Below are 56,552 nucleotides of genomic sequence, written 5' to 3'. Positions count from 1 at the left end.
ACCAAAGTTACCTGGCTAATTATAAATAAAAGACCAGAATCTGACTCTGGTCTCATACAATAGCAAACTGTAATTTTAGTAAGAATTAACCACCCGTTTCAACATCGGTTTGTGGTTCTTTTTGTTCTGCTTCAGATTCTTGTGCCGTCACAATTTCTTCATCAGCTGCGGCTTCTTGAGCTTCAATAATTTCCGGTGTAATTTGTGGTGCTAGCACAGAAACAACAGCATCATTTGTTTCACTTATCAAAGAAACGCCTTCGGGTAAAACTAACTCTTGAAGATATAATACATCTCCCATATTCATCTTGGAAACGTCAATTTCAATTGTTTCAGGAATGCGATCGGGAGCGCAACGTACTTGAATATGAGTCAAGACTGTATCTAACGCACCACCTTCCATCTTCACACCTGGGGCTTCACCTACAAAGTGTAGTGGAACTTCTACTTCTACAGTATCTTGAGCAGCAACTGAGAAGAAACTGAGGTGATATGGGAACCTTTTGGTAGGATGCAATTGAACTTCTCGCAGTAGCGCTTTTCCACGCCAGGGAAGATCGGTAATATTTAACTGAATCAATGTGTTATTGACTGAAGCTTTTTTTAACAGAGTTTCTACTGTTTTAGCTTCTAAAGTAAGATGAACTGACTCTGTACCATTGTGACCATATAAATTGGCAGGAATTAATCCTGAACGGCGTAGAGCGTTTGGCTTAGTACCTTCTGCTCTTTTTTTTCCTTCGACTGTGATTTCCATACTGTTAAAAGTGACAAGCGATAAACGGTAAATTTTGAATCTTAAAAGCTTTCTTCTATCTTTTCAGGCTTGAATCTCTTACACTTCAGTAACGACAGGAGTGCCATTAGCGTGAAGTAAAGCACGTTTAGGACCGTGAATTGGGTCTTCCACAATGATAGTTTGTTCGCGGCTAGCCCCTAGGGAAACGATCGCAATCGGAACTTCCATCAACTCGGCTAAGAATTTCAAGTAATCTAGTGCTTGTTGTGGTAAGTCTTCTAAAGAGCGACAATCTACGGTTGACTGTTTCCAGCCTGGCATTGTTTTGTAGATCGGACGACACCGCGCAAAACGACGGGCATTGTGAGGGAAATCATTACACTTTTCCCCATCAACTTCGTAGGCAACACAAACTTTGATTTCTTCTAACTCATCAAGCACATCTAACTTTGTAATTGCTAGGCAATCCATACCGTTGACGCGAACTGCATAGCGTCCGATAACAGCATCAAACCAACCACAACGACGACGCCGCCCTGTGGTAGTACCAAATTCTGCACCGCGATCGCACAACAACTCACCAATTTCCCCATCAAGTTCTGTGGGAAATGGTCCTTCACCAACGCGTGTTGTATAAGCTTTTGCTACCCCAATCACGCGATCTATCATTGTTGGTCCCACACCAGTTCCAACGCAAGCGCCCCCAGCTACAGGATTTGAGGAAGTGACGTAAGGATAAGTACCATGATCGAGATCCAGCAATGTACCTTGTGCGCCTTCAAATAAGATATTGCGACGTCGCTGAATCGCATCGTAGATTTTGAGCGATGTATCTACCACATGAGGACGTAAACGCTCTGCATATTCTAGATACTGAGCGATAACTTCCTCTGCATCTAAAGGCGGTAAGTTGTAAAGCTTTTCTAAAATTGCGTTTTTGTAGTTAATTGCCCAATGCAATTGTTTTCGCAAGCCTACAGGATTCATCAAATCAATAACGCGAATTCCTGTGCGCTCAGATTTATCTGCATACGTTGGACCAATTCCCCGCCCAGTTGTACCGATTCTGTGATCGCCTCTGCGTTCCTCTGATGCCTGATCGATTAACCGATGATACGGCATTGTCACATGGGCTGTTTCCGAAATTAGCAGATTTTGGGTGGAGATCTTGAGCTTTTCTAGCTGGTCGAGTTCTCTAATCAACACCTGTGGGTCAATAACAGTTCCACAGCCAATGATGCATTCAGTATCAGGATATAGAATTCCCGAAGGGATGAGATGCAACTTGAATGTTTGACCCTGAACTACAAGTGTGTGTCCAGCATTGACACCCCCTTGGTAGCGTACAACGACGTCAGCTGACTTGCTGAGCAGATCCGTGATTTTTCCTTTTCCTTCGTCGCCCCACTGAGCGCCGATTACTATGACGTTAGCCAAGAGTTTATTGAATCAGCTAAGGTTTTCACACAAACTTTAATTATTAGCATATTAATAGCGTTGTGTCAACTATGTATCGCTACAAAGTCACAATTATTTTAACGTTTCTGACGAGTTAGAAGATTTTTAGTGCTAGACCTATTGACACCTATTCTCTTTATACCTTAGTCTTCTAATTCTTAGAAGCTTTTGAGCCTAATTTGCAATTATGCCCAAAAGCGCTTTTTGTCACTTTAATTTTACTCAACCTCTTGCATAAATTAAATGCTGCCTACCTAACTCCTGTGAATAAACCTTTTTCCTAATATCCTCCCCAGAATAGGAGGATGAGAGGGGGCTTTTCGCTATTCGCGCAAGAGGTCTATAAAATCTCAAAGAGTCTTTGATACCAATTTTAAAAAGGTGTCTAGGATGACGTTTTAAACTGCAACAAGCTTCTTTATCTCCTGCAAGGCTTTTGCACTTAATAGCAAATATTTAGATCATTTCTTTAGAACCCAACAGCGTACGCATCAGTATTGTAGGAGAAACAGCACTTCCCACAGCACAAGTAGATGCAATTGAGCGAGGATTAGTTGTCAGCGTAACGCCTGATCCTACTGCGCAAGCAATAACACCAGAACTTCCCACAGAAGAACCAGCAATTGAGATTACAGTAACAGCAACGCGCACAGAAGAAAATGTCACAGACGTACCGCGATCGGTAACGGTAATTAACCGCGAACAACTTGAACAACAGCGTCGCGTTACACGCGATTTAGGAGAAATTTTAGGAAAGCTGGTTCCAGGGTTAGCGCCACCAACCCAAAGTGCAAGCAAGTTCGGACAATCCTTACGCGGACGTAATGTTTTAGTTTTAATTGATGGAATACCTCAATCGACAAGTCGCAACGTACAGCGTGACTTTAGAACTATTGATCCATCAGCAATTGAGCGCATTGAAGTTTTACGCGGACCTACAGCAATTTACGGTGATGGAGCTTCAGGTGGTGTTATTAATATTATTACCAGAACTGCTACAGAACAAAGACTCGTTTCCACTTCAGAATTGGGAATCAGTAACTCTTTAACTCGATTTGAAGACAGTGTGGGGTATAACATTCAACACTCGATTTCAGGAACCGAAGGTGATTTTGATTATCTCGTTTCTGCGGCTTTTGGGGGAAATGGCGGATTTTTTGATGCACAAGGCGATCGCATTCCACCAGATCCTAATGCACAGGGCGGAATCGCGGATACTGAAACAATTAATATTTTAGGTAAAGTTGGGACAAACTTTGGCGAATAACGCCTACAACTTTCATTCAATCATTTCAACGATAGACAAGATACCAATTTCACCAGCGATCCGACTGTTAATACACTTCCTGAAAGAGAAAAAGCCCGTGCTTTAGGCGGATTAGTCCTTGATGAAAACCAAGCTACAGAAAATACTTTAATCAACTTAGATTACCGCAACGATAACTTTCTTGGCACTCAACTACGCGGACAACTTTATTACCGCAACTACCTAACGCGGTTTTTCCCTTTTGATGCACGAGATTTTGCTAGCTTTGGCAACGAAATTATTCAATCGCGAGTAGAATCCGAAAAATTGGGCGGACGTTTACAAGTAGAAAGTCCTCTGTTTAATGAAGGTGCAGCCCGCTTATTGTGGGGATTAGACTACTTTCATGAAGACACTGCACAACCTGTTTCAATTTATGACGGGGCTACATTTGATACAAGTGGTGGGTTAGTCTTTGCTAAGGTTGGCGATCGCTTGTGGACTCCACCACTTCAACTCAGTAGTTTAGGTCTATTTGCACAGTTAAATTGGGATATCAGCGGTAAGCGAAGCTATGCCGAAGGCTCTCGGTTGTTAGTCAACGGTGGAATTCGTCATGAACGCGCCGGAGTCGATGTCGATGACTTTACAACTTTAGCCGGAAACAATATTGCTGGCGGGAACCTTGATTTTAATGCAACTCTATTTAACCTTGGAGTTGTCTTTTTTGCTACTCAAGAAATCAGTTTATTTACCAACTTCTCACAAGGTTTTTCGCTAGCGGATATTGGACGAGTACTACGCAATGCGCCAGTAGGGTTTAGTGTCGAACAACTCAGCCCAGAACCGCAAAGAGTCAACAACTACGAAATTGGAATTCGCGGTCAATGGGAAGATGTGCAAGCTTCACTTTCAGCATTCTACAATCAATCTGATCTTGGTACGACCTTTGATGGCGATTTAAATGTCATTCGCGCCCCCGAACAAGTATATGGCATTGAGGCAGCAGTAGATACTCAACTTAGCACTAACTGGCTTTTGGGCGGAACACTCAGTTGGGTAGAAGGTGAAATTGATTTAGCAGATAGCGGCGAATATACAGATCTTGATGGCTTTCGTATTCCACCACTGAAATTATCCGCCTACGTGCAAAACCAGACAACTCCGAGTTGGAGTAATCGACTGCAGTTGCTTTTTTCTGGAAGTCGCAATCCTGCTGGCGATGGCTTTGGTTTTAATGAAGTAGAAAATTACTTAACTGTAGACTACATCAGTAGCATTCAAATTGGCACAGGAACGCTTGATATTGGTGTAGAAAACTTATTTAATGCGCAGTATTTTCCAGTTGTGTCGCAAGTGCAAGGAATTAATTCGAGTTATGCAGCTGCTAGAGGAACTACTTTGAGTATTAAATATGCTGTTGATTGGTAATTAAATGTGCAAACTCAGCAAATCGTATTGAAACCAAAGTGCAAAATGGTGTTACTCAGCAATGCCAATTACAAGAAGAATTTTTTTGAATCTTTCAATTACATCAGCAGTTTCTGTTGCTTGTAGCCAACAAAAGCTATTAAGCACTTCTGTGATACCTCCCAATCCAAAAGTTGTTGCATTGGAATGGGTTTATGTCGAAAATTTGCTAGCTTTGGGAATTCAACCTATAGGAGTAGCTGATATTGCAGGCTACAACAAATATGTAAATATTGCACCAAAATTAGTAGATTCAGTTATTGAAGTAGGAACACGCCAAGAACCTAATCTAGAGGCGATCGCTAAAATTAAACCAGACTTAATTATAGGTGTGAAGCAGCGGCACGAAGCCATTGATCAAACTCTATCTGCTATCGCCAAAACACTTCTTTTTGATCCTTACCCAGAACTCAACGCAGGAAATCAACTTACACGGATGCAGCAAATTTTTTTAGAAATTGCCCGCGTGTGTCATAAAACCTCGGTAGGTGAATCAGTACTGCAAAGTATGCAAACTTCTTTTGCAACAAATGCAGAAAAACTCGATGCGATTAAACTAACAGATAGTCCTTTTGTCTTGTGTCAATTTGTGCCTGAGTTTCGTTTATTTAATAATAATTCTATGGCAGTACAAATCTTGACACAAATTGGATTGAGAAATATTTGGCAAGGTGAGTTAGAACGCTTTGGTTTTAATACTGTAGGATTAGAGGCTTTACTTACTATTGAACACGCTCACTTTTTCTATATTGCAGAAACACAAGCATCAGTACAAAGTTTACAACGTAACCCTGTTTGGCAGAGTTTAGAATTTGTGCGCGAACAGCGACTTCATGCGTTAGGGGAAGATACTTGGATTTTTGGTGGTCCTTTGTCTGCGCAGATATTAGCACAAAAAGCAGTCGCAGCTTTGCAACAATTCTTAAATGGATAAATAACGGTGTAGATAAGGATTGGCAAAGAAAATCTACTTCGTCAACTTCAAACCTCACCTCTAACCGTTCTTACAATTGCCGAGTAAAGGTTTATTGTTAAGATTAATTAATAACTTGTATTGTTAATCTTAATAAAAGGTGAGTTATGGCATTATATGCAGAATTGCATCGGCATTTGGGTGGTTCGGTAGTACCGCGCGTATTGTGGAGATACTTTCAACGCCATTCATCCAACTTGGGGCAAAAATTTCCTGAGTATAAAGAGTTTGAGGAGTTTTATACAAAACCACGGAACACGCTTGATGAGTACCTAGAACTCCACACGCTGGTAGAAAGCGTTCAAAGCGCAGATACTTTGCCATATTTTATTTATCGCTTGATGCGTGGCGCTTATATTTTTGAGAACCTTGCGTACCTAGAATTACGCTACACGCCTTATTTACGCACGCCCGACCATTTGAGCCAATCAGAACGTATTGACCAGATGACAGAGATTGTTGCAGTTGTTGGTAAAGCAAGTCGAGTGTCTGAGTATCCGATTGTTACAAGTCAAATTTTGTGTATGCACTCGCGACTTCCTTATGAGGTAAACAAGGCTATTGTTGATTTAGCGGCTCAAAGTAGAGATTATGTTTGTGCGATTGATGTCGCTGGTGGTGATGGTCACTACAAAGAACGGCTTGATGAGTTTATCGAATTGTACGACTATGCGCGATCGCTTAATCTAAACACAACTGGACATCTTTACGAAACGACTGATGGTTGTTACCCTGAGTTACTGCCATACTTAATGCGTATTGGACACGGCATCCAAATTCCCCTACGCCATCCCGAATTACTTCGTGAGTTAGCACAACGCAATCAGTGTTTGGAAGTCTGCCCAACAACTTATCTCAAAACTGGAACCTTAGAAGACCTGCGACAGCTTAAGATTGTGTTTGATAGATGTTTTGATGCGGGAGTAGATATCGCTATTTGTACTGATAATGCTGGGTTACATAATGTCCGCCTACCTTTTGAGTACGAAAATTTACTGACGCAAGACATTATTGATTTTCAGCAGCTGAAGGCTTGTCAAAATGCTGCTTTTCGTCACGCATTTGCTTGGCCTTATGGTCAACAACCTCCAACTTCATTGTTACATGGATTACTTCAACCTGAACCACCTGTGCTAGCAGAACCTGTAGTTAATTAGAAACTATAATGGCATACTGCTAGAAGCGATCGCATCCTCAATTACTTAGTAGGATGCGATATCTCAATGGAGCTTTGTCAAAGAGACAGTAATTAATTTATGATACTAAGTAGTCATCTAGGTGCTTTTGTATAAAACTCAATGTATTTTCTCAACTCATGTCATTAGTTAAAGCGATCGCTGAAAGTAGGCTCAACTAAAAAAAACTATCATACACATACAGATTAGTGACAAGTAATAACTTATTATTAACTGTGTCTTTATGTTTCATATAAAGTCCAGCTTGATTCTCTAATTGACTGTTAAAACCTGAGTTTCTCAAAGTGGTTTGATTTAATACTTCATATCTAATATGAAAAAATTGCAAAAATCAAGTTGGATTATATCCTTTTTGAGAAGAACAGGTTTTTAAAAATTATTTTATTGATTCTATATTGTTTTTCTCAGTAATTCAGCTCATTTATCTGAAAATTGCCCCTAATATGATTGAGTTAAATATGTTGCAATATTAATAACAAAACCTGCGGCTAGTTATAGCCTATACAAATTACAGCTCAAGCAAACGCGACTTGCAGCAAACTATTCGACAGTAGTAACTTAATAAATTAATTGCTTTTTAAGCTGGTTAACAATGGATAATAACAACGATCTTGCTCCATGAGGATTCTGATAGTCGAAGACGATATTAGCCTTGCCGAAATTTTAGCAACAGCACTGATTGAGCAGCGGTATGTAGTAGATACTGTAAGTGATGGGGAAGCCGCTTGGCAACAAGTCCAAACTGTTACATACGATCTTATTGTCATGGATATGATGCTTCCCAAACTTGATGGTATTAACCTATGTAAGCGGCTACGTTCTCAAAGCTATGGGATACCAGTCCTGATGTTAACTGCCTTAAATAATATTGCAGATAAAGTCACGGGGCTAGACGCGGGAGCTGATGATTATGTTATTAAACCAATAGACTTACAAGAACTATTTGCGCGGATTCGCGCCTTACTCCGACGAGGAAGTGCACAGACGTCGCCAATTTTGGAGTGGGATGGGTTGCAGCTAGATCCCAGTACGTATGAAGTAACTTACGAAGAAAAACCTTTGTACTTGACACCAAAAGAATATAGTCTTCTAGAAGTTCTATTACGCAACGGAAGACGAGTCATTAGTCGCAGTGCCATTATTGAACATGTTTGGTCTTTAGAAGATCCTCCAGAAGAAGATACTGTCAAAGCTCATATCAAGACTCTCCGCCAGAAACTCAAATCTATAGGCGCTGCGAGCGATTTTATTGAAACCGTTCATGGTGTAGGCTATCGTCTTAGACAACCTTCACTACATCAATAGCTGCTTGAGAGATGCCCTCCGACTCTCTTCAAGGCTACCCAAGCAAAGTTTTAAGTTTTGAATTGCAAAGAGTTTTTTAACTCAACACTCAACATTCATAATTCATAACTCTCTAAGCTCAACACTCAGAACTTTGAATTAGTGGATTTAGTTTATGCAGCAGCGAATTCATTCGCACTCACATTCATGCTCAACGAAACTCATAAGAGCATAAGACTACAAAGCTAACTTATAGAGTGTTAACTTTTTTTATACTAAATTGATTTTTTTTGAGATCAGGGAACTTTTTTTAAAATTACCCGATTTCTTCACGATTTCTTCTACCTTTTCTTCACGCACAGCCTGTAACTTGGACACTTAAGTCAGGTGATTGGCTGTTCATCAAAGCTAAAATCTCCTCATTGCCCTTCTTTATGATGCAACTGGGTTAACTACTATATGCCTCTAGAGGTTAACCCAGACTGCTTCTTTCAAGATTTTCACATTGACGAAAGATTAAACTCACATACCTAACTCCACGATCGCAAGCTACTCGCTCAGCATTGTCAAACTAAAACTTTAGAGCATGCTCGCCCGAACATTAGAGAGCGAATATATGAAATCAACAGATGACGCTCATAACAACCAGGTTGAACTAGATTGGTGGGCAGAGGTTACAACTACTCAACCCCATGTAATTTATTACTTCGGTCCTTTTATCAGTAAACAAGAAGCACAATGGTTTTTACCTGGCTATATTGAAGATATAGAACAAGAAGGCTGTCAAGAGATTCGCGTTCAAGTTAAGCGATGTCAACCAACAAATTTAACCATTTTTGAAGAACAGGTTTTAGCAACTAGTGGACGGTGTTAATTAAGAATCCAAGGTTAGGGATTGGGGGTTAGAGACTCTGAGACTTCCTAACGATATTCTTTTACGCACAAGTTCAACAGCGAGTTGTATTGCGGCTATCATGCTAGTAGCATCCGCAATGCCTTTGCCAGCAATGTCAAACGCTGTGCCATGATCTGGTGAAGTTCGCACAAAAGGAAGACCAATTGAGGTGTTTACCGCACGATCAAAGGCAAGTTGTTTGACAGGAATTAAACCTTGGTCGTGATATAGCGCTAAATAACCGTCTGCAGCTCTTTTCGAGTCAATTGTACCGTACCAAGCTTGACTTGGTTTCACCCACATTGTATCTGGTGGAATAGGACCATCTAACTGAACATGAGGACGATCGCATCTTTCCTTCTCCAACCAGGGAATCAGCCAGTCTTGTTCTTCGCGTCCGAGTTGTCCTGATTCTCCACTGTGCGGATTTAATCCTGCGATCGCAATTCTTGGTCTTTCTAACCCAAAATCTTGCTGTAAACATTCCACAAGTAAGTCTAATTTACTTGCAAGGAGTTCGGGTGTTAGTGCATATGCAACTTGACGTAAGGGAATGTGTGTGGTGGCTAGTAATGTTCGTAGTGTCCAATTTGTCTGAGGCGATCGCGCCACAAATAACATTCCATATCGAGTAACACCAGCAAGCTTGGCGAGTAACTCAGTTTGCCCAGGATAATTATAGCCTGCGGCTTTCCAGGCAGACTTAGCAATAGGACCTGTAACAATAGCATCAAATTCGCCCATTTTCGTGCGGGCGATCGCGGCTTGCATATACGCAAAACTCGCTGCACCGCTTGCTGCATCACCAATACCTGTAGTAATTGTGTCTTTAATCTCAATGTCTAAAATTTTTAACTCTTCTGGATTGGCAAAGTTCTCACTACAGTGCTGAGATAACTTCTCGTAGGTTGTCATCAGTTGATTTTTACTTCCGACTACTGTGACGTCATAGTTTTGAGCAAATTCTATTTGTCCTAAAGCCTTTAAAATAACCTCAGGTCCTATACCTGCTGGATCGCCCAAAGTCAAAGCTAAACGCGGACGCTGTTTTTCTATACGAAGCGAATTTGGCTGTAACAAAGTCATATAAAAATTTTTAGGAAAAAAGCTTCTGGATGTTTAACCACTAGTTAATGAATAAACAGAGTTATATTACCGAACTGGTTTAAAATACTTTACACTAGGCTGAATTTTTCTCAGAGAGGCACTCAGCGATCGCTGAGCGTCAGCATCCTTATACTAGTTTACTGAACCTTGATTTAGCAAAGGGAGGATTGTCATCATGGGCGGCGAGATGTTTACAGCAGCTATTTTATGCCTCACATTAATCCCCATCGGGATTGCTATGGGCTTTCTCTTGCTTAAAATTCAGGGGGGCGAAGAAAGCGAGTTATGAGTGGTTAGTGGCTAGTGGCTAGTGTCAAGAGTGGCTAACAACTAGTTACTAGCCACTAGTAACTAGTTCTTCCCTGGCTTAAACATCCTCAATCTCCTGTGAAGTTTTGTTAATATAATGAATTCTGATAGGATTTTATTAATAAAAGTTTAAGATTCATTACTAATCCCTCATGACTATATTAGTTGTCGGTGCTACTGGCACCTTGGGAAGACAAGTAGTTCGCCGTGCTCTCGATGAGGGGTATAAGGTACGCTGTCTTGTAAGAAATCCTAAGAAAGCCACTTTTTTAAAAGAATGGGGCGCTGAACTTGTAGTTGGTAATCTGTGTTATCCAGAAACCTTACCTCCGGCGCTCGAAGGTGTAATAGCGATCGTAGACGCAGCCACAGCTCGTCCTACAGATTCTCTTAGTATTAAACAAGTTGACTGGGAAGGCAAAGTAGCACTCATTCAAGCAGCAAAAGCAGCTGGTGTAGACCGCTATGTATTATTCTCACTGCTAGACGCTGACAAACATCCTGATGTCCCACTGATGGAAATCAAGCGATGCACTGAGCTATTTTTAGCAGAAGCTGATTTAAATTACACCATTTTGCAGCTCTGCGGCTTTATGCAAGGGTTAATCGGGCAATACGCAATTCCAATTCTTGAGGGACAAGCCGTGTGGATTACAGGTGAATCTTCTCCTGTTGCTTACATGGATACACAAGATATTGCCAAATTTGCAGTTCGTGCCTTATCAGTTCCAGAAACAGAAAAACAAATTTTTCCTGTAGTCGGTACTCGTGCTTGGAGTGCAGAAGAAATTATCAGTTTATGCGAACGATTGTCTGGCAAAGAGGCTCGCATTACGCGCATGCCAATTAACTTGTTGCGGACTATGCGCCGCGTTCTCCGCTTTTTCCAATGGGGTTGGAATGTTGCAGATCGCCTAGCTTTTACTGAAGTCTTGGCAAATGGTAAACCTTTGGATGCTCCTATGGATGAAGTTTATCAAGTCTTTGGATTAAACCCGACTGAAACCACAACATTAGAAAGCTATATGCAAGAGTACTTCGGGAGAATTTTGAAGAAGTTGCGGGAACTCGATTACGAAAAAACAAAAACAAAAAAGAAGCAAACTCCCAAAAAAACTCCGTTCAAGAGTTAGGGGTTAGAGAGGGGCGAGGGAGTAGTGATTAGTGCGTGAGTTTTGAATTAAAAGTTTTTTTAACTCAACACTTAACATTTATTACTCATAACTCTCTTAAACTCAAAACTCTTTTCAAGAAACTCTCGCCTGTTGAGCAAAAATGTGCAACGATCTAGCTAATAGTAAGCATTGCGGAAATCTGGACTTGTAGCGTGCCGAAAGCAGGCATTATTTACAATGACGTTAAACCGATCGCCAGTCGTGTTGCTAACGAACTCAAAGACAAGCTGATGGCAGCGGGTTGGGAAGTTTGTGTTACAACTGGTATCGGAGGAATTTTGGGTTACTCAAACCCAGAAAGTCCGGTGTGTCATACACCGATTGATGGTCTCACACCACCTGGTTTTGATAGGGACATGCAGTTTGCCATAGTCTTAGGAGGAGATGGCACAGTCTTGGCAGCTTCCCGCCAAGTAGCCCCTTGTGGCATTCCGTTATTGACGGTAAATACAGGGCACATGGGATTTTTAACTGAAGCCTATGTCAATCAATTACCGTTAGTCATGGAACAAGTCATGGCAGGTAAATATGAGATTGAAGAAAGAGCGATGTTAGCCGTTAAGGTATTGCGTCGCGGGGATTCGGTTCTTTGGGAAGCTTTATGTTTGAATGAGATGGTTTTGCATCGCGAACCATTGACGTGTATGTGTCATTTTGAAATTGCTGTAGGACGTCACGCTCCAGTAGATATTGCAGCGGATGGCGTCATTGTTTCAACTCCGACAGGCTCAACTGCGTACTCATTGAGTGCAGGAGGACCTGTGGTCACGCCAGGAGTTCCTGTCTTACAGCTTGTCCCAATTTGTCCACATTCGCTAGCTTCGCGGGCGCTTGTCTTTGCCGACACTGAAATGGTCACAATTTCGAGTGCCAGTACAGATCGGTTAGTCATGGTGGTAGATGGTAACGCTGGATGCTACGTTTTTCCAGAAGATCAGGTGCATTTAGTGCGATCGCAATACTCAGCGCGATTTATCAGGCTGCAATCACCAGAGTTCTTTCGCATTTTACGTGAAAAGCTTGGTTGGGGACTGCCTCATATTGCTAAACCGACTTCGGTAGAATTGCCCTAAGAGTAGGCAATCCTCATCTAGTTATGAATATAATTAAGTATTCATGCTTATCACTATGTGATAACCGAGTTATGAGTAAATGCAATCCTTCATTAGCGGATAGCGGCTTATGAGTATAGCAGAGGCTGAACGCAACCCTTGTGTTTTAGTTGTCGAAACTGACGAGACTTTAGCAGGACAAGTGAGCCTTGACTTACAAGAATCAGGTTATGAAGCAGTGATCGCGCCTGACGTTTACAGCGGTATGCAATACTCGCAGGAAATACAGCCTGCTTTGATTGTTGTCGATCGCATGCTTGCCGGAGAGTCGGGGTTAGAGTTATGCATTCATTTGCGTAAAGCTGGAGCGCGGGTACCGGTTTTAGTCTTAATGGCAAGAGATACAGTTGACGATCGCATAGCTTGTTTAGAAGCAGGAGCTGATGATTATTTTCTCAAGCCCTACCGTTCCGAAGATTTTCTCCAAAGGGTGCGTCTGTATTTACAACCTGAAACAGGAGTAGCTGAACAATTACGTTTTGGCGATCTCGTTTTGGATTTAGCAACGCGCCGAGCAATTCGCCACGGTAAAGCGCTTGATTTGACAATGAAGGAGTTTGAACTGCTCAAGTTCCTGATGCAACATCCGCGTGAGGTCTTAACCCGCGAACAAATTCTCGAAAATGTTTGGGGTTATGATTTCATGGGCGAATCGAATGTCATTGAAGTTTATATTCGTTATTTACGCCTCAAGATAGAAGACGAAAGTCAGAAACGCTTGATTCAAACTGTGCGGGGTGTAGGCTACGTTTTGCGAGAATCATAGAAAGTAGTGAGTTGCTAGTAAAATGTGAAAGGCTAGCTGTGTTAGGGAACTCTGATCAGAGAGAGCCACTCAAAAGCTATAAAAGTAAAGATTGGAGTCGATAAATAGTGAGTTGTGGTTCTGCTGTTATCGGAATTGTTTTAGGAACTTTCATGCTGGGATGTTCAACACCAACACCAGCTGTATCGCCAACGGTTACACCTGTGGCACAACAATCAGTGAATGCTGCTCAAAACCTGCCCATTGCTGCTGTAACGACAATCGCTGGGCGTAAAATTAGTCTGGAAGTAGCGCGGACACCAACAGAACAAGCAACAGGATTAATGCACCGTGACACAATAGCCGACGATCGCGGAATGCTATTTGTCTTTGAACCTGCCCGACCTGTAGGCTTTTGGATGAAAAATGTCCGGTTTCCGCTGGATATGATTTTTCTGGAAAATGGACAAGTTAAAGCGATCGCACCTGCTGTTCCTCCTTGTCAAACAGAACCATGTCCGACTTATGGTTCTGAAACACCCGTTAACCAAGTCATTGAACTGCGAGGGGGACGTGCTGCTGAACTAGGAATTCGTGTAGGCGATCGCCTAGATATTCAATTTTTAGACTCATAAAACCTACTTGAGGAATTTTCTCTATCACGTCGTTGGCAACAACGGGGAAAATTCCCTATAAAAGTTGTGGTGTTTTTATCTTGGTTAGGGTAACATTTGATAAATTTGATAGAAAAACAGAATTATTTGCGCGATCGCTTTTCTATAGTAAAAGGTTACAGCTCAAAAAAAATAAATTTGTATGACTCAAGGCTGGGATCAGTCTTTTGGAAGAGCAAAATTCAACCAATAACTCTTCCTTGTTGTAGGTGAACAATATTACTGCACTAGAGTAAAAATAGTTTTAATAAATTTTGCGTTTTTGGCAACAAACTGATGTACATTGGCAAGTTGCGCTAAAATTCTAGTCCGCATAGTGTTGCACTCATAACAAGTGAAGGAAACTCGCAAAATTCAGTTTCACGATCAACTAGAGTCAGCAATCCAATAACGACTTTGGGACAGAGAAAAAACTGGCTAGCAAATACTAGTTCATCATATGTCAAATAGCTCAAACTTAAACCTATTCACGATAGAAAGTGAAAAACCGATGTCACCCACAAACTACTCTAAATTTATTGACTTTCTCCAAAAGGATTTATCGATATCTGCTGCTTCTATTGATGTAGCTTTGCGCCATCGCGAACAAAACCCAGGTCCACTGCCGATGATTCTTTGGCAATATGGCTTAGTGACGTTAGATCAACTCAATCAAATCTACGACTGGTTGGAAAGTGCAATAGTATAAGCCTACAGATAGATGACACGCCAAAAGTTAGCTCGTCTATGTCAAGACACGTAAATTGTGTGTAGGCAATAGTCAAAGGAGATCGACAATGTATTGGCAACAAAAATGGAGCGGGTAATAACCCGCTCTTTTGATTTCATAACTTACACCATTAAGACTGCGTGCAAGAATTAGTCAAAGCTGGAGGAGTCGTGAAGTGTTGAGTTTAACAGAGTTATGAGTTCTCAGTTTTGAGTGTTGAGTTTAAGAAAATTTAATTCAAAACGTGCTAAGGCACCGCTACGCTAACGCGCATTCAAAACCAATCCCTCGCTCCTACTACGACTGAGCAAAAATCTTCGCAGCCGCTGCAACACCAGCCCCAGGAGTAAAGTTTTCATAACCAAGTTCGTGCAAAGCAACTTCTAGCGATGAAATAGCACTAAGAATATCGCGATCGCTCACAAAGCCCAAATGCCCAATGCGGAAGATTTTATTACTTAAGTGATCTTGCCCACCAGCTAAAGCAATATCAAAACGTTTTTTCATAATTGCTCGCACCTGATCTGCTTCAATTCCTTGAGGTGCGACTGCAGTAATTGCTGGACTGCTACAATCATCACTCACAAATAAAGGCAAGTTCAAGCCTTTTATACCAGCACGGGTTGCACTCATGAGCCTTTGATGACGCGCAAAGATGGCTTCTAATCCTTCTTGTTTCATCATCCGCAGTGTAGCGTGTAAAGCCACAATTAAATTAACTGGCGGTGTAAAAGGAGTTGTTTTTTTTGTAGTTGCTTTGCGATATTTACCTAAATCGAGGTAGTAGCGGGGTAACTTTGCGGTTTTATACGCTTCCCATGCTTTAGGGCTAACGGCAACAATTCCTAACCCTGGAGGAATCATATAACCTTTTTGCGAACCAGAACCAACAACATCTAAACCCCAAGTATCCATTGGTACACTAACTGCACCGAGGCTTGTCACTGCATCAACGATAATTAATGCTTCACCGTGGTTTTTAACGTGACGGTTAATTGTTTCCAAATCATTGAGTACGCCAGTTGATGTTTCACTGTGGGTAACAACGACAGCTTTGATTTGTTTTTCTTTATCTGCTTCGAGTTTTTCTGCAAATGCTTGGGGATCGAGGGGTTGTCCCCACTCAGCAGTAATTCTTTCGACATTTAAGTTGTAAGCTTCACCAACTTCCGCCCAGCGTTCGCCAAACTTGCCGTTACAACCAACCAAAATGCGATCGCCTGGACTTAAAAAATTAATCATTCCAGCTTCTAGGGCACCTGTACCGCTGGTAGTCAGCATCATTACGTCGCTTTGGGTTTGGTGCAACCACTTGAGGTTTTCCGTCACTTCCGCCAGCATATTGCTAAATTCACTGGTACGATGACCAATTGGGTGCTTGGCTAAAGCGAGTAGCGCTGCCTCTGGTACCGGTGTGGGACCAGGAATCATCAGCATCAGCTTGTCTTGCATTGTTGTCCTACTGTTGTGTGAAGAGTTAGGGGTTGATCTCAGATTGCACAAGTTGAAAAGCTTGTACAATTTTTAGGAAATTTTTTGATTATACCTGGAAAAGTGCGATCGCTGATACATCTGTAGAGAGCAGAGGTGCAAGGGTGCTGAGGTGCGATTGTATGAGAATAAGGCTATTTTAGAAAAGGTGGTAAATCTACTTTAGATGAATGCTTTGCAGCTGCAGGTAACGTTGACACAACTTCTCGTGTTTGTTGTGTCATTAATTGCACTGTTGTTAGCAAATGAGTAAGTTCAAATAATCTTTCTGGGACAAGTCTTTCCAGCACTTCTTTAAGTTCAAGCGAAAGAGTCACACTTGCTAAGTATTGCTCTTTCCAATACTGAACAGCAGCTACATATTCACCAACTTGTTGCGATTGCTGGATAATTTGTTCTTGAAGTGCTACTGTTTGTTGCATGATTTGATGCGATCGCGCTTGTTGTAATTGCACTTGAGATTGCTGCTGTTGTACCAGTTGCTGTTGTAATTTGAGGATTGCTTGTTGTTGTACATTTGCTATCTCCTCGACGGCTGCTAGCTGCGCTTCTAGTAAATCCTGCGTTTTCAGCTTTCTTCTCAATTCTGCTAAGTACGTTAACGACTGTTCGAGGGCGCGTTCGAGTTGACTAATGCGCTCTAGTTGCTTTTGCTCAGTTTGATCGTCAGCATTACTTTGTCTAAATTTTGTCTTTTTTGTTGCGATCGCGCTGATGTTCTAAATTGCTGGTAGTATTTTGCTGCAACACGGATTGTTCCTAGAATTGAGCATCTGTACAGGTAGCTGGACTTAACGGCTGCTAATCGATGCAGATTGAGCGAGGTGATTTGATTTTAGTTAATGTACTCGCTTTGAGAAATGTGCAGATTATACATTTGAGTAAAAAAATTAGTCTGACCTTGAGTACTCAGCACAAAGATAAAATGTGTTAGTTGTGGTGTGTTAGGTCTAACACTGATAAATGCAAGACGATCGCACTGTGCAAGAAACCCGTGCTCTAATTTTGACAACCGCAGAAGCTCATCTCCGACGCTATGGCTATGCACGGACAACAGTTAGTGAGATTGCGCGTGCTTGTGGAATGTCCCATGCGAATGTTTACCGTTTTTTTAAGGCTAAAGCCGATATTATTGATGCTGTGATTGAGCAATGGTTGCGTCAAACAGAAATTGCACTACAAGCGATCGCCACTCAGCAAATACCAGCTGTTGCCAAGCTTAAAGCTTATGTTTTGGAGTTGTATCGGATCAAACGCCAAGAATGTGCTACCGAACAAGAACTTTTTGAAACATTCACTACCATCCTTCAAGAGCATCGCACCGTTGTTGCACAACACATTCAAGCTATCCGCGCTATTCTCAAAGAGATTCTCCGTAGCGGAGTACAGACAGGAGAATTGCAGATTATTGATCTCGAACGCGCCACTAATGCAGTTTGGGATGCAACATTGAAATTTCACCATCCGCTGCTTGTCGTAGATACTATCGATGAACCTAGCGAAGAACAAGCTCATACAATTCTTGACTTGCTAATTGTTGCCTTAAAAATGGGCTGTATTTAGGCTACTATGACAGATTTCAAGTTTTGTCACTTGTTATAAAGCTTACATCATGTTATCGTTCATTTAGTTGGTGACAGATTTCAAATTTTGTCACATGTTATAAGGAGCCACAATGAAAGTATTTGTGACTGGTGGTTCGGGGTTTGTCGGTCACTGTATGATTCAGATGTTGCGAGAACGTGGATATCAAGTTAAGGCGCTAGCTCGTTCAGAACAAGCAGCAAAATGGGTAAGTCATTTGGGCGCAGATGTGGTGCGTGGCGATCTACTCGATCAAGCAGTTATGACTGATGGAATGCGCGATTGCAAGATTGTCGTTCATGTTGCTGGCTTGCTGAGTACTTGGGGAAGCTATGAAACGTTTTATCAAGCTAATGTTGTCGGTACACAGCGGACTCTAGCTGCTGCTAAAACTGCCAAAGTTGAGAAATTTGTCCAAGTAGGCGCAAGTGCAAGTGTGATGAACCATAAACCTCTTGGTCATGCAGATGAAAATTTTCCACTACAACAGCCTACTTTCTCTCCGTATATTGCCACCAAGAGCTTGGCAGAGCAACAAGTCGTTGCTGCTAATCAACCAGGTTTTATGACAGCAGTTGTTCGCCCTGCTTGGATTTGGGGAACTGGAGATCGTGCTATCCCTCAATTGGCTCAAGCAGTACGGGCAGGTCAATTTATTTGGATTGATCGGGGCAATTATACATACACAACAACTCATGTAGCAAACGTATGTCATGGTGCAATTTTGGCAGCTGAGCGCAGTTCCGGCGGACAGGCATATTTTTTAGCAGATGACGATCTAGTGCAGTTTCGCGAGTGGGTAACAACACTGCTACAAATTGAAGGCGTAACACCAGAAAATCGCAGTATTCCTTATCGCTTAGCTTGGAAACTTGCTAGAATTGCGGAAACTTTTTGGCAAGTCACTCGCCGTCAGGATACGCCACCATTAACGCGAACAATGGTGCGGCTGATCGGTCAAGAATTAATATTGAGTGATCGCAAAGCACGTAGCGAACTAGGTTATACACCGATTGTCTCTCGTGTATCTGGGTTAGCAGAACTCGTGCGATCGCGCGATCAAATACTATCAACTTTGTCTTAGCTTTGAGGAGATTGATCGTGAAGCAGCTAACTACAAAGATTGAGATTAACGCTTCGGCAACCACTGTGTGGAATGTCTTAACTGACTTTGATGAGTATCCTCAATGGAACCCGTTTATTCGTTTTGCAAGTGGTGAGGTGAAAAAAGGGGCGCGGCTAGAAGTGCAACTGCAACGACCAGGAGGAAACATAATGACGTTTCGACCTACAGTTTTGGTTGCTGAACCAGAACGAGAATTTCGTTGGTTAGGACAGTTACTTTTATCAGGAATCTTTAATGGAGAGCATTATTTTCAAATTGAGCCATTGGGAAGCGATCGCATTCGATTTATTCACGGTGAAATATTTTCTGGAATACTTGTTCCTTTTTTAGCAAAAAGTTTGGATACCAAAACTAAAATTGGTTTTGAAAAGATGAATCAGGCGCTAAAAGCACGGGCAGAAATTTGATAGTTTATTTTGTTATTTTGCTATTTAGATTGTCAATCCTAGCGTGAAGAACGAGTGTAAACTGTCAGTGGTTGAGTACAGTAGCTTTTTATCCTGCTGTAGGTCGCGTTAATCTCGTCTCATAGTGAGTGATTCTGCGCTTTGGCTTACGACCTCAAACCCGAAACGCTCATAAAGCCGCAACGCCGGATTGTTTACTGAGACACTCAGCGAAATAGATGATTGTCCACAATCGGATGCAAATAAGTGAGTAAGTAATTGCGTACCTATACCTTGACTGCGATATTCAGGATAAACAGCAATGCTCAGTTCAGGCGTGCCATCATCCACATAACCATAACCTTTGTTCTCGCCTACTAGTAAGCGCAACCAGACCGCGCCGATAGGTTGATTTGTTACCTTATCGCTGGCGAGAAAGCCACAATCGCCTTCGCGTCCCCAACCTTGAACGTAACAAGTCAGTTCAGGAAGGTTAACCACATCACGCGGCAGCGCAGATTGTCCTTTGGGGATATAAAGTGCCTGATACAACATTTCCCACAGAAATGGCTCATCTTCTGACATGAGCGGTCGAATACTGTAGTTCACAACCATTAGTTTGCATCAAAGCTACGTGCGGCAGTCTAAGTATTTGTTTTAGTGATGATTAAGTGACCACCGCGATTCAATCGCAATCTGTGACTGTTGACAACTTTCTTCTAGATGTTTTTGTTGCGCAGCGGCTTTACGCAGGGTAATGATTAGCTGATTCACCTGTTCCCGCAAAGTTGGATTTTGACTCACTGCGGACATGGTTTGTTGCTCTAATAACTGCAATAGAAGTTCGTAGTGAATTGGAGAAGGAAGGGGAATTGTCTGCATAAAAACTGAATTTTGGATTTTGAAGCGCTCTTTTTTATGTATGCAGGTGTACTTTCATAGTCGAGAGCGCAACCGTTAATTACAGGGTGGTAAGGTGGTAAACAAAGCGGCGATCGCTGCTTGCGGATCGGGCTGTTTGACAAGGGATTCCCCAATTAGTACCGCTGCTGCACCTGCGGAGGATACTACTTCGAGGTCTGCTGGCGTATGCAGTCCTGACTCGCTGACAGCTAAGATATTGCGCGATCGCAATTCCTCTTTTCGTGCTTCTAGTAAAGTACAAGTTGTTTGTAAATCTACGGAAAAATCTGCGAGATTGCGATTATTTATACCAATTAATTGTACTCCATCAACAGCTAAAACGCGGTCTAGTTCTTCTAATGTATGAACTTCGACTAAGGCTATCATATGAAGCGCAGTTGCAATTTTGACAAAGTATTGTAAATCTTGATCGCTCAGAATTGCTGCAATTAACAGTACTGCATCCGCACCGCGAATACGCGCCATGTACATTTGGTACGGATAGATAATAAAATCTTTGCACAAAAGTGGTAAATCTACGGCACTACGAATTAAGGCAAGATTGTTAAAACTGCCTTGAAAGAACTTTTCATCAGTTAATACCGAAAGACAACTTGCGCCTCCTTGAGTATAAGATTGCGCAATCGCGACAGGATCGAAATCTTCGCGAAAAACACCTTTACTTGGTGAAGCTTTTTTGACTTCGGCAATGAGTGCAGGTGTTGTCTTTCCTTGACGTAATGCACCAATAAAATCACGAGTTGGTGATGCTGCAAGTGCTTTACGTTGAAGTTCGACTAAAGGAAGTTTTTCTCGTAGTTGCGCAACTTCAGTTTCTTTATGCCAGACAATCTTTTCTAAAATATTTTGTGGTTCAGCATTAGGAATAGCAACCTGATAGCGTAAGCTTCTTATATCAACCGATGTATTGGGTGACCGACGGCGAATTTGCATATGAACTAGGGGTGAGGGGCGAGGGGCGAGTGATTGGTGGCTAGTGACTAGGGATAGGGGTAATAGTTAAGATGCGATCGCGCGCTTATAGGCTTCGTCCAGTACTTCAGATAGTGTGGGGTGGGCGTGGACGAGATGGGCTAAGGAGTGGACAGATTGACGGTTGGCGATCGCCGCAGAAGCTTCATGAATTAAGTCCGAAGCGTGCATTCCCATGATGTGTACTCCGAGAACTTCACCAGTGTCTTTGCGATAGACAACTTTGGCGATACCGTCGGCTTCACCTTCAGCCAAGGCTTTGGAATTACCTTTGAAATAAGTTCGCACTGCACCCACTTCAAATCCTTGTTCTTTACCCAGATCTTTTGCTGCAGTTTCCGTCATTCCTACATAGCTAATTTCAGGGTGCGTAAACGCGGCAGCGGGGATACTGCGATAATCAATTTCTTGGTGTCGCCCGCAGATATTTTCGACTGCTGTGATACCTTGGGCAGAAGCTGCATGAGCTAACATCATTTTGCCGTTAGCATCACCAATCGCCCATAAATGCGGTACAGGTTCACCCGTAGATAATACTGCCATGCGATCGTCTACAGGAATAAAGTTACGACAATCAAGTTCGACACCAATAGATTCTAAGCCGAGGTTTTGCGTAACTGGGATGCGTCCGGTGGCAACTAAGCAAGCGTCTACTTCAATGACATCAACATCTTCTTTTGTTTTAAAGTTTGCTAGTTCAATCACTACAGGAGATCCAGGAATCACCCGCTTCGCGTAGATTCCCACATATGTTTCAATATCGCGGGGTGTAATTAAGATGCGTTCAGCTAGTTTAGCAATATCGCGGTCAAATCCTGGCATGAGTTGGTCTAGGGCTTCAATCATCGTGATTTCACAGCCTAGCGCAGAATAAACATCTGAAAACTCTAGCCCAATGTAGCCGCTACCAATAATTGCCACCCAGTCGGGAAGTGATTCTAGCTTGACACCTTGATCGCTTGTAAAGACCGTTTTGCCGTCTACTTCAATTCCTGGAGGGACAAAAGGGACAGAACCAGGAGAAAGGATAATATCTTTAGCTGTAACAATTTTTTCACCATTGTCGGTGGCGATTGTGACTTTCTGTTGTCCAGCTACTTTACCCCAGCCTCGAATAATATCAACGCCTAGACGTTTGAGGCTGTTTGTCAAGTCACCTTGAATTTTGCTGACTAAGTTGTTTGCATGATTGGCGATCGCGGCACGGTCAAACTCAACATTTCCAACCTGAATTCCCAAGGCTTTAAGATGATGAGCATTGCGTAATTCTCGCACGCGACCGGCAGCAGCAAGTAGTGCTTTTGAAGGAATACAACCTCGATTGACACAAGTTCCACCCATATCTGCTGCTTCCACAATCGCGGTTTTCAATCCACAACTAACCGCGTGTAAAGCAGCACCATGTCCGCCAACTCCAGCGCCAATAATGACTAAATCGTAATCAAATTCCTGACTCACCGCAGGTCTCCTGTACTGGTGTGCGTTACTCTAACTTATTCTCAACTTGACCGAGCAATCTATGCAAGTCCTTATTCCTGAGGGAGTGCTTCTGAATAATTTTATAGTGAATGCAACCAGAGAGACTATGAAATCGAACGCGTTGAATGTGGGCAGGCAAGATATATCACTCAGAGGTCAGGAGTAAAATCTAGTTGGGGCAGCATTCGTCGTTGCGTGCGGAGGTTGGGGATGCGATCTCAGACTTTACAAGATCGTGGAAAGCTAATTTCTGAACTGCAAGGTAAAATTTTTCAGTCAAAATAGTAGCCCTTATTAAAAAGAAGGGGTTTAAGACCCCTCCTTTTTATCTTTACTTGTGTTCTGAGTATCTACTTTGCGAGTATCTTACTGCTGCCTCTGATGGCACGATTTTGTACCCTAACATGTGATGGTCTCTGGCGACTTGTTCGGCTCTATCTCTGCTTTGATACATTAACGTGTAATGCAGATGACCATGCCATTCTCCATAGACTCGGTTTTCATCATCTAATATCGAAAAGTGATTAGGCATCGTTACTTACTCCATTTGCAATAACGCCTATATTCTTTAAATTATCGTCTGCAAATGAACTGATGGCGGTAAATAATTATCAATGTATTTTGAAATTAATTGAAGATTGTATTCAATTAATAAATGAATTATTAAGTAAGTTATACAATAATTTCAAAAAGTTTATTTTTACCTCTTAAGCTTAGCGAAATTCGCCACTCAATAAAACAGTTTACTTCTATGGAATAGTTACTAAAAGTCTTGTCTTAGTGCATGCAGCTACATTTTAGTGGAGATTTGTAAGCCATGTATGAGATCTAGTGGTTTTGGTTTAGCGACTCCGTAACCTTGGGCATAATCAACTGCAAGTACTCTCAATTTTTCTTGAATTGCTTCATTCTCAACAAACTCAGCAATTGTTTTGAGTTGCATCACAGTAGCAATACGGCTAATAGCTTCTACCATACTGTAAGCGATCGCGTCTTCGACTATATCTTTAATCAAAGAGCCGTCAATTTTGAGATAATCTACTGGTAAGTTTTTCAAATAGGCAAATGAAGACATCCCACTACCAAAATCATCTAAGGCAAAGTAGCAGCCAATTGTTTTTAGTTTGCGAATGAATGACGCAGCTTTATTTAAATTGGCGATCGCCAGTGTTTCAGTAATTTCAAAGCAAATCCTTGATGGGAGAATTTGATAATATGTAAATTGTGCTTGAACAAAATCAATAAAACTTTCGTCATTAATACTTGCTCCTGAAAGATTTACTGCATAAATTGTGCGATCGCTGTCAGTTTGTAACTGAGCCAAATAAGCAAACAGCGTAGAAATTACCCAGCGATCAATGAGATGCATTAAGTTATAGCGCTCAGCCGCTGGAATGAATGCCATTGGCAGTACAATTTGATCGTTCTCATCTTTTAAGCGCAATAAAATTTCACCGTGTTGTTGATTACTTGTATCTGTTAAAGAGGCAATCTCTTGATAGTACAAACAAAAGCGGTTGTCTTCTAGTGCTTTGGGAATGTGTGAAACCCATTGCATTTCACCTCGTTGCTGGGCTATTTCAAGATCGTTAGGTTGATAGATATTGATTCGATTACGCCCTTTATTCTTAGCAGCATAACAAGCTGCGTCCGCAGCACTCAACACGCTAGCTAAATTGGGAGTATCTGCATTAATGACAACGATTCCGATACTTGTAGTAACTGAAAAAATTCTTTCTTTCCATATAAAGGGAAATTCGCTAACTTGCTGTCTTAGTGCTTCCGCAATTCTTATAGCTTGTTCTAAAGAACATTGATAAAAGATAATGCCAAATTCGTCACCTCCTAAACGCGCCAACATATCAGTTTTGCGTAATCTGTTTTGAAATAAAACACTGACTTGGCATAATAGGCGATCGCCAGCAAAATGACCGCAGGTATCATTAATAATTTTGAACTGATCTAAATCTAAGTAGCATAGTGCATGCTGCGTACCTTCAGTTTTTGCACTTTCTAATACATTTGCCAAGCGTTGCTCAAATTCTCGGCGGTTGACAAGTTCGGTTAAAGAATCGTGACTAGCTTGCCAAGACAAACGTTTTTCGCTTTCCCTTAGTGCGTTCTCAACTTTCTTGCGTTCAGTGATATTTCGCACCACAATACAATAAGTATCTTTTTCGTTGTATAAAATTTGAGTTGCACTTGCTTCAACATCAATTAAAGAAGTATCTTCACACAGATATTTGTATTCTCGCGTGAAGTTATAGTCTTTTGCTGAAATTTGCTCTAGATCAGCATTAATAAGGTCGCGATCGCCAACAACAATATCATAAAGTGTCAGTTGTAAAATCTCTAGATCAGAATAACCGAGTAAGTTTTGCAAAGCAATATTTGCCTCCAGCAAAACTTTAGTTTCCGCATCAATTAGAAATACTCCCTCAGAAGCTTGAGCAACAACAGCACGATAGCGTTCCTCTTGTTCTTGTCGCTCAAATCGTAAAAAGATTAGTCGTTCTAGTAACGGTAACGTAACTCCAGTAAAAACTAATCCAATTGATACTAATAAAAGCAAAAGATAAGATAGGCTAGTTATGCCTTGTTGGTAGATAATTCTGGGAGTTTCTACTTTTAAAAGTGCAACAGGTTTAGCTTCTACATCTGTTAAGAGAGTATAGCCTGCAACGATGCGATCGCAAATTGGACGTACAAAAATCCTATGATTTTTTAAGGACAGTTCAGATAGTGCTGTTTGAAAATCTGGTGGTAATGTTTGATTAAGACTTCGTATTGTGATACTCAAGCGGCTTTTTGTCGCTAACGTTGCAACTTTTGTTTTGTCGAGATAGCGCCCAAAAACTAATGTTCCTCGAATTGGTTTTTCACCTCTACTATTGACAATAGGGCGCGAGGCTATGAGCATAGGACCTTGAGGTAAAGCAATGACTCCTATTAAACTACTGTTAACTTTAGAGTGTTGTACTAAATTTTTATTGTTAATGATATAGTGTTCTAATGATACAGGGATAGATGTTTTTTGATTTTTCTCTACATCGAATCCCACACTATAAATAATTTGATTCTTGTTATTTAGAAAGACTGCTGCATTAATTTGTAAATACTGCAGTGAGTCTAAAGTTATATTAAGATTAATGTAATCTTGATTTCTATCTTGTGCAAATCGATAAGTATCGTCCCATATTGCCCAATCTGCCAAGCGTAAACTAAACTCTTCTTGTGTTTGGGCAAAAGCATCTAAAAATCCCTCAACGTTTCGGTATGTTTCTTCGATTTCAACTTTTTCTAGACTGCTGAGCAAAACAGTGGAAGCAGTAGTATATAAAATGGCTACTAGAGAAGTAATTGCACCACCAAATAACAGTCTTGTTTTCCACCGCAAGCCACAAGATTTACTTGTAGCAGAGGCAAACCAACTTTTTTTGATATTTTTTCGCTGCGCTTCTGTTTTATTGTGACAATTGTTCTGTTGAGGTGAGATCACTTCTGTTGTCTGAGAACGCCAGCGGCTTGAGGACATATTCCAACCTCAATCTTTCCATTCTATGAGTTCGCAAGATAAAGATTTGCTGTTTTTATTGTTCCCGTAGAATGACTGACGCAAGCTACTAATAAGTATTTTTTATAAAAAAAGCACAGTCGATAGCGTTTGCTATTTCTTATTGGTTAACAGTTAGTTGACTCAGCTTTTACGGAACACATCTATCTTACTTGTATACGTAAAAATAGAAAAATCTGTATCAGATAAGAGATATTTTTTACTAAAGTATCAAAAATCTAACTAATGAGGGATGTAAATTTTACTTTATTCTGTCTTTCTAAGTAAAGCGAGGTAATGTCAAGGAGAAGCAAATGAGTGTTGAAAATCGGGCAGAAGCAGTTGCTAAGAATGTAGAAGGAAAGCTTCAAGAGGCTATGAGTGAAATTACAGGCAATACTAAAGATAAAGCAGAAGGTCAAGCAAAGCAAGAGGAAGCTGCAACAATGCACGCGATTGAAGATGCTAAAGATGCAATGAAGGATACAATTGACAAAGTATAAGTTTCACAAAAAAATGCCATCCAGCAAGCGTTTGTTTGCTGGTTTTGTTTTTTAATTAAGATTTAAAGGTTGCAAGCGATCGCCAACGGCTACTATACCGCTTGTAATGACTTTGGCAAGAACTCCTGTCTGCCTGTGATGAAAGTGTTGTTGTAATAGCGAAAGTAGCGGTAAATCTTGCTCTCCTGTCTTAGGATTTACATCAATATTTAAACAGCGATTTATAGGGGCAGTAATTTCGATTTGTACAGAACCTAACTGGAATACTTGTCCTATCCAATCAAACTCTGCCCATGCTGGTATACCCTTAAAGACAATATTAGGTCGAAAGCGTTGTATATCAACTGGTTGTCTAGCAATATTGCTTAATTGATCTAACGTTGTTTGATTAATTAGGGATATGTGTGCTGTGTGGCGATCGGGGTAACGAGTTTTTCCATCGTTTTCACCAACTAGCCGTAATGGCGATTTTAACTCGGTTGCAAGATAATTCGTAAAAAATACACTAATTAAGTTACGTTCCTCAGAATTTGTTTTGGCGATAAGTAACTCTTTACCTTTGTGTTTAATCGTTAATAATTCAGTTTTAAAATCGTAGTAACAATCCAAAGCTGCTAATCTAGGTAGATCGCATTGCATTGCAAAGTTGCGCTTTTGCATCCACGGGACAACATTAGAGTTGGATGATGCAGAAGTATCGTACATCAAAGCAAAAGCGCGATCGCCTAATATTCCATGTCCTGCTTGCAAGGTAACTTGGGTTTCGGCTTGCGGTGTTAGCCCTTTAACAGGATGAACGAATAACTGTGTAATAATACTTGACATTTTTTTTTACAAATCTTTATGTTTAGAATCAATCTACGTTTTTGTCTAGATCTCTATCTCGCTACTCTTAACAGAGTACTGCTAAACCGTGTAAGCTTAATTTCGACTTCAAGAACTACAGTGGAGGGTCTAAATGAAGCGATCGTGGTTGCAAAGAATTAAACTGCGGCAGATTGTTACTGTTTTTCTCGTAGCCTTGGCTTTTATGGTGAGTACAGCCGTGCAAGTACAAGCTGAACCAGTTACACCAGAGGCTACTGCGTACCAAGTTGACCGAGTAGATAGTCAGGGACGTCCTAAAGCCGAAAAACTTAGAGAAGAAACTGAAAAAGCAGAAAGGCTTTTAGAAAAAGAAGGCTACAAACCAGCAACTAAAACAGCAGCTGAAAAGGCACAAGATCAGAATAAAGGAGTTTTTGAAAATATCAAGGATAAACTTAACCTTGATGAACCGATTGATCCTGGGACAAAACAAGCTGCTGAGCAAATTAAAGAAGCTGTCACCGGAGATTAATCAAGCTATTTGTGGTTAAATTGTAGGTTTTTATATATTTTATCTTGGTAGTAGTAAGCTGAATTAATTCAGAGCTACTACCTTATTTTTTAGTGGTGTTCGTGTAGAGTTGGTAATAGAAGTTTATAAATAGTTATCTATTGCTGCTATGTTGTTAACAGTTGAATAAATTGTTATGAAAATTAATTTAAATCAGCTAATTAATCAACTTACTGAATCAACATCAATTGAGCTAGCAAAAAATATTAAATTTCAGGCGATCGCCACTCCCTTAACTGCACAAGCAATTACTACAGCTTATGTTCATCAAGGTAACAGCGATCAACCAATTTTACTTTTGCATGGCTTTGATAGTTCTGTGTTAGAATTTCGTCGTTTACTACCGTTATTAGCAGCTAAAAATAACACTTGGGCAGTCGATTTATTAGGTTTTGGCTTTACTGAACGCGCCAATCTTACTTTCAGTCCAAGTGCGATTAAAACACATTTATATTATTTCTGGAGAACTTTAATTAATCAACCAGTAATTTTAGTTGGGGCGTCGATGGGAGGGGCAGCCGCGATTGATTTTACACTAACTTATCCAGAGGTTGTGCAAAAATTAGTACTAATAGATAGTGCAGGGTTTAGTGCCGGTTCTGCAATGGGAAAACTCATGTTTCCACCACTTGATCGATTGGCGACAGAGTTTTTACGCAACCCGCGAGTACGCAATAGTATTAGTCGTGCTGCGTATAAAAATAAAAGTTTAGCTTCAGTTGATGCTCAATTATGTGCTGCATTGCATTTAAATGTGCCTGGATGGAATCAAGCTTTAATTGCTTTTACAAAAAGTGGTGGTTACACATCTTTTAAAGACAAGTTGGCGCAAATTCAGCAACCAACGTTGATTTTATGGGGAGAAGACGATCGCATTTTAGGAATCAAAGATGCTAATCAGTTTCAACAAGCGATCGCACATAGTAAACTTATTTGGATTAAAGACTGCGGTCATGTACCACATCTTGAACAACCCCAGATTACTGCTGAACACATTCTAAACTTTATAACTGAGCAAAGGAATTGAAATAATGCTATGGAAGAATTATTTACACTCAAAGAATTGCTATTACAAGGTGATGTTAAAGGAGCATTAGCAATTGTTGAAGAGCTTGAAGAAATGAGTCGCGATGACAAAATTAGTGCAATCAGTAGTTATGCAGTCATCCTTTTGCTTCATCTTATCAAACAACACGCCGAAAAGCGTTCTACGCGCTCGTGGGAAGTTTCAATTCGTAATTCAATTCGGATGATCCAAAAAAAGAATAAACGTCGCCAAGCAGGTGGTTATTACTTACCACCAGAAGATTTACGTATTGCTTTAGAAGAAGCTTATCCAGCAGCAATAGATTGCGCTGCTTTAGAAGTTGCAGAAGGACGCTATCAACCGGATGAATTAGCAAAAATAGTTAATCAAGAAGAGATTCTACAGCAAGCAATGACACTCATCTTAGCTCAAGATTTATGATTTATTGCTGAATAGATTGACAATAGTTGCTAACAATTTAGCAGGTTCAACGGGTTTTGCTAAATGTCGATTAAATCCAGCGGCGATCGCTGCTTGTTGATCGGTTTCGCCAGCATAAGCAGTTAAGGCGATCGCAAGTATTGATCCTCCCTGTTCAATTGGTAAGGTTCTAATTTGCCGCATTAATGTGTAGCCATCTATGTTGGGCATTCCGATATCACTAATGAGAATCTGATAGGCTTGTGGTAACTGTTCTAAGACTTCACTTGCTGATGCAGCAGCAGTAACTTGCGCTCCATATTGTTCTAAAGTTACAACAAGTAACTCGCGCATATCCGCTTCGTCATCTACAATTAATGCTCGTATTCCCAATAGTGGGAGATCAGAGTCATTGTCATGCGTGTTATTACCTAAGGTTGCATTTCCTACATCTGCTTCTGGTAGCGGTAGCGTGACGCTAAATGTTGCGCCTTTACCTTCGCCTTGACTATCGGCTTTGACTGAACCACCATGCAGTTCAGCTAAATGACGTACAATAGCAAGTCCTAACCCTAGTCCACCAAATTTTCGCGTAATGCTGCTATCAGCTTGACGGAAATAATCAAATACATGGGGGAGAAATTCAGGTGCAATTCCTTTACCAGTATCGCTGATTTGAATTTGCACACATCTTTGTGAGTTTTGAGTTGTAGAATTCCCCAATTCATAATTCAAACCTGAGAACACATAATCCAGCTTGACTTCAACGCGCCCACCATTGGGGGTAAACTTGACTGCATTTGTGAGGAGATTCCAAATAATTTGCTGCAACCGCGCTGCATCTCCCGTAATTTGGAACTCTCGATCGCGTGCCGATGCCATGATGAAGTGTAAGTTAATCGCTTTCGCCTCCGCCGCGAGTCGTACAGTTTCGAGTGCGGCTTCTACAATTGTGACTAAGTTAACTTGCGTGATGTTTAAGCTCAGCTTACCGCGTAAGATTCGCGAGATATCTAGTAAGTCTTCAATCAGGCGTGTTTGTAATTGTGCATTGCGCTCGATTGTTTGTAAAGCTTTGCGCGTTGTCTCTTCATCAAATTTTCGACTGAGAAGAAGTTTTGCCCAACCTAAAATTGGATTGAGTGGCGATCGCAACTCGTGTGATAGTACTGCTAGAAACTCATCTTTAATTCGGTTCGCTGCTTCAGCTTGCGATCTTGCGGTTCGTTCGCGTTCTACGGCGCGATCGCGTTCTTCTAAGGCAATTTTTTGATCGTGAATATCAGTACACGAACCAAACCAGCGAATAATTTGTCCACTCTGATCGCGTAAAGGAAATGCCCTGCCTAAAAACCAGCGGTATTCTCCATCAAAGCGACGAAACCGATATTCAATTTCATAATTTTTCCCTGTACACAGCGACTCACTCCAGACTTCCCAACTGCGTTGTCGATCCTCAGGATGCAAAACGTGATTCCAGCCAGTCCCTTTGGTTTCCTCTAACGTTAATCCGGTATAATCGTACCAGCGCTGGTTGTAATATTCGTGGTAGCCATCAGGTAGCGTTGTCCAGAACAACTGTGGCATTGTATCTGCTAGCATCCGGTAATTCAGTTCACTTTCGCGTAACGCAACTTCTGTATGTTTGCGATCGCTAATATCAAGATTGACGCCAATCATCCGAACTGCTTGCCCACAATCATCATAAAAGAAGCGACTTTTAGCAGCGATCCAGCGCATTTCCCCAGTTTGAGCGTGAAAAATCCGAAAATCTCCTTGCCACTCTTCACTGCGAGTCTGCATCTTCTCTTGCAAACTTTGCTCAATTCGCGCTAAGTCCTCTGGGTGAACTTGTTGTCGCCAGTGTTCGTAAGTACCGCCAAAGCTACTAGGAGTTAACCCATACAGAATTTCTAGCTGTTGCGTCCAAACAATATCTCCTGTCATTATGTCCCAAACAAAAGCACCAATGTGCCCTGCTTGTTGGGAAAGTTGCAACCAATCTTGACTTTTCGCTAAGGATTCTTCAGCTTGACGACGTTCGGTCACATCGCGACTGACAACGAGTACTGATTCAACTGAACTGTCAGGTGCAAATTCTGGAATAAATATCGAGTAGAAATGCCACGTTCTAGATGCGTAGGAGAAGTTAAACTCTAAAACTTGTTGATGACCTGTTGTCAAAACTTCTGTAATCAGATTCTCCCACGTCTTAGTGTATGTTTCTGGCATCCCTATTTCTGCATTTGTTTTACCAATGAATTGGTTTGTGGGAATCCCGACAATTCGTTCAGCAGCGGGACTGATATAAAGATAGCGAAAGTCCTTACTGTAACGGCAAATTACATCGGGAGTATTCGATAAAATTGTTGTTAGCTGTCTTTCTCGTTCTTTGAGTTCAGTAGCTTGTTGCTTGCGCTGTGTAATTTCCTGAACAACAATATTGATACCAAGAATATGGTTATCGCGATCGCGTAGTGGGTAGTAACTCACTAACCAATCGCGCTCGATTCCTGGTTGCGCTGGGGTAGTACCATGTAGTTCCATATCTAAAATAGGTACTCCAGTTTGAATCACTTGTGCAAACAACTGTGCTTGCAATTCACCTAGTTCAGGTAAGAGTTCCTCAATAGATTTACCGATGTGTTCTGCTGCTGGGATACCATTAATTTCGGCTAAGCGATCGTTGACGCGCACATAACGCAAGTCAGTATCTAAGAAACATAATCCAATCGGTGCGGAGGTATAAATTGCTTCAATTTCTCCGATTTGTCGTCGTACCGTTTCCTCATTTTGCTTGCGTTCATCAATATTTTGGAGGATCGCCATCCCTGCAACAATTTCCTGCTGTTCGTTACACACAGGTACAGTATGTATGGTGTAAGCATGACCGCAACAAATCATTTCAGTCACAATTTCTTGTCCTGTAAGTGTTGCGCGGTACAGTGACTCAACTTCTGCACTAAATTCTGATGGTAATGCTTCCCAAATGGTTTTTCCTGCCAAGCTATCTTGGGTAAAGCCCATGCTGGCTATTTCTTGACCCTCGCATAGCTCGTAACGCAAATCATGGTTAAATAAGAAGACAGCAGATTTGGGAAGATTGCGTGCTAAGGTGCGATAGAGTGCCGTATCTGTGGTGGAATTATTCGCCGCTTCGCGGGCGATTGCGTAAATTAATCCTGTCTTTACTTCAAAACGGACAGTCCACTCTAAGAGTTTATACGAACCATCGTGACAGCGGTAGCGATTCTCACAGGATGCTGTGCCATCACTTATTTGACTTTGAGCGATCGCTGCAAGTGTTTTATCTTGATCTTCAGGATGAACCAAGTCTATAAACTTCTGCTGCTGTAATTGGGCAGCTAAATATCCTAATGTCTTACCAAAAGCTGGATTTACCTTCTTCAACGTACCATCCCAGCTAATGACACACAGTAAATCTGTAGAAAGTTCAAAGAAAATAGCTGTATCTACAGCTACAGAACTATCCTGTTGAATTTCTTGATTTTGCTGTGTTGATTGGACAGGCTGCATTCTGCCAAATTGTCCTTTTAATTAAAACGGTACATAGTATAGCGATCTTAAATCATTATCTCTTTTTTAGGTATTTTATGGTTTGTTCCTAAAAACTTCACAATTTAAATAAGTTGGCGATACATTTTTCTATTAGCTTCACTTATATACCGCTATAAAAAATGCCAAATTAAAGGATAATGATACGGCTTATGTATGTTTTTTACGGCATATATAGTAGCAATAAGTGGCATGATAAAGCTGATAATAGCAAGTAGGTAAAGTAGGAAAATACCAATCCCTTCTACTAAAATAAGTATCGAACTGATGACAGCACAAATAATGATATTGATTGCAAAGTTAATTGCTTCTTTGGCATTTCCACGCACAATTTCATCATCCGTAACCAACAAGATAATGATGGGTACGAGAACTGGAAATACAACAATGTTAAGACTCAACGAACCGTGGCTTAATCCAGACAGGAGTTTTCTTTTATCTGTGTCATTCATGATAGCTATTGAGAATTTTCATATTTAAGCTACTCATTTTTTAGGATATTTGTTCAGATAAATGCTGTTCTAATCGTTCTAATAAAGTATTAACATCAATTGCTAATTGTGCGTAACAAATAGGTGGTGTAGGTTTAGGCTCATAATGAATTATTTTGATTTGTTCGCTGCCAATACCAATAATTAAAACCTCTTTTTCTGGTTGGTGGTTATCAACAATACCTAAAATCTCTTGAATTTGATTTTCCACATTATCATTTAAAGTTTCAATTGCCGATTTTGGACAATACACAAAGTGCGGTTGTGGCTTTAGATTAATTCCTAAAGTTCCTTGACGATCGCCATTTTCTAGCCATAATCCCCAAGACAAAGCTGCAAGTTCTTGTTGATTTACCTTGGCAAATTGATCTAACTGACGTTGCCAAGTATTTTCTTGAGAATGAGGTTGAGGGCTACCAAAAAACATAAGCAATGCAAAATTTAAAGACTGGTAATTAAGATCAAATCTGGTTAGTTATTGATGATACAAGTGACTAGTGACTAGCAACTAACCACTAGCAACGTTTAAACCTGATTGTACCCGCCAAAGGCTGGCATAAATTCCTTGTTTGGCGATGAGTTGTTCGTGGGTTCCTTTTTCAACTAACTTACCGTATTCCATAACGTAAATACAATCGGCATTACGCACAGTAGATAGCCGATGCGCGATCGCAATCGTTGTGCGATTTAGCGTAATTTTTTCTAGCGATCGCTGAATAGCGGCTTCAGTTTCATTATCTACCGCAGAAGTGGCTTCATCTAAAATCAAAATCGGAGGATTTTTTAAAACAGCGCGGGCGATCGCAATTCTTTGTCGCTGTCCCCCAGACAACTTTTGCCCGCGTTCGCCAACGATTGTATCGTAGTCTTGAGGAAGCTGCATGATAAACTCATGTGCTTCGGCAATGGTAGCAGCGTGGATAATTTCTGCTGGTGTTGCGTCAAAACTTCCGTAGGCGATATTTTCTGCAACTGTCCCGTGAAACAAAAAGACATCTTGGCTAACTAAACCAATCGCGCGACGCAAATCGTTAAATTTTAAATCGCGTAACTCAATGCCATCAAGTGTAATGCTACCTGATTGCACTTCATACAACCGCAACAACAGTTTTACTAGAGTACTCTTACCCGAACCTGTAGAACCGACAATCGCGATCGTTTTTCCTGCAGGAACATATAACGATAAATTTTCAATGACAGGATCGCGCCCATTGTAAGCAAAAGTGACATTGTGCAATTCAATTTCACCTCGTACCTTCTCCACAGGAAGCGCCACGTCTCCAGTATGGATTGCAACTGGAGTATCAAGCAAATTCATCACGCGACTGGTTGAAGCCATAGCGCGTTGATACTGGTCAAACGTTTCGCCTAATCGAGTTAAAGGCCATAATAACCGCTGAATCAGGAACACCAACACGCTGTAAGTTCCTACAGTAATTCTACCTTCCACTGCTGCCAAACCACCATAGAGTAATAACGCGGTAAAGCCAGCAAGAATAATCATCCGAATTAACGGCACAAACGCCGCAGAAAGTGCGATCGCCTTCCGATTACTTTGACGATAAGCTGCACTTTCCTCACGTACCCGTTGGGCTTCGTAGTCTTCTGCTACAAAACTTTTGATTGTCAACATTCCTGACAAATTATTTGCCAGACGCGAATTTAGAAAACCCACCTTCTCACGTACATCAGCATAACGTGGTGCTAACAATCGTTGAAATGCCACCGAACCCCAAAGAATAAATGGCATCGGAAGCATTGCCATCCAAGCCACACTCGGAGCCATAATAAAAAAAGCACCTGCAATCACAACAACTGTCGTTGTCACTTGAATTAAGTCATTCGCGCCAACATCCAGAAATCGTTCTAGTTGGTTGATATCATCACTCAAGATTGACATCAAACCACCTGTACTGCGTTCCTCAAAATAAGCTAATTCTAATTCTTGTAAATGTTGATAAGCATCTAAACGTAAATCATGTTGAATTGTTTGAGCTAAATTCCGCCATTGTCGGGAGTGAGCGTATTCAAAAACTGACTCGAAGATCCAAACAATAACAGTTAAAATAGAAAGAATAACAAACTGTGTATAAATATCTTGTACGCCCCAACGCGCAATCACTGAATTCTGTTGGTTTACAACGACATCAACCGCAACACCAATCAAAGCAGGTGGTGCTAAATCAAATACTTTATTCAACACTGAATACAGCGATGCCAACCAAATTTGACCGCGATATTGACGACTATAGGCGAGTAAGCGATTCAGAGGATATTTATGACGGCGATAATTTTTTTGATACCTATGTTTTGACACTAAATCACCTTTCTAGGATAAAGATCGGTCAATTACTTTTCTAATTTTTCTCTGTATTAGTAGCTGCAAAAATTATTTACTACTTTTTTTAAAAAGAACTACATTAATCATTAACTTATCTCTTTTTTTTGCTTAGAGGATGTTTGAGAAGTGTTGAAGATGCTGAATTTGCCTCCTAAATCCATGCCACTTGCTACAACGGGGGACACTCCCGCAATGCAGTGGTTCTCCACCAGTGAGGGACTTCAACTTCAGAACTCCCCAAAATTGGAGGGCAGAGGGGCAGTTTAGACAACTGTTTATCTCTTTTCAGACATCCTCTTAATTCTATGTTGTCTGCGTAAATTAATTTTTTATTATAAAATCAATAAAAGAATCAAGAACACAAAAAATCATGCTAACGATTGATTCTTAATAGAGTCTAGTAATCCCACAATTGTCATGTCTTCTAAAGTGCATTTCCTACTCAAAAATGTCATCATTCTTGCTATACGGTGCTAATGGTTACACCGGAGAACTCATTGCACGCTTAGCAGTACAAAAAGGGCTATCTCCGATCCTTGCAGGGCGTAGTTCCCAAAAAATAGCAACATTAGCAACAGAACTAGGACTAGAGTATCGTATATTCACTCTAAATAATCCTCCTGCTATTGATGAGGCTTTAGCTGACGTACCAGCTGTTCTAAACTGTGCAGGTCCTTTTTCACAAACGACAAAGTCACTAGTTGCCGGATGCTTGCGCACAAAGACGCATTATTTAGATATTACTGGAGAAGTTGCAGTCTTTGAGGCGATCGCTGCACAGAATGCTTCAGCCCAAGCCGCAGGTATTATGCTGCTTCCTGGCGTAGGTTTTGATGTTGTTCCTTCTGATTGTCTCGCCGCACATCTCAAAGCCCGCCTTCCCACCGCAACACAACTAACTCTTGCCTTTCAAGCATTAGGTAGAATTTCACGCGGAACAGCGACTACAATGGTCGAAGCCCAAGGTAAGGGAGGTTTCGTACGACATAGTGGAGTTCTAACTTCTGTTCCCCCAGCTTGGAAAACACGTCCAATTGATTTTGGACAAGGTGCAGTGACTGCCGTAACGATTCCCTGGGGAGACGTGTCCACAGCTTTTTACACTACAGGTATTCCTAACATTGAAGTTTACGCCGCCTTTCCCGCATTGATACGTATGGGAATGGTTGCAACGCGCTATATTGGTGGATTATTGAGCTTACCACCAGTACAAAACTTGCAAAAGCGTTTGATTCAAAAGCAGTTACCAGGACCAACAGAGACAGAACGCACTCAAGGCAAAAGTCTACTCTGGGGAGAAGTCGTAGATGATTCTGGAAAAACTGCGATATCGCGCTTGCAATGTCCTGAAGGTTACACCTTAACAATAATGACAGCAGTAGAAATTGTTTCAAGAGTACTTGCAGGACAATTTCATCCTGGATTTCAAACACCATCGTTAGTTTATGGTGCAGATTTCATCTTAGATTTTGATGGGGTTGTGCGCGAAGATTTAATCTAAGCTGCTATGTAAATTTATTCTTCAACTTATCAAATACTCGCTGTATTCTTAGTTGTGCTACGCGGATACTTGTTAAGTCTTGAATATTACCAGGTAAATTCTTGCAATTAAAGAAGTCGTTAATCTCGTATAAAATGACCTGCAAGCGGTTAAGAATATTCTGAGTTCGATACTCTGTAAAGAATGATTCGGGTAGTATGATTGCTTCTGGTTTTTCTATTATTCTTAAAATTCGTTTAACATCATAATCTCGCGCATACCCAGCAATTTTATAGCAATTAAAACCTGGATCTAAATAATCGGAAAGCCCGCCATTGATACTAGAAAAAACTTGACAGCCACATGCCATTGCTTCGAGGGGTTGCAATCCAAAGCCTTCACTAACTCCCTGCATTCCCCAATACTCAGCCGAGTCATAAAGATAAACTTTAGCTCGATTAAATAACTTTGCTAAATCTTCAATATAAGAATCGACAACAACGACATTACACTGCTGTTTTAAAGCTGGAATTAATTCTTGCAGAAGGTATTTTGAAGATTTTCGTGCTTGTACTAATACATCAATATCGCGCTCTATCTTTAAATCTCTAAACTCATCAGATATTTGATTGGGTAAATAATAAATTAATGAATTTGGCGCATATTGTCCCCAGTAACCCATTGTATTCCGGCTAACAGTAATAATTGGAATGCTTGCCGGTAATTTAAATCCATAACCCGTACTATGAGCATGATAAATAACATGATAAGGCTCTAGCTTGTTAGCAAGTTGCGGAATATCAAAGCCCCAACTAATCACAAAAATCACATCATCTAAGTTCTCGTCGTGTAATAAATCATCCAAAAACAGCGTATCTTTTTCTTTCTGTCGATACGTGACAACATCTGCACGACACACCTGCTTTACCAGATGCAAGGTTTTTAATTCTGCCCAAAGTCCTCCACACGCAAATTTACCACCCGTTCCAGGAACCAAAAAATAAAGCTTTCTCATATCTTTCCCTCGCCCCTCACTCCTCACCCCTTATTAGAGATAATTGGCAGTAAGCTATTCTACGGTATTCAAGGCGATTCTACATGGCAACGATTAACGATAACTATCTCAAACTCAAAGCAGGCTACTTATTTCCAGAAATTGCCCGACGGGTAAATGCCTTTGCTGACGCGAACCCAGAGGCAAATATTATTCGACTTGGGATTGGGGATGTCACCGAACCATTACCACAAGCGTGTCGCACTGCAATGATCGCAGCTGTTGAAGAAATGGGCGATCGCGCAACATTTAAAGGCTATGGTCCCGAACAAGGTTATGCTTGGTTAAGAGAAAAAATCGCCACTCATGATTTTCAAGCACGCGGATGCGATGTTGATGCTTCAGAAATCTTCATCTCTGACGGTTCTAAGTGCGATACAGGTAATATTCTTGATATTTTTGGTAACGATAATGCGATCGCCGTTACCGACCCCGTTTATCCTGTGTATGTAGATACCAATGTCATGGCAGGACATACAGGTGAAATTAACGACAAAGGCGAATATGCAGGTTTAGTTTATCTCCCAATCACCGCAGAAAATCATTTTACTGCCAAGATTCCCACTGAGAAAGTTGATTTAATTTATTTGTGCTTTCCCAATAACCCGACAGGTGCAACAGCTAGCAAAGAACACCTCAAAGCATGGGTAGACTATGCCAAAGCGCATAACTCAATTATCTTCTTTGATGCCGCCTACGAAGCTTATATTACCGATCCCGAACTACCGCATTCAATTTACGAAATTGAAGGGGCGCGAGATTGTGCGATCGAATTTCGTTCTTTCTCTAAAAATGCGGGTTTTACCGGAACTCGTTGTGCATTAACTGTTGTACCTAAATCTCTCACCGCCAAAGCTGCAGATGGTTCTGATGTGGAATTGTGGAAACTGTGGAACCGCCGCCAATCAACAAAGTTCAATGGTGTTTCTTATATCGTGCAACGCGGTGCGGAAGCTGTTTATTCTGACGAAGGACAAGCCCAAATTAAAGCCCTGGTAAGCTTTTATCTCGAAAATGCCAAAATCATCCGCGAACAACTCACCGCTGCTGGAATTGCTGTATATGGTGGTGTAAATGCACCGTATGTTTGGGTACAAACGCCGAATAATCTTTCAAGTTGGGATTTCTTCGATAAATTACTGCATACTTGCCATGTTGTTGGAACTCCTGGTTCAGGTTTTGGTGCAGCAGGCGAAGGTTATTTCCGCATTTCTGCTTTTAATAGTCGCGAAAATGTTGAAGCAGCAATGAAGCGAATTACCGAGAAATTCAAAGTCTAAGACTTCTCGCTTTTAAAATGACGATTAGGGTAGACAGATCTACCCTATCCGCTGAGATAACTACCATCAATTCTTATTCTTTATTAACTTCTAGAAGCTCATTATTGGCAAGATAAGGAGACATCACAGGTAAAGTCTTGAAAGTTTTACATTAAGCTGATCTATAGCGATCGCACTTTACCTTCACAATTCTCTACCTATTTAGGGTTTAAGAAACAAGCAAGTATCCTTTACCTTAAGTTAATATACTCACTCTTAGGAGGTGCGTGATGCCGATACCAAAGAGAAATGATGATGAAATTAATGAAGTTGATGTTGACGCGGGAACTCTCCTTGTTGTTGTGTGTGCATTAATTTTTGTACCCCTTTTGCTTGTTGGTTTTTTCTCCCAATAACCTTGTAGAAATTTGAGACCGACAAACAATGAGATACAGGCGAGGATTGTTTTACGCCTGTATTTAACCTGCCAATCTTAGTTTGGTAAAACTTGCCGTAAAGCACCCAAAAGGGGATCGACACTCTCTTTGCGGCTATTAAAGCCCATCAGTCCTACGCGCCAGACTTTACCAGCTAATTCGCCCAAACCGCCGCCAATTTCGATATTGTAGTCATTGAGTAACTGTCGAGCAACTGCCTTACCGTCAACACCTTCAGGAATACACACAGTCGTGAGAGTTGGTAGCCGAAACTCGCGTTCAACGTGTAGTTTCAGTCCCAGATCTTCTAATCCTTCCCAGAGGTACTCAACATTTTTTTGATGACGCTGCCAACAGTTTGCTAATCCTTCTTCTGCAACTAAACGCAAAGCCTCTCGCAGCGCATAGTACAAATTAATCGGTGCTGTATGATGATAAACGCGTTCTTGACCCCAATACTTACCCAACAAGGTCATATCAAGATACCAGTTTGCTACCTTACATTGGCACTGCTGTAACTTCTCCATTGCCCTAGCACTCATTGTAAAAGGTGACGCCCCTGGCGGACATCCTAAACCTTTCTGACTACAACTATAGGCAAGGTCAACGCCCCAAGCGTCTAAGAATATAGGAACACCACCAAGGCTAGTTACTGTATCTACAAGCAATAAACAGTCAAACTCTCGACACAACTCGCCTACTCCTTCTAAAGGTTGCCTCGCACCAGTAGACGTTTCTGCATGAACCAATGCTAGAATTGCTGGACGATGGGTTTCTAGGGCAATTTGCAATTCTTCTAGAGAGAAAACTTGCCCCCAAGGTTTGGTTATAGTGCGAACTTCTGCACCATAGCGCCCAGCCATATCTACCAAACGATTGCCGAAATAACCACTGACACCCACTAAAACGACATCACCAGGTTCTACTGAATTTGCAATTGTCGCCTCCATTGCAGCAGTTCCTGTTCCACTAACTGCAATTGTCATTGAGTTTTCTGTTTGCCACACATAGCGCAGTAGCGACTGAATTTCATCCATAAGTTTCAGAAAAGTGGGATCGAGATGTCCTACTGGCGGTCTATTCATCGCTTGTAATACATCAGGATGCGCGTTTGATGGTCCTGGTCCTAGCAGCAAGCGATTGGGCATTTCTAATGGTGTGAGTTGCAGGCGCTGCTTATCATTGATTGAAATGGTTGAAGTCATTATTTGGTATCACGCTATACTGCAATTAATTTAAGCGATAAATAAAAGTCTAAGCCGAGCAGGAAGCAAAATGTTATATCATCGGCTACTTACTCATCTGATTGTCAGTAGTGATTAGCTGGTAAACGAGACAATATTAATTATCATTAATGAGACAAGGCGATCGCTTCTCCTTGACTAAATCATCACTCCTTGACCAACTTGTTCGCGCTTATGTGGTTCTAGAAGATTGATATCAGGACCGCAGGGAATAATCCCACCTGGATTAAGGGGAAATAAATTACCATAGTAGTCGTGTTTAACTGCATCTAAATTGCAAGTTTCAGCAACACCTGGTAGCTGATACAAGTCGCGCAAGTAAGCTCCTAAATTTTGATAATCTTGAATTTGGCGACGGTTACACTTAAATAAACCGTAGTAAACGACATCAAAGCGAAACAAGGTTGTAAATAGGCGTATATCTGCAAGTGTTAAGTTGCTACCACAAAGATATCGACTTGAGCTTAATGCGGTATCAATTTCATCTAGGGTGACAAATAACTCATTACAAGCTTGTTCGTACGCTTCCTGCGTCTGTGCAAAACCACAACGATAGACACCGTTATTGACCGTGTGATAAATCTTCTCGTTCCACCAATCGATTTTCTCACGGAGTTTTTCAGGGTAAAGATCGAGGGTAGAGTGCTTCGCAAACTGATTAAATTCTGAGTTCAGCATCACGATAATCTCAGAACTCTCATTATTAACTATGGTATTTGTCTGTTTATCCCACAACACAGGTACAGTAGAACGCCCACTGTATCCAGGTTTTGCTAGCTGATATACTTGTGCAAGTGTTCGACAGCCATTTTCTTCTTGGTCTAGAATCCAACCACCTTCAAGTGGCGAAGGAGACACAGTAGATACTGATATTGCCTCTTCAAGTCCTTTCAACGCCCGTACAACAAGCGTTCGATGTGCCCAAGGACAACTTAGCCCAACATAGAGTTGATAGCGCCCTGAGAAAGGTTGATAAGAATTTCCTTCTGCAGTACTGACAACGTTGCGAAACTCACTGCTAGGACGAATGTATGCACCTGATTGATTGCGTGGTGCTAGCTTTGACATCATGATCTGCCAAAGACTTGTCCAAACGAATTTTCCTAACCAAACGATCCACTTTGATGGTAGTTTACCCCGCTTTGTGGCAATCGCCTTCTTAATTTTATCTTCTGTAGAGGACATGGTAGGCTGTGACATAACACTCACTTCCACTAACGTAGGAAGAATTAATCTAACAGTGCAGCAGCGTGATGACGGATATGGTCTTCTATAAAAGTAGCAATAAAGTAGTAACTATGGTCGTAACCAGCTTGCATCCGTAAGTTTAGCGGTTGATTAGCCTTGGTACACGCTTGCTCAAATAACTCCGGTTTGAGTTGCTCGACTAAAAATTTATCAGCAGTTCCTTGATCGATCAGTATCGGATGTTGATAGTTTGCATTCAGTACTAATTCACTGGCATCATAAGTCCGCCAGCTTTCTCGATCTGTACCCAAATAATGCGAAAAAGCTTTCTCACCCCACGGACAGCACATCGGTGCAACAATTGGCGCAAACGCAGAAACAGATTTGTATTGATTCGGGTTACGTAACGCACATACTAGCGCCCCATGTCCGCCCATTGAATGACCAAAAATTCCTTGCTTTTCTGATTGTACTGAGAAGTTCTCGGCAATGATTGCAGGTAACTCGCGCACTACGTAACTGTACATTTGGTAATGCGATCGCCACGGTACTTCTGTTGCATCCACATAAAAACCTGCACCTGTACCCAAGTCCCAGTCCTCATCTTCTCCTGCAATTCCTGTATTCCTTGGGCTAGTATCTGGCACAACTAACATTAATCCATACTCAGCTGCATAGCGCTGTGCCCCTGCTTTTGTGATAAAGTTTTCTTCGCTACAAGTTAAACCTGAAAGAAAGTACAATACCGGAACTCGCTGTGATTTTACTTGCGGCGGTTGGTACACAGCAAAACGCATTTCAATGTGACATGTTTCTGACTGATGGCTATAAAAACCAACAGTTCCATCAAAACAGCGATATTCAGTTAATTTGAGCAATGCAGGCATAAATAAAATTGGTACGATGCAACTAACTACTTAACCCATTACAGCAGAGATTCTACTCGTAACTTAGGTTTGACTATACCAATCCGACGAGTGGGCGCATAACAGTGTCAAATTTCCCCTGCTGTAAGCCTTGTTGCACTCCTTCTTGAAGAATTTCCTGATATATTGGGGACTCTCGCATAAGATCGTCTCTCAAATACTGTTGAATCAAGTTCCGATCAAATTTCAAGCTTGCCAATACCTCAACACAAGCTGAAATGTTACGCTGCTCCTCTATTTAGAGAATTTGTTGGTAATCTGGTAAAAAATACAAAGCGTCCGAACGGATAGGATCGAGTTTTAATTCCGTCGGCAGAAGTGAAACACTAGGTGTATTAATATTTAATAACCAGCTTGCAGTTGAGGCATATTCAGTTGTTAGGTAGCGGCAGATGTTATCGTAAGCCAAGGAAGTCGAATAGTCTTTATATCGCAGCCGTTCTGATTTTAGACTGAGAAGCGATCGCCTTCCTCTTTATCTAGAAAAATCTCGCTCTATTAAAATTCCTTCTTTTTAGTAATTTTAATAGCGACGTCCTCCCCGCTTGCGCTGTTTGTGCTTGGCAAGTTCTTTGCGCTTGCGTTTTTCAATCGGTGTTTCAAAGTGGCGGTGTTTCCGCATATCTGGAAAAATCCCAGCTTTGGAGACTTGTCGTTTAAAGCGGCGCAAGGCTGACTCAATTCCTTCATTTTCGCCCAGAATTATTTGGGTCATTCTCTCTCCGAATTTAATTGACAGTGAAGTGACTGTTGAATAACAAAAATTAAAAAAGGCAGACTCTTTGTCTGCCCCTAAGACTTTAGAGTTAAGTTCTTTGTCGCAAAGCTTAATAGCGGCGAGAGTATCCGCCACCACCGTTTCCTCGTCTTCCACCACCAGAAGATCTATCTTCTCTTGGCTTAGCTTTATTTACTTTTAAGTTACGTCCCATCCACTCAGCACCATCAAGGGCTTCAATCGCCGCAGTTTCTTCGGCTTCTGTTCCCATTTCTACAAAAGCGAATCCTCGTACTCGCCCTGTTTCTCGGTCTGTAGGTAGTTGTACGCTTTTGACGTCTCCATACTCTAGGAAAACTTGTTTGAGGTCATCTTGCTCTACCTCATAGGATAAATTACCGACGTAAATTGACATAAAAGTCTCCAGAATCGTAGGTGTAGAAGTTAGATTCGGAGAGAGTTCTGTAGTATGAAAACAAAAAACTGCACAACCGAATGTAATCTGTAATTGACACTTTAACACAAGTCACGGGGTTGTGTTACTCAAGATGAGCAAATAACAGATTTAATTAAAGTTTGCTTTTCTCAGGCTATGTATTCAAGCATCTTTGCAGAGTGACAGATACTAAATTGCTGGCGTGGTTGCCAATAAGCTCTAGTTGATGCTAGTTTTAGCTTGATAAGAGACACTAATACCAGATTTCAGTTTTAGAAATCTAAGCAGCCTCTAAAACCTAGTTTACCATAAGTGTCTTTGATGTAAAATAGTAAACAATTAATTAAAAGGATGCCAGCATTGAGTGACACTTACTCGACCAATATTCAGCACATTCTTAGTGATGCACTAACGTCCGCTGGCATAGAACATATACAGAACCATTGTCTTGATGGTTACTATTTTAACTTTGCTTTTCCTGGTCATAAGTTGATCGTTGAAGTTGATAGTAATAAGTACAGTGGCAATTTGTACAAAAAAGCTGAGCAGAAAGCCGACGATCAACAGCGAGATGCTCGCCTTAATCAACTTGGCTATCAAGTCATACGCTACTCTAACCAGGCAGTAAAGAATAGTACCAAAGGGGTAGTTCTAAGCATCCAGCGTCATTTGTTAGCTTGTTAAGGTCAAAAAAAATATTTATGGCAGTTTGCAGGAATAATAAATATTCCTCCTCATATCACTGTTTGGCGTTGCTGATTGTGAAATGATTTTTGCTTTGTTAGCTGAGTGCAGCAACACGGAACGAAGCATTTGTTGAGATTCTTCATTACACTCAGAATGACTTGTCAAACCCGATTGAGCAATGCTAGAAGCATGATGTAATATCTCAACTGCCAGTATAATCTATCAACAGAAGCGGCTAAAGCTTTGATTTTTCCAGATTTAATTCTTGATGGGCGATCCCTACCTAGTAAGAAAATAGTTTCAATCGCAACAGGTACTTCTGGAGAAAACTGCAATTACATTGACTTAGAGCCGCAATATAGAATACCTAAACTAGCATTCATTATTACACAGAAGGTCTTTGATTCCACAATTTGACTCTCCTACGATGCATTTAGAAAAACAACCCAAATTCAATTCAGGGTTACTTCTGAAAGCAAAATAAGGAGCGTACCAAAATGTTTACCGATCAACTGACTGCATTTGACGCTTTAGCTCTGAACTCTCTGCCCAATAACCTAGTTGACGATCTCAGCGATGATATCGTTAGTAATTTGCAGCTATCCACTGATGTCCTAACTACATCACCACAGCTATTATCCTCACTTAAGGAGTCACTTTCGCCCTCTGAGGTTCTTGTTTCAGAAACGGTAACTGATACTCAACTAGATGTACTGGAAGTCATAGATGCTCCTATCGAGGATCTAGCTGTATTTGACTTTAATCAACCCAGTTTAGGTGATGTAGCAACGAACACGAGGGTGAGTTTAGGCGGATTGTATGACGATCCCATTGAATACGGCGATCCATTCAGCGATGCCGACTACTGGCGACAACAGCAGGGCGCTAATTCGTGTGCAGTTGTTGCTCAAATCTGCGTCTATGAGTCATTAACGGGCTACCGCATTTCTGAAGATGACGCAAGCAACTATGCTTACCAGCAGGGATGGTTTGATCCTAATACTGGTACCTCGCTAGTACATGTTGGCAAAGTGCTTAATACCTTGGGTATCGACACCTATCAACCGTATGATGCATCTCTTGATACCTTGGCAGATGCTTTAGTAAGGGGAGACAAGCCAATTGTCGGGCTAGATGGCAATGAAATTTGGAACCCTCAATATGACTGGTATGGCAACCCTATAGAGCAATCTAATGCAGGACATGCTGTTTGGGTGACGGGAATTGACCTCGAACACGACGGCTCAGTTAACATCATCCTTAATGACAGTGGACATTCAGGTGGGATGACATCAGTTGTTGATGCATACGACTTCATACATGCATGGGAGGACTACGGCAACTTCGTATCGATTGCGGATAATCCTTTTACTTAATTGCCTGCTACAAGCGTTCTTGTGCGTTGCTACCAATCATATCAAGTACTAAATCTGATTCACTATTTTACCTGTACCTCAGTTGATTCTACACTGATGTGGCTTGTTATTGATCTACATAAGCTTGTCTTTCTCTAAGCTTTGTTAAGCCGTTCAATTTTTATTCAGTGCGATCGCAAATTTGCTCAGATACGTTGCTGCTAACTTCATAGCTAAAACGTGACAACACTACGTATCGATTCACCTTTGTGCATCAAATCAAAAGCCTCATTAATGCGCTCTAAAGGCATAGTGTGAGTAATCAAATCATCAATATTGATTTTGCCTTCCATATACCAATCGACAATTCTGGGTACATCAGTGCGTCCTCTAGCACCACCAAACGCAGAACCTTTCCAAACCCGTCCGGTTACGAGTTGAAAAGGGCGGGTGCAAATTTCTTGACCAGCAGCAGCAACACCAATAATGACACTGACACCCCATCCTTTGTGACAGCATTCTAGTGCTTGACGCATAACATTAACGTTGCCGATACATTCAAAGGTATAATCAGCACCGCCTTTTGTTAAATCAACTAAGTAAGGCACTAGATCGCCTTCGACTTCTTTGGGATTGACAAAGTGTGTCATGCCAAATTTTTCAGCTAATGCTCGCTTGCTAGGATTAATATCCACCCCAACAATCATTTCGGCTCCTACCATGCGAGCGCCTTGAATTACATTTAAACCAATACCACCTAATCCGAAAACGATGACTTTTGCCCCTGGTTCAACTTTGGCAGTGTAAATCACTGCTCCGATACCTGTTGTGACCCCGCAGCCGATGTAACACACTTTATCGAAGGGAGCATCTTCACGAATCTTAGCGACAGCAATTTCTGGCAAAACTGTATAATTAGCAAAAGTGGAGGTTCCCATGTAGTGGTAGAGCATCGTGCCATCAAGCGAAAAGCGGCTTGTGCCATCTGGCATCACACCACGCCCTTGAGTTGAGCGAATAGCTTGACAAAGATTTGTTTTGCGACTGAGACAATATTCACACTGACGGCATTCTGGAGTGTAAAGCGGAATAACGCGATCGCCTACTTTGAGACTTTTGACTCCAGAACCGACTTCAACAACAACACCTGCACCTTCATGCCCTAAAATTGCCGGAAACAAACCTTCGGGATCTGTGCCAGAAAGGGTAAAAGCATCAGTGTGGCACACTCCAGTTGCCTTGATTTCGACTAAGACTTCTCCTGTTTGTGGTCCTTCTAGTTGCACCGTCTCAATTGTCAATGGTTGTCCTGCGTCCCAAGCAACTGCTGCTTTAACGTCCATACATGTTTTACCTTCTATATCTTGCCAACAGCTGAAAATTCTCTATTTATACCCTAACTCTTAGCGATCAGCTTCTACATTATGCAAGATAGGCAACTCGATGGTATGATGATAGATTGTGTCGAATTAACAAAAAACTCATGCCAAAACTCAAAACCCGAAAAGCAGCGGCAAAAAGATTCCGCGCTACCGGAAGTGGCAAAATAGTCCGCCGTAAAGCGTTCAAAAACCACTTACTACAGCATAAATCTTCTGCACGTAAACGTCGCTTGTCCCAAATGGAAGTTGTTGACGAACGTGACGAACAAAACGTTCGCTTTATGTTGCCCTATTTGTAATTTGCTAGGAAAAAACGATGACACGAGTCAAACGCGGTAATGTTGCGCGCAAGCGTCGTAAAAAAATTCTCAAACTAGCCAAAGGTTTTCGCGGCTCGCACTCAACTTTATTTCGCACTGCAAATCAGCAAGTGATGAAAGCATTACGTAGTGCTTATCGCGATCGCAAAAAACGCAAGCGTGATTTTCGTCGGTTGTGGATTACTCGCATCAACGCTGCGGCAAGACAGCATGATATGAGCTATAGCCAACTGATCGGAAACTTGAAAAAAGCCAACATTCAACTCAATCGCAAAATGTTGGCACAAATGGCAGTTCTCGATCCAGCAAGCTTTGGTAAAGTCGCAGAAATGGCAAACCAAGCACGGGGATGAAGGTAAAACGTCAGCTTCTGCTGATTATTTGTTCCTTTCTTCTAGCTAGCATGAATATCACAGGTATAGTCAGCGATCGCTGGGGCAATTTTCCATTTGCGATTGCGCCTAGCGCAGCGCCTCAGGCGATCGCCGCTCATGCTGCTGATTTACCAGAAATTAAACAACGCGGTTATCTGCTAGTTGCTGTTAAAGACAATTTACGTCCACTTGGCTATCGTGACGCCCAAGGAAACCTGCAAGGGCTAGAGATTGAACTGGCAAGACGTCTAGCTCAAGACTTGCTAGGTAGTGATAATGCTATTCGCTTTCAAGCTGTTGCCAACCGCGATCGCCTAGCAGTCGTTCTAGATAATCAAGTCGACTTCACCATAGCTAACGTTACGGTGACAGAGTCTCGCGCTCGATTGATCAGTTTTAGTCTTCCTTACTACTTTAACGGAACTGCAATTATTACCAAAGATTCTTCAGCACAGAACCTCAGCGATTTTGCTACTAGAAGAATAGCCGTTTTGAAAGGTTCGAGTACCATTCCCACAGTTCGTTATCTCATCCCGTCAGCGCAGTTAATCGGGGTTAATTCTTACACGCAAGCATACTCTCTTTTAGAAGCAAATGCCACCGATGCCTTTGCTGCTGATGCAAGTGTTCTAAGTGGCTGGGTACAAGAATATCCACAATATCAATTGCTACCAACGTTACTATCTGCAGAACCACTAGCAGTCGTCATGCCAAAAGGATTGCAATATAATGCTTTGCGACAACAAGTAAACGCTGCGATCGCTCGTTACTTATCTGAAGGATGGTTACAACAACGTGCCCGCTATTGGGGCTTACCAGTTAACCAAACTCGATCCGAAAATTAAATAGTTAAAAACTATTACTGTTTCACCTTTATTATTCAGCTAAACATATTAGAAGTGAAGTAGACATCTTGCTTATACTCAACAGTTATCTCACATCTTAATTAAGTTGGCTTGCTTATCTTGACTTACCTCTAGCCCTAGTCTCCTATCTCTTTGATAATAAAAATAGAACAAAAACACTTAATTTCTGTATCTACAGACAATGGATAACTCTTTAGCTATTGTTTATCTTGCTATCTTGCTGGTACTACTATCAGCAGCTGGTTTTACTATTTTCCGTCAGATCTTTAAAACCCGCAAAACAGAAAATGCACTCTCGCGGCTTCAAAAAAAGCTCAACAAAGAAAAAGGAACAACTCAAGAGTATTATGAGTTGGCAAGCATTTATCTAGACAAGAAAGTGCATGCTCAAGCCATCTCACTGTTTCAAAAAGCCCTAAAAACAGCGGAACTAGAAGCTGAGGAAAATGTTGCTCCCATATACAATGGGTTAGGTTATGCTTACTTTGCCCAAGAACAGTACGACTTGGCCATTCGCAATTACAAAGAAGCCTTAAAATATCAACCTCAGTACATCACTGCACTGAATAATTTAGGTCATGCTTACGAACGCAAAAGTTTGACAGCTCAAGCTCTACAAACCTACGAGCAAGCGCTAGAACTTGAACCCAATAATTCCACTGCTAAGCGCAGATCTGAAAAGCTGCGTAGAAGATTAGTAACTTCGTAACGAGAGGGGTGAGGGGTGAGGGGTTAGTTACTAGTGGCTAGTAATTAGTTTTGAATTTTGAATTTTGAGTGTTGAATTAAATTTTCTTAAACTCAACACTCAAAACTGAGAACTCATAACTCTCTTGAACTCAACACTTCACGACTTCTAGTCTCCCCAGCTCCCCCAGCTTCTCCCAGTTACCTAAGCTTCCTTGTTTAGAAAAGCCTGAATTTGTCTAATTGCTGCAGGAGCAATATTAAAAAGTGCCCAACTTGCTGCAGCAATGACAGGAAGCAACACGAAAGCAACACGCATATCAATGTCCATATCTTTACCCCTTGAAAGTAGAAATTAAAGATTTTTGAATTGTTCTCATCTTTTATTGTTAGCCGAAACTGGCAAAATTTCTAGAGCTCTCTAACTTTTAATCTTAGAAAGTTGTAACTCAGAAATTATGAAGTCTATTTAAGGAATTGCTGTTGTGATTTGAGGGTATGTTGCAGCGATCGCTATGGCGTAAATCCTAAATCAGTACCTTTGCCTGCATGAACTAGGGCTAACTTCTCGTAGCGGCGAGCGTGAGTAATTAATTCAGCAGCTTCTGTCTGTGAAACTTCACGGATGCATTTGCCAGGAACTCCGACAACAAGCGATCGCGGTGGAACATTTTTATTCACAACTGCACCAGCACCAATAATGCTTCCAGTTCCTATTCTGACTCCATCCAAGATCACTGCGCCAATACCAATTAAGCTACCTCGTTCAATATATGCTGAATGTACAACTGCTCGGTGTCCCACGGTGACATGATCCTCCAAGATTGTGGGCTTACCAGGATCGCCATGCAGAATTGCCCCATCTTGAATATTTGTGTACTCACCAATCTCAATTCGCTCGACATCACCACGAATTACAGCACCATACCAAACGTTTACTCCGGCTGCGATTGTGACTTTGCCGATAACTGTAGCATTAGCAGCAACAAAAGCAGCAGCAGAAAGGTCAGGATTGCTCCAATAGGATATAACAGACACAGTAGAATAGATATTGTTCTTAAATTCAACCAAAATTTAGCCACATTTGTGACAAAAGAATAAAAATTTGGTTGTCTTATGAGCATATCATGGTGTAAAAACCGATAGAAAGACAGTGCAAGCAAAAAAGTATGACTGCTTTTTGAAGCAAAAATGTCACAATAAAACTACCGGCGCTGGTGTACAGAGAATAATGCTGCTTCGCTCTAAATGATCAACCCAGGCTTACAGTACCCAATTTTTGGTCCCGAAATTCAGTGTCCTCATTGTCGCCAGACGATTCCGGCACTGACTTTGACCGATACATATCTGTGTCCGCGCCACGGCGCTTTTGAAGCAGAACCAAAAACAGGCGAACTTGTTCATCTCCAATCAGGGCGTCACTGGCGACGTTGGAATAGTGAGTGGTATCGGCAACATACGCATCCTGATGGAATTCGGTTTGAAATTCATGAAGCACTCGATCGTCTCTATACTCAAGGATATCGAGCAACTCGCGTGATTATTGCCCGCCGCTATCAAGAATTGATTAGTGGCTATTTAGAACGAAGTACGCCCTGGCGAGGACAATCAGATACTGCTAAACCTCGACTTTATGGTTTGCCTGTGGAATTTAGCCCCGATCCACAAGAAGAACCATGCTGGGAAGTGATTAATTTTGACTTGGAAAAAGAACCTGGTGTCCCTGTACGGTATCCTTATTTTCGATTATTTGAGTAGAATTTTGCAGCAAGACGCCAATGCATCACGCTTCAATTCGGACTGCTGATATTCATCGCGCGATCGCTTTCTACGAACTCTTGGGATTTACAGTTTGCGATCGCTTTACAACAGGCTACACATTAGCTTGCTGGATGGAAGGACTCGGCGGCAGAATTGAACTGATACAGATTCCCCAACCACGCCCTGCACCGGATGCTTTTAATGATGAGCATTATGTCGGGTATTACCATTTATCGTTTGATCTCAGTGCTGTAACGAATGATCTACCTGACTGGTTAACAGCTTTGAAACACCGTTTTACCGAAGCCCAGCAATCACAACCAGAACAATACCAAGCTTTAAAAGTCCTTTTAGAACCAACTCAACAGCAAATCGGCGATCGCTGTTACGAAGTCACTTTTATTGCTGATGCAGATGGACTTCCTTTAGAATTCATCCGAGTTTATGACTGAGGTTACTGTTGTTGGGCACGATAAGTGTAAAAATTGTTGAAAACTCCCACAGTTTCAAATTGGTAAGATGGAAGTAATGGATTTAATGATAAATCTGTGCGGTAGATACTAAAAAAAACAAAATTTTGCTGCTGTGTTGCTTGTGTAATAATTAACCGCATTTGAGCTTGACTCGAATCGACAATCTTAGCGCAGTTGCGTTGTAAAATATTCCCGAAAACCTCTGGCACTTGAGGACATACGTCACTTTTTAAGTATTCTGTCAACCTTTGTACTGCATATACTTCGTAAGCAGGCAAGCTGGGGTTAGTAACAGCCATTGTGATTCCTATACCTGCAAGGGCTGCAACTCCAACATAAGTGATAATATGCGAATTTTTCATATTTTCTGTTTGATCAATCAAGCTATAAATAAAAAGTGGTATAATCAATAATGCGATGGCGAGCGTAGCCAAGTGGTTAAGGCAGAGGATTGTGGTTCCTCCATTCGTGGGTTCGAGTCCCATCGTTCGCCCTTATTTTGTACAAGCTATAGCTTTTGTCTCTCAGGACATAGTAATGTTCCTGAAACTTTATAAACGCAGTCAGGCTTAACTTCGACTATGTAACTAGTAAAAAACGGTAAAAGGTAATAGGTAAAAGCAACCAGTAATTATTAGGCGTGTAATTGCGAGTCAAAGAAATTAGGAAGAACTGCGATCGCTGTGCTAAATCTCAAACTAACTCAGCAGCGAACAATAAAAGTTTACTTAATCTTAAGCCCGATTCATCACCTGCAATGTAGCTTGCAGTTTAACAAGGTAAATCAATGACCAATTACCCTTTACCAACTCACCGATAGTTTGTTTTTTACCGAAAATACTATTTTCCCATGTTTCGTTTTAACTGGTCTAACTCCTCTTGAGTTTCCCAGCGTTGGAAAGTCGCTTCGAGATCGTCTGTTCCCTGCGATCGCGCACGACGATTCCAACCTTCAGTTTCCCAAAGTTGCTGTGCTTGATAATTAGCACGATTTGTTTGTGCTTCTGTTGCTTTACTTTGAACTTCTTGCCGTCTTTGTTGTATTTGCCGCAGTAATTCTTTTGCTTGGGTAATCCGTTCTTTTAAACCCTGCATATGCCCCCAACGCTGATTACCTTCTCGTAACAAAGCAGCTTCGCGTTCTTGTGCTGGTTGAGCGAGATCGAGTCTATTGGCAGCCTTAGCTTTTTCTACACGAACGTGCCACCGCTGAATTTCTTGAGCAGTTGCTAAAATTTCATCTTGTGCTCGTTTTTCTTGCAACTGCAAATCCGCAATCAACTTCAAAGTATCTTCTTCTTGTTCGCGTAATTGTTCTAAGAGCGCTTCTAGCTCTAAATGTGGATTATTACGCAAAAATTCTTCTAAGCGGTTTTCTAAAAAGCGGTTGAAATCGTCGAATAAGCCCACTATCAGAACTCCATTTATTGAGGGGTCAGGGGTCAGAGATTTAATATTAGAACGTTACAGTTTTGATTTCTCAATACCACTCTAGACCCTAACTGTATTGATTCACGAGGTTGGCATAGAAGTAACAGCATGAAATGCATACTGCTAATACAAGGGAAGAAGACCTTTCTTTATCCCTTGTATTTATTCTGATCCCTGACCTCCGATTCCTGACCCCTTTATAATTATTATTGACCTCCTCGTAGATTTTCTGCGCCTTGTGTGACTTGGGCAGATTCGATGCGATCGCCTTGCTGAATTTGATCGACAACGTCCATGCCATCAGTGACATAGCCGAAGACTGCATAGCTGCCGTCTAAAAATGGCAAATCAGCTAAAGCAAAGTAAAACTGCGAAGAAGCTGAATCTGGCTGCTGCGATCGCGCCATCGCTACAGCACCGCGTGTATGTCGCAACTGTGGTGCTGCTGAAAGACGAGTACTTTCAAGAGTTTGACCATAAATTGGCTCAGCTGCGCCTTCAGGTTTGATTTCTAAAGGAATAAAGCGTTCGCTACCTGTGTTGGGATCGACAAAACCACCAGTACCTAGTCGCTGTGGAGGAAAATTAGGGTTTTTACTTTGCGGATCGCCTCCTTGAACAACAAAAGGTTCTGGTTGGCGGACAACACGATGGAAAACAAGTCCGTCATATACACCCCTTTGCACAAGGTCAACAAAATTTCCCGCTGTTACTGGGGCATTTGTGCCATCAACTTCAATCGTAATTGGTGAACCATTAACTGTCATAACGACAGTGGCAGTTCCTTCTAATACAGGTGATTTCATTTGTGGACTACTCGTTTGAGCAGTAGGCGTAGTAGGAGATGTTGTTTGAGCTGGGGAAGTTGGTGAAGATACAGAAGCCTGATCTGGTGTGCATCCTCCTAACATCAACCCACCAAGAAACAACACAGCAATCAACAAGATTTGAATTTTTCGATGCATTATGCTAATCACTCACCCAGAGTGTTTCATCATCTCATTGCAAAACTTCCTGATTATAAACCTTCAAGCGGCACGCCCAAAAACTGAGCTAATTGTGCACCTTCTGTTTCCAACTTTTGCAGTGATAGCGGTTGTCCTACACGTGTCAGGGGTACATTTCTCCGTCCTTTGACTCGCAAATACAAAGCCCGACGCGGATTCAGACCTTCTTTAACATCTACTCGCACAGCTTGTACATCTTGAGTTGGAAATTCAATTTCAATTCTGCGGTTTTTTCCTAAAAATCCCCAGCGAAAAATATGAACTTTTTTAGCTTCTTTATTGAACTCGTTATAACCGCCGCCAACGTCTAAGATCACCACAGTCCAAAGATACAGCGCTAATAATAAGCCCACAACACCATAGAAAGTCATTGCCAAACCCTGGGGCACAAATGTAATTTCATTAGGTGTGGCAAAGGGAAGTAAATTGACGTTGAGATAGCTCGACAGCCCAGCAAGCAAAAAGCCGGTAGCACCTAGCGAAACAACAGTTGCCCACCAGTAGTTACTAAAGCGCCTTGAACCTAAAATTTTCTGATGAAGAACCTGAGAAGCAGAGCTACCTTGATTTGCAAAGTCACCCGTATTCTTTGTTGTTGATACAGTCATTGAATTACCCTGCGTAGGTTTCTAAAAAGTAAAAAAATGTTAAGCTATCTGATTTTGCCAAATTGTTTGAATGGCTGAGAAAACTTGTGTCAAAATGTAAAAATTCTGATATCTATTATATTAAGAAGCTAGCGCTAAAACCATAATTCCATATAGCTGGAGTGGTTACAGAGCGTGAATAATGTGATAAGTTAAGAAAGATTAAGAAACCATAGACTGGGTTACTAGAAAGTGGTATGGGCTATTTGACAAACCCTTTGAGGAAGCAGCAAACATCTGTTTGCCAGTATTTTCTCATAAATCTCCGCTGTCTGTTGCAGTAGAGAGTGTCAAAAATTTAATTCCTCAAAAGAGTTGCAATTTTAGTAAACCGCGAGGATTTTAGTTCAATGACAATAGCAGTAGGACAGCCAGCGAGTCGAGGATGGTTTGACGTCGTAGACGACTGGCTAAAAAGAGATCGCTTCGTATTCATCGGGTGGTCAGGAATATTGCTATTTCCCTGTGCATACATGG

60 protein-coding genes, 1 tRNA gene and 3 pseudogenes are annotated in these 56,552 nt (G+C 41.4%); 33 read left to right on the top strand and 31 right to left on the bottom strand.

Annotated elements, in window-relative coordinates; translation table 11 throughout:
* Positions 1-85: 85 nt before the first annotated feature.
* The 3 genes from IQ230_RS12840 to IQ230_RS27375 form a co-directional block, all read right to left on the bottom strand.
* The gene (locus tag IQ230_RS12840) at positions 86-757 is read right to left on the bottom strand and encodes a 50S ribosomal protein L25/general stress protein Ctc (RefSeq protein WP_193932371.1); all 672 of its coding nucleotides are present in this window, start codon (positions 755-757) and stop codon (positions 86-88) included.
* 78 nt (positions 758-835) lie between these two features.
* On the bottom strand, positions 836-2,176 hold the full coding sequence (locus tag IQ230_RS12835; protein ID WP_193932370.1) for an adenylosuccinate synthase: 1,341 nt from the start codon (positions 2,174-2,176) through the stop codon (positions 836-838).
* Positions 2,177-2,653: 477 nt separating this feature from the next.
* Entirely contained in the window at positions 2,654-2,995 is a 342-nt protein-coding gene (locus IQ230_RS27375) for a hypothetical protein (protein ID WP_265576211.1), read from the bottom strand.
* Here IQ230_RS27375 and IQ230_RS27900 point away from each other — a divergent pair.
* The 7 genes and pseudogenes from IQ230_RS27900 to IQ230_RS12810 form a co-directional block, all read left to right on the top strand.
* Positions 2,889-3,110, top strand: a pseudogene (locus IQ230_RS27900) (TonB-dependent receptor plug domain-containing protein); the annotation flags it as partial. The gene IQ230_RS27375 and the pseudogene IQ230_RS27900 overlap by 107 nt on opposite strands.
* Before the next feature lie 153 nt (positions 3,111-3,263).
* Positions 3,264-3,464: a hypothetical protein gene (locus IQ230_RS27370; RefSeq protein WP_265576210.1), complete on the top strand. Its 201-nt coding sequence runs from the start codon at positions 3,264-3,266 to the stop codon at positions 3,462-3,464.
* 24 nt (positions 3,465-3,488) lie between these two features.
* A pseudogene (locus IQ230_RS26620) lies at positions 3,489-4,874 on the top strand (TonB-dependent receptor); the annotation flags it as partial.
* A gap of 61 nt (positions 4,875-4,935) precedes the next feature.
* A complete protein-coding gene (locus IQ230_RS12825; RefSeq protein ID WP_193932369.1) occupies positions 4,936-5,847 on the top strand; it encodes an ABC transporter substrate-binding protein in 912 nt (303 codons plus the stop codon).
* Positions 5,848-5,993: 146 nt separating this feature from the next.
* Entirely contained in the window at positions 5,994-7,043 is a 1,050-nt protein-coding gene (locus IQ230_RS12820) for an adenosine deaminase (protein WP_193932368.1), read from the top strand.
* 657 nt (positions 7,044-7,700) lie between these two features.
* A complete protein-coding gene (locus IQ230_RS12815; RefSeq protein WP_193932367.1) occupies positions 7,701-8,387 on the top strand; it encodes a response regulator transcription factor in 687 nt (228 codons plus the stop codon).
* 595 nt (positions 8,388-8,982) lie between these two features.
* Complete coding sequence (locus tag IQ230_RS12810; RefSeq protein WP_193932366.1) at positions 8,983-9,240, top strand: DUF1816 domain-containing protein; 258 nt, start codon at positions 8,983-8,985, stop codon at positions 9,238-9,240.
* Here the strand turns inward: IQ230_RS12810 and pdxA are convergent, their stop codons facing one another.
* On the bottom strand, positions 9,241-10,347 hold the full coding sequence (gene pdxA / locus IQ230_RS12805) for a 4-hydroxythreonine-4-phosphate dehydrogenase PdxA (RefSeq protein ID WP_193932365.1): 1,107 nt from the start codon (positions 10,345-10,347) through the stop codon (positions 9,241-9,243).
* A 196-nt stretch (positions 10,348-10,543) separates the two neighbouring features.
* On the opposite strand from pdxA, the gene petM reads away from it, so the two are divergent.
* The 6 genes from petM to IQ230_RS12775 all read left to right on the top strand — a co-directional run bounded on the left by petM (position 10,544) and on the right by IQ230_RS12775 (position 15,071).
* On the top strand, positions 10,544-10,657 hold the full coding sequence (petM, locus tag IQ230_RS12800) for a cytochrome b6-f complex subunit PetM (RefSeq protein WP_099703667.1): 114 nt from the start codon (positions 10,544-10,546) through the stop codon (positions 10,655-10,657).
* A 172-nt stretch (positions 10,658-10,829) separates the two neighbouring features.
* Positions 10,830-11,810: an SDR family oxidoreductase gene (locus IQ230_RS12795; RefSeq protein WP_193932364.1), complete on the top strand. Its 981-nt coding sequence runs from the start codon at positions 10,830-10,832 to the stop codon at positions 11,808-11,810.
* 194 nt (positions 11,811-12,004) lie between these two features.
* The gene (locus IQ230_RS12790) at positions 12,005-12,925 is read left to right on the top strand and encodes an NAD(+) kinase (RefSeq protein WP_193932363.1); all 921 of its coding nucleotides are present in this window, start codon (positions 12,005-12,007) and stop codon (positions 12,923-12,925) included.
* Positions 12,926-13,034: 109 nt separating this feature from the next.
* Positions 13,035-13,730: a response regulator transcription factor NblR gene (gene nblR / locus IQ230_RS12785; RefSeq protein ID WP_193932362.1), complete on the top strand. Its 696-nt coding sequence runs from the start codon at positions 13,035-13,037 to the stop codon at positions 13,728-13,730.
* A gap of 107 nt (positions 13,731-13,837) precedes the next feature.
* Positions 13,838-14,344: a DUF192 domain-containing protein gene (locus tag IQ230_RS12780; protein WP_322742405.1), complete on the top strand. Its 507-nt coding sequence runs from the start codon at positions 13,838-13,840 to the stop codon at positions 14,342-14,344.
* 478 nt (positions 14,345-14,822) lie between these two features.
* Entirely contained in the window at positions 14,823-15,071 is a 249-nt protein-coding gene (locus tag IQ230_RS12775; protein WP_322742404.1) for a DUF2949 domain-containing protein, read from the top strand.
* A 318-nt stretch (positions 15,072-15,389) separates the two neighbouring features.
* On the opposite strand, the gene IQ230_RS12770 is transcribed toward IQ230_RS12775, so the two are convergent.
* Both IQ230_RS12770 and IQ230_RS12765 read right to left on the bottom strand, forming a co-directional pair.
* A complete protein-coding gene (locus IQ230_RS12770) occupies positions 15,390-16,544 on the bottom strand; it encodes a pyridoxal-phosphate-dependent aminotransferase family protein (protein WP_193932361.1) in 1,155 nt (384 codons plus the stop codon).
* A 173-nt stretch (positions 16,545-16,717) separates the two neighbouring features.
* Positions 16,718-17,167, bottom strand: a complete 450-nt coding sequence (locus IQ230_RS12765; RefSeq protein WP_193932360.1) for a hypothetical protein — start codon at positions 17,165-17,167, stop codon at positions 16,718-16,720.
* A gap of 379 nt (positions 17,168-17,546) precedes the next feature.
* Here IQ230_RS12765 and IQ230_RS12760 point away from each other — a divergent pair, with 379 nt between their 5' ends.
* The 3 genes from IQ230_RS12760 (at position 17,547) to IQ230_RS12750 (ending at position 19,700) form a co-directional block, all read left to right on the top strand.
* The gene (locus IQ230_RS12760) at positions 17,547-18,146 is read left to right on the top strand and encodes a TetR/AcrR family transcriptional regulator (RefSeq protein WP_193932359.1); all 600 of its coding nucleotides are present in this window, start codon (positions 17,547-17,549) and stop codon (positions 18,144-18,146) included.
* Between the two features lie 112 nt (positions 18,147-18,258).
* Positions 18,259-19,251, top strand: a complete 993-nt coding sequence (locus IQ230_RS12755) for an NAD-dependent epimerase/dehydratase family protein (RefSeq protein WP_193932358.1) — start codon at positions 18,259-18,261, stop codon at positions 19,249-19,251.
* 17 nt (positions 19,252-19,268) lie between these two features.
* On the top strand, positions 19,269-19,700 hold the full coding sequence (locus IQ230_RS12750) for an SRPBCC family protein (protein WP_193932357.1): 432 nt from the start codon (positions 19,269-19,271) through the stop codon (positions 19,698-19,700).
* A gap of 108 nt (positions 19,701-19,808) precedes the next feature.
* Here IQ230_RS12750 and IQ230_RS12745 read toward each other — a convergent pair whose 3' ends face one another.
* From IQ230_RS12745 to IQ230_RS12720, 6 genes are all read right to left on the bottom strand, one after another.
* Complete coding sequence (locus IQ230_RS12745) at positions 19,809-20,288, bottom strand: GNAT family N-acetyltransferase (RefSeq protein WP_322742402.1); 480 nt, start codon at positions 20,286-20,288, stop codon at positions 19,809-19,811.
* 48 nt (positions 20,289-20,336) lie between these two features.
* Positions 20,337-20,561, bottom strand: coding sequence for a DUF5340 domain-containing protein (locus IQ230_RS12740; protein WP_193932356.1), 225 nt, complete (start codon positions 20,559-20,561; stop codon positions 20,337-20,339).
* 75 nt (positions 20,562-20,636) lie between these two features.
* On the bottom strand, positions 20,637-21,536 hold the full coding sequence (gene trpC / locus IQ230_RS12735) for an indole-3-glycerol phosphate synthase TrpC (RefSeq protein ID WP_193932355.1): 900 nt from the start codon (positions 21,534-21,536) through the stop codon (positions 20,637-20,639).
* Between the two features lie 66 nt (positions 21,537-21,602).
* Positions 21,603-23,033, bottom strand: a complete 1,431-nt coding sequence (gene lpdA, locus IQ230_RS12730) for a dihydrolipoyl dehydrogenase (protein WP_193932354.1) — start codon at positions 23,031-23,033, stop codon at positions 21,603-21,605.
* A gap of 352 nt (positions 23,034-23,385) precedes the next feature.
* A complete protein-coding gene (locus tag IQ230_RS12725; RefSeq protein ID WP_143755498.1) occupies positions 23,386-23,586 on the bottom strand; it encodes a hypothetical protein in 201 nt (66 codons plus the stop codon).
* Positions 23,587-23,844: 258 nt separating this feature from the next.
* The gene (locus tag IQ230_RS12720) at positions 23,845-26,589 is read right to left on the bottom strand and encodes an EAL domain-containing protein (RefSeq protein WP_193932353.1); all 2,745 of its coding nucleotides are present in this window, start codon (positions 26,587-26,589) and stop codon (positions 23,845-23,847) included.
* A 332-nt stretch (positions 26,590-26,921) separates the two neighbouring features.
* On the opposite strand from IQ230_RS12720, the gene IQ230_RS12715 reads away from it, so the two are divergent.
* Entirely contained in the window at positions 26,922-27,110 is a 189-nt protein-coding gene (locus tag IQ230_RS12715; RefSeq protein WP_193932352.1) for a CsbD family protein, read from the top strand.
* 51 nt (positions 27,111-27,161) lie between these two features.
* Here the strand turns inward: IQ230_RS12715 and IQ230_RS12710 are convergent, their stop codons facing one another.
* Positions 27,162-27,935: an MOSC domain-containing protein gene (locus tag IQ230_RS12710; protein WP_193932351.1), complete on the bottom strand. Its 774-nt coding sequence runs from the start codon at positions 27,933-27,935 to the stop codon at positions 27,162-27,164.
* A 133-nt stretch (positions 27,936-28,068) separates the two neighbouring features.
* Here IQ230_RS12710 and IQ230_RS12705 point away from each other — a divergent pair, with 133 nt between their 5' ends.
* The 3 genes from IQ230_RS12705 to IQ230_RS12695 all read left to right on the top strand — a co-directional run bounded on the left by IQ230_RS12705 (position 28,069) and on the right by IQ230_RS12695 (position 29,956).
* Positions 28,069-28,449, top strand: coding sequence for a hypothetical protein (locus tag IQ230_RS12705; protein ID WP_193932350.1), 381 nt, complete (start codon positions 28,069-28,071; stop codon positions 28,447-28,449).
* 175 nt (positions 28,450-28,624) lie between these two features.
* Positions 28,625-29,515: an alpha/beta fold hydrolase gene (locus IQ230_RS12700; RefSeq protein WP_193932349.1), complete on the top strand. Its 891-nt coding sequence runs from the start codon at positions 28,625-28,627 to the stop codon at positions 29,513-29,515.
* Positions 29,516-29,524: 9 nt separating this feature from the next.
* Positions 29,525-29,956, top strand: a complete 432-nt coding sequence (locus IQ230_RS12695) for a DUF29 family protein (protein WP_193932348.1) — start codon at positions 29,525-29,527, stop codon at positions 29,954-29,956.
* On the opposite strand, the gene IQ230_RS12690 is transcribed toward IQ230_RS12695, so the two are convergent.
* The 4 genes from IQ230_RS12690 to IQ230_RS12675 all read right to left on the bottom strand — a co-directional run bounded on the left by IQ230_RS12690 (position 29,951) and on the right by IQ230_RS12675 (position 36,319).
* Positions 29,951-33,472, bottom strand: a complete 3,522-nt coding sequence (locus IQ230_RS12690) for a PAS domain S-box protein (RefSeq protein WP_193932347.1) — start codon at positions 33,470-33,472, stop codon at positions 29,951-29,953. The genes IQ230_RS12695 and IQ230_RS12690 overlap by 6 nt on opposite strands.
* Before the next feature lie 152 nt (positions 33,473-33,624).
* Positions 33,625-33,963, bottom strand: coding sequence for a DUF4870 domain-containing protein (locus IQ230_RS12685; protein ID WP_193932346.1), 339 nt, complete (start codon positions 33,961-33,963; stop codon positions 33,625-33,627).
* Positions 33,964-34,003: 40 nt separating this feature from the next.
* Positions 34,004-34,429 carry a beta-carboxysome assembly chaperone CcmS gene (gene ccmS, locus IQ230_RS12680; protein WP_193932345.1) on the bottom strand — a complete coding sequence of 142 codons (426 nt, stop codon included), beginning with the start codon at positions 34,427-34,429 and terminating at the stop codon, positions 34,004-34,006.
* Between the two features lie 81 nt (positions 34,430-34,510).
* Entirely contained in the window at positions 34,511-36,319 is a 1,809-nt protein-coding gene (locus IQ230_RS12675; RefSeq protein ID WP_193932344.1) for an ABC transporter ATP-binding protein, read from the bottom strand.
* Positions 36,320-36,791: 472 nt separating this feature from the next.
* On the opposite strand from IQ230_RS12675, the gene IQ230_RS12670 reads away from it, so the two are divergent.
* Positions 36,792-37,844 carry a saccharopine dehydrogenase family protein gene (locus IQ230_RS12670; RefSeq protein ID WP_193932343.1) on the top strand — a complete coding sequence of 351 codons (1,053 nt, stop codon included), beginning with the start codon at positions 36,792-36,794 and terminating at the stop codon, positions 37,842-37,844.
* Positions 37,845-37,848: 4 nt separating this feature from the next.
* On the opposite strand, the gene IQ230_RS12665 is transcribed toward IQ230_RS12670, so the two are convergent.
* Positions 37,849-38,838, bottom strand: coding sequence for a glycosyltransferase (locus IQ230_RS12665; protein WP_193932342.1), 990 nt, complete (start codon positions 38,836-38,838; stop codon positions 37,849-37,851).
* 83 nt (positions 38,839-38,921) lie between these two features.
* Between IQ230_RS12665 and IQ230_RS12660 the strand changes: the two genes are divergently transcribed.
* Together IQ230_RS12660 and IQ230_RS27365 are read left to right on the top strand one after the other, a co-directional pair.
* Positions 38,922-40,157 carry an LL-diaminopimelate aminotransferase gene (locus tag IQ230_RS12660; protein WP_193932341.1) on the top strand — a complete coding sequence of 412 codons (1,236 nt, stop codon included), beginning with the start codon at positions 38,922-38,924 and terminating at the stop codon, positions 40,155-40,157.
* Between the two features lie 269 nt (positions 40,158-40,426).
* Entirely contained in the window at positions 40,427-40,552 is a 126-nt protein-coding gene (locus IQ230_RS27365) for a hypothetical protein (RefSeq protein ID WP_265576209.1), read from the top strand.
* A 77-nt stretch (positions 40,553-40,629) separates the two neighbouring features.
* Here the strand turns inward: IQ230_RS27365 and IQ230_RS12655 are convergent, their stop codons facing one another.
* The 6 genes from IQ230_RS12655 to IQ230_RS12630 all read right to left on the bottom strand — a co-directional run bounded on the left by IQ230_RS12655 (position 40,630) and on the right by IQ230_RS12630 (position 45,064).
* The gene (locus IQ230_RS12655) at positions 40,630-41,778 is read right to left on the bottom strand and encodes an alanine--glyoxylate aminotransferase family protein (RefSeq protein ID WP_193932340.1); all 1,149 of its coding nucleotides are present in this window, start codon (positions 41,776-41,778) and stop codon (positions 40,630-40,632) included.
* Positions 41,779-41,955: 177 nt separating this feature from the next.
* Positions 41,956-43,002 carry a glutathione S-transferase family protein gene (locus tag IQ230_RS12650; RefSeq protein ID WP_193932376.1) on the bottom strand — a complete coding sequence of 349 codons (1,047 nt, stop codon included), beginning with the start codon at positions 43,000-43,002 and terminating at the stop codon, positions 41,956-41,958.
* 44 nt (positions 43,003-43,046) lie between these two features.
* Complete coding sequence (gene fghA, locus IQ230_RS12645; RefSeq protein ID WP_322742400.1) at positions 43,047-43,892, bottom strand: S-formylglutathione hydrolase; 846 nt, start codon at positions 43,890-43,892, stop codon at positions 43,047-43,049.
* Between the two features lie 277 nt (positions 43,893-44,169).
* Positions 44,170-44,340, bottom strand: a complete 171-nt coding sequence (locus tag IQ230_RS12640; protein ID WP_193932339.1) for a hypothetical protein — start codon at positions 44,338-44,340, stop codon at positions 44,170-44,172.
* 114 nt (positions 44,341-44,454) lie between these two features.
* Positions 44,455-44,646, bottom strand: a complete 192-nt coding sequence (gene rpsU / locus IQ230_RS12635) for a 30S ribosomal protein S21 (protein ID WP_099703639.1) — start codon at positions 44,644-44,646, stop codon at positions 44,455-44,457.
* 112 nt (positions 44,647-44,758) lie between these two features.
* Positions 44,759-45,064: an RNA recognition motif domain-containing protein gene (locus tag IQ230_RS12630; RefSeq protein ID WP_099703638.1), complete on the bottom strand. Its 306-nt coding sequence runs from the start codon at positions 45,062-45,064 to the stop codon at positions 44,759-44,761.
* A 372-nt stretch (positions 45,065-45,436) separates the two neighbouring features.
* Between IQ230_RS12630 and IQ230_RS12625 the strand changes: the two genes are divergently transcribed.
* Together IQ230_RS12625 and IQ230_RS12620 are read left to right on the top strand one after the other, a co-directional pair.
* Complete coding sequence (locus IQ230_RS12625; protein ID WP_193932338.1) at positions 45,437-45,769, top strand: DUF559 domain-containing protein; 333 nt, start codon at positions 45,437-45,439, stop codon at positions 45,767-45,769.
* Positions 45,770-46,269: 500 nt separating this feature from the next.
* Positions 46,270-47,148, top strand: a complete 879-nt coding sequence (locus IQ230_RS12620) for a hypothetical protein (RefSeq protein WP_193932337.1) — start codon at positions 46,270-46,272, stop codon at positions 47,146-47,148.
* A 212-nt stretch (positions 47,149-47,360) separates the two neighbouring features.
* Here IQ230_RS12620 and IQ230_RS12615 read toward each other — a convergent pair whose 3' ends face one another.
* Positions 47,361-48,470, bottom strand: a complete 1,110-nt coding sequence (locus IQ230_RS12615; RefSeq protein ID WP_193932336.1) for an S-(hydroxymethyl)glutathione dehydrogenase/class III alcohol dehydrogenase — start codon at positions 48,468-48,470, stop codon at positions 47,361-47,363.
* A 140-nt stretch (positions 48,471-48,610) separates the two neighbouring features.
* On the opposite strand from IQ230_RS12615, the gene rpmI reads away from it, so the two are divergent.
* From rpmI to IQ230_RS12595, 4 genes are all read left to right on the top strand, one after another.
* Positions 48,611-48,808: a 50S ribosomal protein L35 gene (gene rpmI / locus IQ230_RS12610; RefSeq protein WP_099703635.1), complete on the top strand. Its 198-nt coding sequence runs from the start codon at positions 48,611-48,613 to the stop codon at positions 48,806-48,808.
* A 17-nt stretch (positions 48,809-48,825) separates the two neighbouring features.
* On the top strand, positions 48,826-49,182 hold the full coding sequence (gene rplT / locus IQ230_RS12605; protein ID WP_099703634.1) for a 50S ribosomal protein L20: 357 nt from the start codon (positions 48,826-48,828) through the stop codon (positions 49,180-49,182).
* A gap of 50 nt (positions 49,183-49,232) precedes the next feature.
* Positions 49,233-50,048 (top strand): transporter substrate-binding domain-containing protein, encoded by an 816-nt coding sequence (locus IQ230_RS12600; RefSeq protein WP_193932335.1) that lies wholly within the window; start codon positions 49,233-49,235, stop codon positions 50,046-50,048.
* A gap of 202 nt (positions 50,049-50,250) precedes the next feature.
* A complete protein-coding gene (locus IQ230_RS12595) occupies positions 50,251-50,778 on the top strand; it encodes a tetratricopeptide repeat protein (protein ID WP_193932334.1) in 528 nt (175 codons plus the stop codon).
* 183 nt (positions 50,779-50,961) lie between these two features.
* On the opposite strand, the gene IQ230_RS12590 is transcribed toward IQ230_RS12595, so the two are convergent.
* Together IQ230_RS12590 and IQ230_RS12585 are read right to left on the bottom strand one after the other, a co-directional pair.
* Positions 50,962-51,087, bottom strand: coding sequence for a photosystem II protein Y (locus tag IQ230_RS12590; protein WP_099703632.1), 126 nt, complete (start codon positions 51,085-51,087; stop codon positions 50,962-50,964).
* 182 nt (positions 51,088-51,269) lie between these two features.
* Complete coding sequence (locus IQ230_RS12585) at positions 51,270-51,794, bottom strand: gamma carbonic anhydrase family protein (RefSeq protein ID WP_193932333.1); 525 nt, start codon at positions 51,792-51,794, stop codon at positions 51,270-51,272.
* Between the two features lie 210 nt (positions 51,795-52,004).
* Between IQ230_RS12585 and IQ230_RS12580 the strand changes: the two genes are divergently transcribed.
* Positions 52,005-52,514: a TIGR02652 family protein gene (locus IQ230_RS12580; protein ID WP_193932332.1), complete on the top strand. Its 510-nt coding sequence runs from the start codon at positions 52,005-52,007 to the stop codon at positions 52,512-52,514.
* 20 nt (positions 52,515-52,534) lie between these two features.
* A complete protein-coding gene (locus IQ230_RS12575; RefSeq protein WP_193932331.1) occupies positions 52,535-52,969 on the top strand; it encodes a VOC family protein in 435 nt (144 codons plus the stop codon).
* Positions 52,970-52,971: 2 nt separating this feature from the next.
* Here the strand turns inward: IQ230_RS12575 and IQ230_RS12570 are convergent, their stop codons facing one another.
* Complete coding sequence (locus IQ230_RS12570; RefSeq protein WP_099703715.1) at positions 52,972-53,352, bottom strand: DUF4359 domain-containing protein; 381 nt, start codon at positions 53,350-53,352, stop codon at positions 52,972-52,974.
* Between the two features lie 58 nt (positions 53,353-53,410).
* On the opposite strand from IQ230_RS12570, the gene IQ230_RS12565 reads away from it, so the two are divergent.
* Positions 53,411-53,483 (top strand) — tRNA-His (locus tag IQ230_RS12565).
* Between the two features lie 347 nt (positions 53,484-53,830).
* Here IQ230_RS12565 and IQ230_RS12560 read toward each other — a convergent pair.
* The 3 genes from IQ230_RS12560 to IQ230_RS12550 form a co-directional block, all read right to left on the bottom strand.
* Positions 53,831-54,403 carry a TIGR04376 family protein gene (locus tag IQ230_RS12560; RefSeq protein ID WP_322742406.1) on the bottom strand — a complete coding sequence of 191 codons (573 nt, stop codon included), beginning with the start codon at positions 54,401-54,403 and terminating at the stop codon, positions 53,831-53,833.
* Between the two features lie 224 nt (positions 54,404-54,627).
* The gene (locus tag IQ230_RS12555; RefSeq protein ID WP_193932329.1) at positions 54,628-55,386 is read right to left on the bottom strand and encodes a peptidylprolyl isomerase; all 759 of its coding nucleotides are present in this window, start codon (positions 55,384-55,386) and stop codon (positions 54,628-54,630) included.
* 53 nt (positions 55,387-55,439) lie between these two features.
* On the bottom strand, positions 55,440-56,036 hold the full coding sequence (locus tag IQ230_RS12550) for a photosystem I assembly protein Ycf4 (RefSeq protein ID WP_193932328.1): 597 nt from the start codon (positions 56,034-56,036) through the stop codon (positions 55,440-55,442).
* 389 nt (positions 56,037-56,425) lie between these two features.
* Between IQ230_RS12550 and IQ230_RS12545 the strand changes: the two are divergent.
* Positions 56,426-56,552, top strand: a pseudogene (locus IQ230_RS12545) (photosystem II D2 protein (photosystem q(a) protein)); the annotation flags it as partial.

This window comes from Gloeocapsopsis crepidinum LEGE 06123, from assembly GCF_015207655.1.
GTDB classification, from domain to species: domain Bacteria; phylum Cyanobacteriota; class Cyanobacteriia; order Cyanobacteriales; family Chroococcidiopsidaceae; genus Gloeocapsopsis; species Gloeocapsopsis crepidinum.
The sequence above is the reverse complement of the archived record's forward strand: the minus strand, read 5'-3'. Positions and strand labels throughout refer to the sequence as shown.

What these genes read in the sequence shown, in the direction of transcription:
- IQ230_RS12840 (WP_193932371.1), bottom strand. Translation starts at nt 757, where the DNA reads ATGGAAATCACAGTCGAAGGAAAAAAAAGAGCAGAAGGTACTAAGCCA.
- IQ230_RS12825 (WP_193932369.1), top strand. Translation starts at nt 4,936, where the DNA reads ATGCCAATTACAAGAAGAATTTTTTTGAATCTTTCAATTACATCAGCA.
- IQ230_RS12820 (WP_193932368.1), top strand. Translation starts at nt 5,994, where the DNA reads ATGGCATTATATGCAGAATTGCATCGGCATTTGGGTGGTTCGGTAGTA.
- IQ230_RS12815 (WP_193932367.1), top strand. Translation starts at nt 7,701, where the DNA reads ATGAGGATTCTGATAGTCGAAGACGATATTAGCCTTGCCGAAATTTTA.
- IQ230_RS12810 (WP_193932366.1), top strand. Translation starts at nt 8,983, where the DNA reads ATGAAATCAACAGATGACGCTCATAACAACCAGGTTGAACTAGATTGG.
- pdxA (WP_193932365.1), bottom strand. Translation starts at nt 10,347, where the DNA reads ATGACTTTGTTACAGCCAAATTCGCTTCGTATAGAAAAACAGCGTCCG.
- petM (WP_099703667.1), top strand. Translation starts at nt 10,544, where the DNA reads ATGGGCGGCGAGATGTTTACAGCAGCTATTTTATGCCTCACATTAATC.
- IQ230_RS12795 (WP_193932364.1), top strand. Translation starts at nt 10,830, where the DNA reads ATGACTATATTAGTTGTCGGTGCTACTGGCACCTTGGGAAGACAAGTA.
- nblR (WP_193932362.1), top strand. Translation starts at nt 13,035, where the DNA reads ATGAGTATAGCAGAGGCTGAACGCAACCCTTGTGTTTTAGTTGTCGAA.
- IQ230_RS12775 (WP_322742404.1), top strand. Translation starts at nt 14,823, where the DNA reads ATGTCAAATAGCTCAAACTTAAACCTATTCACGATAGAAAGTGAAAAA.
- IQ230_RS12770 (WP_193932361.1), bottom strand. Translation starts at nt 16,544, where the DNA reads ATGCAAGACAAGCTGATGCTGATGATTCCTGGTCCCACACCGGTACCA.
- IQ230_RS12760 (WP_193932359.1), top strand. Translation starts at nt 17,547, where the DNA reads ATGCAAGACGATCGCACTGTGCAAGAAACCCGTGCTCTAATTTTGACA.
- IQ230_RS12755 (WP_193932358.1), top strand. Translation starts at nt 18,259, where the DNA reads ATGAAAGTATTTGTGACTGGTGGTTCGGGGTTTGTCGGTCACTGTATG.
- IQ230_RS12740 (WP_193932356.1), bottom strand. Translation starts at nt 20,561, where the DNA reads ATGCAGACAATTCCCCTTCCTTCTCCAATTCACTACGAACTTCTATTG.
- trpC (WP_193932355.1), bottom strand. Translation starts at nt 21,536, where the DNA reads ATGCAAATTCGCCGTCGGTCACCCAATACATCGGTTGATATAAGAAGC.
- IQ230_RS12725 (WP_143755498.1), bottom strand. Translation starts at nt 23,586, where the DNA reads ATGCCTAATCACTTTTCGATATTAGATGATGAAAACCGAGTCTATGGA.
- IQ230_RS12720 (WP_193932353.1), bottom strand. Translation starts at nt 26,589, where the DNA reads ATGTCCTCAAGCCGCTGGCGTTCTCAGACAACAGAAGTGATCTCACCT.
- IQ230_RS12715 (WP_193932352.1), top strand. Translation starts at nt 26,922, where the DNA reads ATGAGTGTTGAAAATCGGGCAGAAGCAGTTGCTAAGAATGTAGAAGGA.
- IQ230_RS12710 (WP_193932351.1), bottom strand. Translation starts at nt 27,935, where the DNA reads ATGTCAAGTATTATTACACAGTTATTCGTTCATCCTGTTAAAGGGCTA.
- IQ230_RS12705 (WP_193932350.1), top strand. Translation starts at nt 28,069, where the DNA reads ATGAAGCGATCGTGGTTGCAAAGAATTAAACTGCGGCAGATTGTTACT.
- IQ230_RS12700 (WP_193932349.1), top strand. Translation starts at nt 28,625, where the DNA reads ATGAAAATTAATTTAAATCAGCTAATTAATCAACTTACTGAATCAACA.
- IQ230_RS12695 (WP_193932348.1), top strand. Translation starts at nt 29,525, where the DNA reads ATGGAAGAATTATTTACACTCAAAGAATTGCTATTACAAGGTGATGTT.
- IQ230_RS12690 (WP_193932347.1), bottom strand. Translation starts at nt 33,472, where the DNA reads ATGCAGCCTGTCCAATCAACACAGCAAAATCAAGAAATTCAACAGGAT.
- IQ230_RS12685 (WP_193932346.1), bottom strand. Translation starts at nt 33,963, where the DNA reads ATGAATGACACAGATAAAAGAAAACTCCTGTCTGGATTAAGCCACGGT.
- ccmS (WP_193932345.1), bottom strand. Translation starts at nt 34,429, where the DNA reads ATGTTTTTTGGTAGCCCTCAACCTCATTCTCAAGAAAATACTTGGCAA.
- IQ230_RS12670 (WP_193932343.1), top strand. Translation starts at nt 36,792, where the DNA reads ATGTCATCATTCTTGCTATACGGTGCTAATGGTTACACCGGAGAACTC.
- IQ230_RS12665 (WP_193932342.1), bottom strand. Translation starts at nt 38,838, where the DNA reads ATGAGAAAGCTTTATTTTTTGGTTCCTGGAACGGGTGGTAAATTTGCG.
- IQ230_RS12660 (WP_193932341.1), top strand. Translation starts at nt 38,922, where the DNA reads ATGGCAACGATTAACGATAACTATCTCAAACTCAAAGCAGGCTACTTA.
- IQ230_RS27365 (WP_265576209.1), top strand. Translation starts at nt 40,427, where the DNA reads ATGCCGATACCAAAGAGAAATGATGATGAAATTAATGAAGTTGATGTT.
- IQ230_RS12655 (WP_193932340.1), bottom strand. Translation starts at nt 41,778, where the DNA reads ATGACTTCAACCATTTCAATCAATGATAAGCAGCGCCTGCAACTCACA.
- IQ230_RS12650 (WP_193932376.1), bottom strand. Translation starts at nt 43,002, where the DNA reads ATGTCCTCTACAGAAGATAAAATTAAGAAGGCGATTGCCACAAAGCGG.
- fghA (WP_322742400.1), bottom strand. Translation starts at nt 43,892, where the DNA reads ATGCCTGCATTGCTCAAATTAACTGAATATCGCTGTTTTGATGGAACT.
- rpsU (WP_099703639.1), bottom strand. Translation starts at nt 44,646, where the DNA reads ATGACCCAAATAATTCTGGGCGAAAATGAAGGAATTGAGTCAGCCTTG.
- IQ230_RS12630 (WP_099703638.1), bottom strand. Translation starts at nt 45,064, where the DNA reads ATGTCAATTTACGTCGGTAATTTATCCTATGAGGTAGAGCAAGATGAC.
- IQ230_RS12625 (WP_193932338.1), top strand. Translation starts at nt 45,437, where the DNA reads ATGCCAGCATTGAGTGACACTTACTCGACCAATATTCAGCACATTCTT.
- IQ230_RS12620 (WP_193932337.1), top strand. Translation starts at nt 46,270, where the DNA reads ATGTTTACCGATCAACTGACTGCATTTGACGCTTTAGCTCTGAACTCT.
- IQ230_RS12615 (WP_193932336.1), bottom strand. Translation starts at nt 48,470, where the DNA reads ATGGACGTTAAAGCAGCAGTTGCTTGGGACGCAGGACAACCATTGACA.
- rpmI (WP_099703635.1), top strand. Translation starts at nt 48,611, where the DNA reads ATGCCAAAACTCAAAACCCGAAAAGCAGCGGCAAAAAGATTCCGCGCT.
- rplT (WP_099703634.1), top strand. Translation starts at nt 48,826, where the DNA reads ATGACACGAGTCAAACGCGGTAATGTTGCGCGCAAGCGTCGTAAAAAA.
- IQ230_RS12600 (WP_193932335.1), top strand. Translation starts at nt 49,233, where the DNA reads ATGAATATCACAGGTATAGTCAGCGATCGCTGGGGCAATTTTCCATTT.
- IQ230_RS12595 (WP_193932334.1), top strand. Translation starts at nt 50,251, where the DNA reads ATGGATAACTCTTTAGCTATTGTTTATCTTGCTATCTTGCTGGTACTA.
- IQ230_RS12590 (WP_099703632.1), bottom strand. Translation starts at nt 51,087, where the DNA reads ATGGACATTGATATGCGTGTTGCTTTCGTGTTGCTTCCTGTCATTGCT.
- IQ230_RS12580 (WP_193932332.1), top strand. Translation starts at nt 52,005, where the DNA reads ATGATCAACCCAGGCTTACAGTACCCAATTTTTGGTCCCGAAATTCAG.
- IQ230_RS12575 (WP_193932331.1), top strand. Translation starts at nt 52,535, where the DNA reads ATGCATCACGCTTCAATTCGGACTGCTGATATTCATCGCGCGATCGCT.
- IQ230_RS12570 (WP_099703715.1), bottom strand. Translation starts at nt 53,352, where the DNA reads ATGAAAAATTCGCATATTATCACTTATGTTGGAGTTGCAGCCCTTGCA.
- IQ230_RS12555 (WP_193932329.1), bottom strand. Translation starts at nt 55,386, where the DNA reads ATGCATCGAAAAATTCAAATCTTGTTGATTGCTGTGTTGTTTCTTGGT.
- IQ230_RS12550 (WP_193932328.1), bottom strand. Translation starts at nt 56,036, where the DNA reads ATGACTGTATCAACAACAAAGAATACGGGTGACTTTGCAAATCAAGGT.